The sequence below is a fragment of the Streptomyces canarius genome, from assembly GCF_014650735.1.
Classification (GTDB): domain Bacteria; phylum Actinomycetota; class Actinomycetes; order Streptomycetales; family Streptomycetaceae; genus Streptomyces; species Streptomyces olivaceoviridis.
On the sequence record NZ_BMVN01000037.1, the window covers coordinates 1 to 56,880 of the forward strand.

General features: G+C 70.6%; 47 protein-coding genes and 9 pseudogenes. 30 read left to right on the forward strand and 26 right to left on the reverse strand.

Annotated elements, in window-relative coordinates:
• Positions 1–230 precede the first annotated feature (230 nt).
• Both IE294_RS34900 and IE294_RS34905 read right to left on the reverse strand, forming a co-directional pair.
• Positions 231–788, reverse strand: coding sequence for a hypothetical protein (locus tag IE294_RS34900; protein ID WP_189892876.1), 558 nt, complete (start codon positions 786–788; stop codon positions 231–233).
• Between the two features lie 78 nt (positions 789–866).
• Positions 867–1,247 (reverse strand): hypothetical protein, encoded by a 381-nt coding sequence (locus IE294_RS34905; protein WP_189892878.1) that lies wholly within the window; start codon positions 1,245–1,247, stop codon positions 867–869.
• A 242-nt stretch (positions 1,248–1,489) separates the two neighbouring features.
• Between IE294_RS34905 and IE294_RS48055 the strand changes: the two genes are divergently transcribed.
• The gene (locus IE294_RS48055) at positions 1,490–2,677 is read left to right on the forward strand and encodes a hypothetical protein (RefSeq protein ID WP_229917599.1); all 1,188 of its coding nucleotides are present in this window, start codon (positions 1,490–1,492) and stop codon (positions 2,675–2,677) included.
• 63 nt (positions 2,678–2,740) lie between these two features.
• Here IE294_RS48055 and IE294_RS34915 read toward each other — a convergent pair whose 3' ends face one another.
• Genes IE294_RS34915 through IE294_RS34930 form a run of 4 tightly spaced genes read right to left on the reverse strand, consistent with a single transcriptional unit; the run spans position 2,741 to position 8,553 of the window.
• Positions 2,741–4,027: an MFS transporter gene (locus tag IE294_RS34915; RefSeq protein ID WP_229917600.1), complete on the reverse strand. Its 1,287-nt coding sequence runs from the start codon at positions 4,025–4,027 to the stop codon at positions 2,741–2,743.
• On the reverse strand, positions 4,024–5,250 hold the full coding sequence (locus IE294_RS34920; protein ID WP_189892880.1) for a type III PLP-dependent enzyme: 1,227 nt from the start codon (positions 5,248–5,250) through the stop codon (positions 4,024–4,026). The genes IE294_RS34915 and IE294_RS34920 overlap by 4 nt, the downstream gene beginning before the upstream one ends.
• Positions 5,247–6,941, reverse strand: coding sequence for an IucA/IucC family protein (locus tag IE294_RS34925; protein WP_189892882.1), 1,695 nt, complete (start codon positions 6,939–6,941; stop codon positions 5,247–5,249). Before IE294_RS34925 ends, IE294_RS34920 begins: the two co-directional genes overlap by 4 nt.
• Before the next feature lie 37 nt (positions 6,942–6,978).
• The gene (locus IE294_RS34930; protein WP_189892883.1) at positions 6,979–8,553 is read right to left on the reverse strand and encodes an IucA/IucC family protein; all 1,575 of its coding nucleotides are present in this window, start codon (positions 8,551–8,553) and stop codon (positions 6,979–6,981) included.
• A 409-nt stretch (positions 8,554–8,962) separates the two neighbouring features.
• On the opposite strand from IE294_RS34930, the gene IE294_RS34935 reads away from it, so the two are divergent.
• Positions 8,963–9,724, forward strand: a complete 762-nt coding sequence (locus IE294_RS34935) for a response regulator transcription factor (protein WP_189892886.1) — start codon at positions 8,963–8,965, stop codon at positions 9,722–9,724.
• Positions 9,721–11,181, forward strand: coding sequence for a sensor histidine kinase (locus IE294_RS34940; protein ID WP_189892887.1), 1,461 nt, complete (start codon positions 9,721–9,723; stop codon positions 11,179–11,181). The genes IE294_RS34935 and IE294_RS34940 overlap by 4 nt, the downstream gene beginning before the upstream one ends.
• A gap of 328 nt (positions 11,182–11,509) precedes the next feature.
• On the opposite strand, the gene IE294_RS34945 is transcribed toward IE294_RS34940, so the two are convergent.
• The gene (locus IE294_RS34945) at positions 11,510–12,154 is read right to left on the reverse strand and encodes an HAD family hydrolase (protein ID WP_189892889.1); all 645 of its coding nucleotides are present in this window, start codon (positions 12,152–12,154) and stop codon (positions 11,510–11,512) included.
• Positions 12,155–12,445: 291 nt separating this feature from the next.
• Here IE294_RS34945 and IE294_RS34950 point away from each other — a divergent pair, with 291 nt between their 5' ends.
• Together IE294_RS34950 and IE294_RS34955 are read left to right on the forward strand one after the other, a co-directional pair.
• Positions 12,446–13,555 carry a hypothetical protein gene (locus IE294_RS34950; RefSeq protein ID WP_189892891.1) on the forward strand — a complete coding sequence of 370 codons (1,110 nt, stop codon included), beginning with the start codon at positions 12,446–12,448 and terminating at the stop codon, positions 13,553–13,555.
• A gap of 1,191 nt (positions 13,556–14,746) precedes the next feature.
• Positions 14,747–14,911 (forward strand): hypothetical protein, encoded by a 165-nt coding sequence (locus IE294_RS34955; RefSeq protein WP_229917601.1) that lies wholly within the window; start codon positions 14,747–14,749, stop codon positions 14,909–14,911.
• A gap of 340 nt (positions 14,912–15,251) precedes the next feature.
• On the opposite strand, the gene IE294_RS34960 is transcribed toward IE294_RS34955, so the two are convergent.
• Complete coding sequence (locus tag IE294_RS34960) at positions 15,252–15,623, reverse strand: hypothetical protein (protein ID WP_189892893.1); 372 nt, start codon at positions 15,621–15,623, stop codon at positions 15,252–15,254.
• Between the two features lie 579 nt (positions 15,624–16,202).
• Here IE294_RS34960 and IE294_RS34965 point away from each other — a divergent pair.
• On the forward strand, positions 16,203–16,418 hold the full coding sequence (locus IE294_RS34965; protein ID WP_229917603.1) for a hypothetical protein: 216 nt from the start codon (positions 16,203–16,205) through the stop codon (positions 16,416–16,418).
• An 88-nt stretch (positions 16,419–16,506) separates the two neighbouring features.
• Here IE294_RS34965 and IE294_RS34970 read toward each other — a convergent pair whose 3' ends face one another.
• Positions 16,507–17,910, reverse strand: coding sequence for an MFS transporter (locus IE294_RS34970; protein WP_229917605.1), 1,404 nt, complete (start codon positions 17,908–17,910; stop codon positions 16,507–16,509).
• Between the two features lie 198 nt (positions 17,911–18,108).
• Positions 18,109–18,987, reverse strand: coding sequence for a LysR substrate-binding domain-containing protein (locus IE294_RS34975; RefSeq protein WP_189892895.1), 879 nt, complete (start codon positions 18,985–18,987; stop codon positions 18,109–18,111).
• A 357-nt stretch (positions 18,988–19,344) separates the two neighbouring features.
• Between IE294_RS34975 and IE294_RS34980 the strand changes: the two genes are divergently transcribed.
• A complete protein-coding gene (locus IE294_RS34980) occupies positions 19,345–20,526 on the forward strand; it encodes an L-talarate/galactarate dehydratase (protein ID WP_189892897.1) in 1,182 nt (393 codons plus the stop codon).
• A gap of 195 nt (positions 20,527–20,721) precedes the next feature.
• Complete coding sequence (kdgD, locus tag IE294_RS34985) at positions 20,722–21,648, forward strand: 5-dehydro-4-deoxyglucarate dehydratase (RefSeq protein WP_189892898.1); 927 nt, start codon at positions 20,722–20,724, stop codon at positions 21,646–21,648.
• A gap of 43 nt (positions 21,649–21,691) precedes the next feature.
• On the opposite strand, the gene IE294_RS34990 is transcribed toward kdgD, so the two are convergent.
• Together IE294_RS34990 and IE294_RS34995 are read right to left on the reverse strand one after the other, a co-directional pair.
• A complete protein-coding gene (locus tag IE294_RS34990; RefSeq protein ID WP_189892900.1) occupies positions 21,692–22,246 on the reverse strand; it encodes a hypothetical protein in 555 nt (184 codons plus the stop codon).
• Between the two features lie 646 nt (positions 22,247–22,892).
• Entirely contained in the window at positions 22,893–23,855 is a 963-nt protein-coding gene (locus IE294_RS34995; RefSeq protein ID WP_189892902.1) for a zinc-binding dehydrogenase, read from the reverse strand.
• Positions 23,856–24,022: 167 nt separating this feature from the next.
• Between IE294_RS34995 and IE294_RS35000 the strand changes: the two genes are divergently transcribed.
• Positions 24,023–24,661 carry a TetR/AcrR family transcriptional regulator gene (locus tag IE294_RS35000; protein WP_189892904.1) on the forward strand — a complete coding sequence of 213 codons (639 nt, stop codon included), beginning with the start codon at positions 24,023–24,025 and terminating at the stop codon, positions 24,659–24,661.
• Between the two features lie 23 nt (positions 24,662–24,684).
• On the opposite strand, the gene IE294_RS35005 is transcribed toward IE294_RS35000, so the two are convergent.
• Positions 24,685–25,467 (reverse strand): TIGR03084 family metal-binding protein, encoded by a 783-nt coding sequence (locus tag IE294_RS35005; RefSeq protein WP_229917607.1) that lies wholly within the window; start codon positions 25,465–25,467, stop codon positions 24,685–24,687.
• 152 nt (positions 25,468–25,619) lie between these two features.
• Here IE294_RS35005 and IE294_RS35010 point away from each other — a divergent pair, with 152 nt between their 5' ends.
• Positions 25,620–25,883: a hypothetical protein gene (locus IE294_RS35010; RefSeq protein WP_189892906.1), complete on the forward strand. Its 264-nt coding sequence runs from the start codon at positions 25,620–25,622 to the stop codon at positions 25,881–25,883.
• Positions 25,884–26,192: 309 nt separating this feature from the next.
• Here IE294_RS35010 and IE294_RS35015 read toward each other — a convergent pair whose 3' ends face one another.
• The gene (locus IE294_RS35015) at positions 26,193–26,702 is read right to left on the reverse strand and encodes a hypothetical protein (RefSeq protein ID WP_189892908.1); all 510 of its coding nucleotides are present in this window, start codon (positions 26,700–26,702) and stop codon (positions 26,193–26,195) included.
• Between the two features lie 298 nt (positions 26,703–27,000).
• Here IE294_RS35015 and IE294_RS35020 point away from each other — a divergent pair, with 298 nt between their 5' ends.
• On the forward strand, positions 27,001–28,023 hold the full coding sequence (locus IE294_RS35020; protein WP_229917608.1) for a winged helix-turn-helix domain-containing protein: 1,023 nt from the start codon (positions 27,001–27,003) through the stop codon (positions 28,021–28,023).
• Between the two features lie 139 nt (positions 28,024–28,162).
• Here the strand turns inward: IE294_RS35020 and IE294_RS35025 are convergent, their stop codons facing one another.
• Positions 28,163–30,088 (reverse strand): multicopper oxidase family protein, encoded by a 1,926-nt coding sequence (locus tag IE294_RS35025; protein WP_229917611.1) that lies wholly within the window; start codon positions 30,086–30,088, stop codon positions 28,163–28,165.
• A gap of 224 nt (positions 30,089–30,312) precedes the next feature.
• On the opposite strand from IE294_RS35025, the gene IE294_RS35030 reads away from it, so the two are divergent.
• From IE294_RS35030 to IE294_RS35055, 6 genes are all read left to right on the forward strand, one after another.
• Positions 30,313–30,582: a hypothetical protein gene (locus tag IE294_RS35030; RefSeq protein ID WP_189892910.1), complete on the forward strand. Its 270-nt coding sequence runs from the start codon at positions 30,313–30,315 to the stop codon at positions 30,580–30,582.
• Positions 30,583–30,862: 280 nt separating this feature from the next.
• A complete protein-coding gene (locus tag IE294_RS49125) occupies positions 30,863–31,303 on the forward strand; it encodes a Tn3 family transposase (RefSeq protein WP_189892912.1) in 441 nt (146 codons plus the stop codon).
• Positions 31,300–31,548 (forward strand): Tn3 family transposase, encoded by a 249-nt coding sequence (locus IE294_RS49130; RefSeq protein ID WP_189892914.1) that lies wholly within the window; start codon positions 31,300–31,302, stop codon positions 31,546–31,548. Before IE294_RS49125 ends, IE294_RS49130 begins: the two co-directional genes overlap by 4 nt.
• A 612-nt stretch (positions 31,549–32,160) precedes the next feature.
• Positions 32,161–35,169 (forward strand): glycosyl hydrolase, encoded by a 3,009-nt coding sequence (locus tag IE294_RS35045; protein ID WP_189892916.1) that lies wholly within the window; start codon positions 32,161–32,163, stop codon positions 35,167–35,169.
• Between the two features lie 510 nt (positions 35,170–35,679).
• Positions 35,680–36,174, forward strand: a complete 495-nt coding sequence (locus IE294_RS35050) for a MarR family winged helix-turn-helix transcriptional regulator (RefSeq protein ID WP_189892918.1) — start codon at positions 35,680–35,682, stop codon at positions 36,172–36,174.
• Between the two features lie 92 nt (positions 36,175–36,266).
• Positions 36,267–36,878, forward strand: coding sequence for a TetR/AcrR family transcriptional regulator (locus IE294_RS35055; RefSeq protein ID WP_229917613.1), 612 nt, complete (start codon positions 36,267–36,269; stop codon positions 36,876–36,878).
• Positions 36,879–36,921: 43 nt separating this feature from the next.
• Here IE294_RS35055 and IE294_RS35060 read toward each other — a convergent pair.
• The 4 genes and pseudogenes from IE294_RS35060 to IE294_RS49135 all read right to left on the reverse strand — a co-directional run.
• A pseudogene (locus IE294_RS35060) lies at positions 36,922–37,080 on the reverse strand (3-hydroxyacyl-CoA dehydrogenase family protein); the annotation flags it as partial.
• Between the two features lie 174 nt (positions 37,081–37,254).
• Positions 37,255–38,181, reverse strand: coding sequence for an SDR family NAD(P)-dependent oxidoreductase (locus IE294_RS35065; RefSeq protein ID WP_189892920.1), 927 nt, complete (start codon positions 38,179–38,181; stop codon positions 37,255–37,257).
• Between the two features lie 329 nt (positions 38,182–38,510).
• Positions 38,511–38,894, reverse strand: a complete 384-nt coding sequence (locus tag IE294_RS35070; RefSeq protein ID WP_268252831.1) for a TetR/AcrR family transcriptional regulator — start codon at positions 38,892–38,894, stop codon at positions 38,511–38,513.
• Between the two features lie 9 nt (positions 38,895–38,903).
• Positions 38,904–39,017, reverse strand: a pseudogene (locus IE294_RS49135) (TetR/AcrR family transcriptional regulator); the annotation flags it as partial.
• Positions 39,018–39,301: 284 nt separating this feature from the next.
• Between IE294_RS49135 and IE294_RS35075 the strand changes: the two are divergent.
• Complete coding sequence (locus IE294_RS35075; RefSeq protein ID WP_189892922.1) at positions 39,302–40,165, forward strand: isocitrate lyase/PEP mutase family protein; 864 nt, start codon at positions 39,302–39,304, stop codon at positions 40,163–40,165.
• Between the two features lie 693 nt (positions 40,166–40,858).
• Here the strand turns inward: IE294_RS35075 and IE294_RS35080 are convergent.
• From IE294_RS35080 to IE294_RS35090, 3 genes are all read right to left on the reverse strand, one after another.
• Positions 40,859–41,659 carry an SDR family NAD(P)-dependent oxidoreductase gene (locus IE294_RS35080; protein ID WP_189892924.1) on the reverse strand — a complete coding sequence of 267 codons (801 nt, stop codon included), beginning with the start codon at positions 41,657–41,659 and terminating at the stop codon, positions 40,859–40,861.
• A gap of 207 nt (positions 41,660–41,866) precedes the next feature.
• The gene (locus tag IE294_RS35085; RefSeq protein ID WP_189892926.1) at positions 41,867–42,667 is read right to left on the reverse strand and encodes an SDR family NAD(P)-dependent oxidoreductase; all 801 of its coding nucleotides are present in this window, start codon (positions 42,665–42,667) and stop codon (positions 41,867–41,869) included.
• Positions 42,668–42,953: 286 nt separating this feature from the next.
• On the reverse strand, positions 42,954–44,273 hold the full coding sequence (locus IE294_RS35090; RefSeq protein ID WP_189892928.1) for an MFS transporter: 1,320 nt from the start codon (positions 44,271–44,273) through the stop codon (positions 42,954–42,956).
• A gap of 326 nt (positions 44,274–44,599) precedes the next feature.
• Between IE294_RS35090 and IE294_RS35095 the strand changes: the two genes are divergently transcribed.
• Complete coding sequence (locus IE294_RS35095) at positions 44,600–45,922, forward strand: FAD-dependent oxidoreductase (protein ID WP_229917617.1); 1,323 nt, start codon at positions 44,600–44,602, stop codon at positions 45,920–45,922.
• 6 nt (positions 45,923–45,928) lie between these two features.
• On the opposite strand, the pseudogene IE294_RS35100 reads toward IE294_RS35095, so the two are convergent.
• Positions 45,929–46,201 (reverse strand): annotated as a pseudogene (locus tag IE294_RS35100) (hypothetical protein); the annotation flags it as partial.
• A gap of 504 nt (positions 46,202–46,705) precedes the next feature.
• On the opposite strand from IE294_RS35100, the gene IE294_RS35105 reads away from it, so the two are divergent.
• The 3 genes and pseudogenes from IE294_RS35105 to IE294_RS35110 form a co-directional block, all read left to right on the forward strand.
• On the forward strand, positions 46,706–47,815 hold the full coding sequence (locus IE294_RS35105) for a trypsin-like serine peptidase (protein ID WP_189892932.1): 1,110 nt from the start codon (positions 46,706–46,708) through the stop codon (positions 47,813–47,815).
• A 112-nt stretch (positions 47,816–47,927) separates the two neighbouring features.
• Positions 47,928–48,029, forward strand: a pseudogene (locus IE294_RS49860) (IS481 family transposase); the annotation flags it as partial.
• A pseudogene (locus tag IE294_RS35110) lies at positions 48,028–48,386 on the forward strand (IS481 family transposase); the annotation flags it as partial. The pseudogenes IE294_RS49860 and IE294_RS35110, both read left to right, overlap by 2 nt.
• On the opposite strand, the gene IE294_RS35115 reads toward IE294_RS35110, so the two are convergent.
• Positions 48,331–49,173, reverse strand: a complete 843-nt coding sequence (locus IE294_RS35115; RefSeq protein WP_189892934.1) for an alpha/beta fold hydrolase — start codon at positions 49,171–49,173, stop codon at positions 48,331–48,333. The pseudogene IE294_RS35110 and the gene IE294_RS35115 overlap by 56 nt on opposite strands.
• 56 nt (positions 49,174–49,229) lie before the next feature.
• Here IE294_RS35115 and IE294_RS35120 point away from each other — a divergent pair, with 56 nt between their 5' ends.
• Both IE294_RS35120 and IE294_RS35125 read left to right on the forward strand, forming a co-directional pair.
• On the forward strand, positions 49,230–49,703 hold the full coding sequence (locus IE294_RS35120; protein ID WP_189892936.1) for a MarR family winged helix-turn-helix transcriptional regulator: 474 nt from the start codon (positions 49,230–49,232) through the stop codon (positions 49,701–49,703).
• Positions 49,704–49,770: 67 nt separating this feature from the next.
• Positions 49,771–50,600, forward strand: a protein-coding gene (locus IE294_RS35125; RefSeq protein ID WP_229917627.1) for an IS5 family transposase whose coding sequence is annotated in 2 segments (ribosomal slippage) — positions 49,771–50,155 and positions 50,155–50,600 — 831 coding nt in all. Because the reading frame shifts where the segments join, the coding sequence is not laid out codon by codon here.
• Between the two features lie 16 nt (positions 50,601–50,616).
• Here the strand turns inward: IE294_RS35125 and IE294_RS35130 are convergent.
• Positions 50,617–51,030, reverse strand: a complete 414-nt coding sequence (locus IE294_RS35130; protein ID WP_189892941.1) for a hypothetical protein — start codon at positions 51,028–51,030, stop codon at positions 50,617–50,619.
• Positions 51,031–51,587: 557 nt separating this feature from the next.
• Here IE294_RS35130 and IE294_RS35135 point away from each other — a divergent pair.
• From IE294_RS35135 to IE294_RS35155, 5 genes and pseudogenes are all read left to right on the forward strand, one after another.
• A pseudogene (locus IE294_RS35135) lies at positions 51,588–51,816 on the forward strand (SAM-dependent methyltransferase); the annotation flags it as partial.
• A 32-nt stretch (positions 51,817–51,848) separates the two neighbouring features.
• Positions 51,849–52,151, forward strand: a pseudogene (locus IE294_RS35140) (transposase); the annotation flags it as partial.
• A 526-nt stretch (positions 52,152–52,677) separates the two neighbouring features.
• Positions 52,678–53,118 (forward strand): GntR family transcriptional regulator, encoded by a 441-nt coding sequence (locus IE294_RS35145; RefSeq protein ID WP_189892943.1) that lies wholly within the window; start codon positions 52,678–52,680, stop codon positions 53,116–53,118.
• A gap of 8 nt (positions 53,119–53,126) precedes the next feature.
• A pseudogene (locus IE294_RS35150) lies at positions 53,127–54,055 on the forward strand (ABC transporter ATP-binding protein).
• A gap of 198 nt (positions 54,056–54,253) precedes the next feature.
• Positions 54,254–55,135 carry an ABC-2 membrane transporter-related protein gene (locus tag IE294_RS35155; protein ID WP_189892945.1) on the forward strand — a complete coding sequence of 294 codons (882 nt, stop codon included), beginning with the start codon at positions 54,254–54,256 and terminating at the stop codon, positions 55,133–55,135.
• A 57-nt stretch (positions 55,136–55,192) separates the two neighbouring features.
• Here IE294_RS35155 and IE294_RS35160 read toward each other — a convergent pair whose 3' ends face one another.
• Positions 55,193–56,089, reverse strand: coding sequence for a helix-turn-helix transcriptional regulator (locus IE294_RS35160; protein ID WP_189892947.1), 897 nt, complete (start codon positions 56,087–56,089; stop codon positions 55,193–55,195).
• 118 nt (positions 56,090–56,207) lie between these two features.
• Here IE294_RS35160 and IE294_RS49405 point away from each other — a divergent pair.
• A pseudogene (locus IE294_RS49405) lies at positions 56,208–56,714 on the forward strand (DsbA family protein); the annotation flags it as partial.
• Positions 56,715–56,880: the final 166 nt, after the last annotated feature.

The window sequence follows — 56,880 nt, forward strand, 5'->3', positions numbered from 1 at the left end:
ACCGGTCACCCGCTCACTGACCGCTTACGACCACTGACCAGCACATCGGACTTACTCATCTAGGCCCTGTCGTCGAACTCCCGTCTGCCGCGCGACGCCATGCACGCACTCTCGCCGCCGGCGGGCGGGGACCCGGCGCTCCCGGTCGTGTACGCCACGACGGCCGATCGGCCGGGCGAGGACGCTCGCCTCTCCGCCCGACCGATCGCCATGCGGTGCCGCGCCGCACGCTACGGCTTCGGGGTGCACGGATCCTTGGAGACGCATTCCGCGAAGTGAATCGAGGAAGTGATGCCGGTCAGTACTCCGTAGGATTTGTAGAGCCGATGCTGGCAGTCCTCCCCTTGGACGTACTCGTCGATCATGAACTTGCGGTACTCGACCATCGGCCGGGTGTAACCGCGCTTCCCCGGCCCCACTTTCAAGGTGTTCGTCACCGTCCTGCCTTTGGAGACGGTCTTGGTGATGTCGTAGCTGGTCTTCGCCTCCACCTTGCCGATCCCCCAGTCCAGGCTGCCGCCGGCCTCGCGGTGATAGGTGGACGAACGCGTCGTGTCGGTCCGGATCGCGTACTTGAGGGTGGAGGTGGTCGAGGCGGCGTTCCTCTTGCTGACCGTCGGGCCGATGCTCTTGTACGTCGGGCGGCCCAACTTGGTCACCTTGAAGTAGAAGACCTCATTGCAGCGAGCCGGTGCCGCCGATGCCGTTCCAGGAATCACGAAAGACCCCAGAACGAGCGAGGACGTCGCGAGGCCCGCGAGGGCCAGATTCCTCTTCACGCGGTTCATTGTTTCCCCCTTCTTCTTCGCGCCGTCGGCATCTCAGGCCGCGGCGCCTGGTCCTTGAGCCGGTGTGGGTGGGCGAGGTCAGCCCGTGGTGTCCCGCTTCCACGGACCGCAGATGTCACGGGCGACAGGAACATCGACGCAGACGCGGTACTTGATCGTCTGGCCGTTGGCGAAGGTGCGGTTGACAATCACGTACGTGCCGCAGCCTCCCTTGTGATTCAGCCTCACCGTGCTCGCTCCGGCCCTTTGGTACTGGGTGTAGACGCTGCGGCCGTCGCAGCTCGTGTCGGAGACCCGGAAGTCGTCGGTGCCGCTCCAGTAGTTCACCCGGCCGCGTTCCGTGCCGTTGGTGTACACCGAGGCATTTCCGGTCGCCGAAACCGGTGCCATGGCCATGGCTGACACGACGCCGGCGGCACAGACGGCCACCGCCGTGCGGGCGAGAGTACGTGTGTACATCGAAAACGAATCCCCCTGTGCTGATAATTGGTTCTCACTCGCTGGCGTACGCGTTTCACGGTAAGTGGCAGCACCATGGATTGCGTTAGCGCTGAGTGCAGGCATGCTTGGCGATGCGTCTACGCCTGCTCTTCGGCAGCAGGGGCCGATGTCCGGAAAACGATGGGCACCATAGGCAGGGAGGGCGGCTCTGCCTACCTTGACCGGGTATGGACACCTTACGAAGAGCCCTCCTCCGGGGCATGGCCGTGGCACCCCTCGCCGCGGCGGCGGGGGAACTGCTCCCGTCGCCGGCCGCGTACGCCGCCGAGACCGCCCGCCGACTCGACCCCGGTGACACCTGGCAGAGGTACTGGGCCGTCATCCAACGCCTGAACGACCGTGCGGCGCGGCAGGGCGATCGGGTCGGCCTCTGGCGGGTGCCGACCAACGAGATCGTACGGAGCAGCCCGCAATACACCGGCACAAGGATCAGCCGGGTGCCCTATCCGGCCGGCCGCCCATCCGACCCCCGGCGCGTCCCGCGCCTGAAGACCGGATTCCGCTGGGAGGGCCCCGACTTCCTCACCCCGAACTGGCGACCCCAGGGCATCACGAGCAACTACGACGCCTTCGGCGGATCCCCAGGCGACACCGTGCTGCTGGTGTCCTGGGACGCCCACCCCGGGGCACGTTCGGAGGGCACGCGGATCAGCCTGGTGCACGTGCCGGCCTCCGGTCCGGTCCGGTACTGGCACGCCCTGCTGGCCGAACCGGTGATGCAGGGCCGGGACCCGGGGTTCCGCGCCGTCCATGTGCACGCGGGCGGTCTGGTCTGGTACGGCAAGTGGCTGTACGTCACCGACACCCGCGTCGGACTGCGGGTCTTCAACCTGGAGAACATGCTGCGGGTCCGGACCGCCGCACGGAACCAGGGCCGCTTCGGGTTCCAGGACGGCTACTACAGCGCCGACGGGTACGCGTACGTCCTGCCCCAGGTGCTGACCTACCGCGACAGGGCAGGCGGCTTCACCTACTCCCAGGTCTCGCTGGACCGCTCGCAGGCGACGCACCGCCTGGTGGTGAGCGAGTGGTCGCAGGACGGCCACCGGCCCAGGATCGCGCGGTGGCCGCTGAACCCGCGAACGGGTCTGCTGGCCAGGGGCACGTCGGGCGTCCCGATCGTCTACCCGGGACCCCGGTCGGTCCAGGGCGCGGTGAGTGTCCGGGGACGCTACTACCTGAACGTCGGCCACGGCGTGAGCGGCAACGGCGAGCTCCGGAGCTGGCGCCCGGCCGGCACCACCTGGGAACTCCCGCCCGGACCCGAGGACCTCAGCTACGACGCCCGCGGTGACGTGCTGTGGACCCTGGGCGAGTACGCGCCCGGGGACGACGACACCCACCCCGGCAAGTACCGCACCAGGTACGTGTACGCCCTGAAACGCTGAAGGGGCACAGAAACCGACGCGGCGCGCCGGCCGGGGCTTCCGTCGGCCGAGGTGGCGTGCGCGTCACCTCGGCGCCGGTGCCGCGGCCGGCGCGGGCGGTGTCGATCCAGCCTTCGGACGGCGTCTTCCGGTCATCACCGGGATCAGGGCGGGGAGCGCGAGCGCGGCGGAGGCCGAGACCACGCCGCCCAGGAGCAGGGTGGAGCGGACGCCCAGGGCGTCCGACACCATGCCCACCAGCGGGGCGCCCACCGGAGTGCCGCCGAGGAGGACCAGGAAGTAGACGGACATGACGCGGCCCCGCAGGTGCGGGTCGGCATGGAGCTGTGTGAGCGCGTTGGCGGTCGTGGTCACGGTCACCGCGGCGAAACCGGTGGGCAGCAGCAGGGCCATGAACGTGCCGTAGCCCGGCATCAGGCCCAGTGCGGTCTCCAGTGCCCCGAAGACGACCGTGGCGGTGACCAGACGGCGTGCCGTGGGTTGCCCGCCGCGGCTCGCCCCGTGGAGCGCGCCGGCGAGACTGCCCAGGGCGTACGCGGCGGAGAGCCAGCCGAAGGCGGCGGCGCCGGTGTGGAAGGCCGTGATCGCCACCAGGGAGATGGTCACCTGGAAATTGAGGCCGAAGGTGCCGACGAAGGCGATCAGGACCAGCGGCAGGAGCAGTCCGGGCGTGGAGGCGATGTGGCGGAAGGCGTCGCGCGGCCGGGTGCGGCTGGGCCGGGGCCGGCCGCGCTCGCCCGGGGCGCCCGCGTCGTCCGTCCTGATGGTGATCAGACCGTAGAGGACGGCCAGGTACGAGGCCGCGTTCACGAGGAACACCGGGCCCGCGCCGAAGGCGGCGACCGCCAGGCCGGCGAGGGCGGGGCCGACGGCGCGGGCCACGTTGAACTGGGCGGAGTTCAGGCTGACCGCGGTGGTCACGAACTCGCGCGCGACCAGTTCGGAGAGGTAGGCGCCCCGGGCGGGGCCGTCCACGGCGGTGGCGGTGCCCAGGGCGAAGGCCAGCGCGTAGACGGACGGCAGATTCACCTCCCCGGTGACGGTCAGCAGTCCGAGCAGCAGCGACTGCGCCCCCATGGCCGTCTGGGTGAGCAGCAGCAGCCGCCGCTTGGGGTACCGGTCGGCGAGGACGCCTCCGGTCAGGCCGAACAGCGTCTGGGGGAGGAACTGTAGTGCGGTCACGATGCCGACCGCGCTGCCGCTGTCGCCGGTGAGGCGGAGGACGAGCAGGTCCTGGGCGGCGCGCTGCATCCAGGTGCCGATGTTGGACGTCAGCTGTCCGAGCAGGTAGCGACGGAAGTTCCGGACGGTGAGTACGGCCTTCACCGGCAGGCGGGGGACCGCGCTCATGACGGTCGGCGGGCGTACGCGCCCGGGGTGGGCACCTCGGCTTCGTCGACGTGGTGGAAGGTCGGGTGGGGGTGCATGAGGAAGCCGTGGTGGGAGATGTTCCAGGCGTAGGCGCCGGCCATGGCGAAGGCGATCCGGTCGCCGACGCGCAGCCGTGCGACCCTGACCCGGCGTGCCAGGACGTCCTTGGGTGTGCACAGCTGTCCGACCAGCGTCACCGGCTCGTCGCGGACCTCTGGCCGGTCCCAGGGGCTCGGCCAGACGTCGTCGGGGATCACCTCGAAGGGCTGGTCGTGCTGTTTCGCGCTCGGGGTGCGCAGATGGTGGGTGCCGCCGCGCAGCACGGCGAACGCCTGGCCGCGGCTGAACTTGATGTCAAGGACCTGGGTGACGTACCACCCGCAGTAGGCGGTGACCGAGCGACCGGGTTCGATCCGCAAGGTGAGACCGGGGTGGCGGGCCAGGGGCAGGCGCAGTCCGGCGCCGAACGCGGGCCAGTCGAACCTCTGGTGCGGGTGCGCGTAGTCGACGCCCATCCCCCCGCCGACGTTCACCTCGGACAGGCGCACGCCGCGACGGTGCGCCGCCCAGCTTTCGGCCCAGGCCAGGATCCCGTCGACGAGCGCCAGGTGGGCCGGGGCCGTGAGGCCGCTGGCCAGGTGGAAGTGGAGGCCGCGCAGCCGGATGCCGGGGACGGGGGCGATCAGCTCCAGGCAGCGGTCCAGCCGCGCGGGGTCCATGCCGAAGGGGCTGGGCCGGCCGCCCATGACCAGGCCGGCCCGGTCGAGATCGACAGGCAGGTCGACGGGGAGGTTGACGCGGAGGAGGACGTCGACCGTCCGGCCGTCCAACAGGCCGGTGAGCAGCCGTAGTTCGTGTGCGCTCTCGATGTGCAGGCGCTCCACTCCGGCGTCGAGCGCGTGGGCCAGTTCCGTCCGTGTCTTGCCGGGGCCCCCGAAGGCGACCGGCGCGTCGGGAAGGAGCGCGCGGACATGGCCGAGCTCGCCGCCGGAGGCCACCTCGAAACCGTCGACGTGACCGGCCAGGGCCCCGAGGATCCGGGGGTCGGCGTTGGCCTTGGCCGCGTACAGCAGCCCGACACGGTCCGGCAGTGCGGCCCGGACGGCGTGGACGTGCTCGCGCAGGGCCGGGAGGTCGTAGAGGTAAGCGGGCAGGTCGTCGTCGGTCAGCCGGACGACGTGGTCCAGCAGGGCGGCCCTCACCGGATCGCCTCGCGGGGGAAGTCCGCGCCGAGGGGGCTGGTCAGGGGGACGTAGGTGGCGTGCCGGTCGGCCTTGCGGGACCAGCGCAGGAGCAGGTTGGCCTTCGCCGGCAGAGGTACTCCGGACAGCAGGGCGCGCAGGCGCGGCGGTTGGCCGGCGGTGCGGGCGTAGGCGTGGAGGTGGTCGCGGACCAGGCCCCAGAGGGCGGGTTCCAGGGCCGGGTCGAGGTCGGCCAGGGCGCCGAGCACTTCGGCCGCGTGGTTGACCAGGAGGCAGTACGCGACCCGGTTCCAGCCGCGTTCCGGGTCGTAGGTGAGGGGACCGCGGACGTCCTCGGGCAGATCCGCGAGGGCGCGCTCGTGGCGCCCGGGCAGGAGCTTGGTGCCCTCCAGGTCGCGGAAGAACATCTGTGCCGGAGTGCCGTCCGCGTGCACGCCCACGACGACGTTCTGGAGGTGGGGCTCGAGTACGACGCCGTGTTCGAAGTAGGCGGCCAGCACCGGTGGCAGCAGCAGCCGCAGGTACGCGTCCCACCAGGCCAGTACGTCCCCGTCACCGCGGGCGAGCAGACGGGAGACGTGCGCCGCGCCGGAGGGGTACTCGTCCGCCACCGCGGCGGCGAGCAGGGGCGTCACCCCGGGACGCAGGTGGCGGCGCAGGCCGGAGCGGACGATGACGCCGAGCCCCTCCAGGAGGGCCGTGTCGCCGGCCACGTCCAGTGTGCGGTAGCCGGGCTCGGCCAGGAGCGCGCACCCGGGGAAGCGACCGGCGAGTCCGGTGAAGACGGGCCGGAGCAGGCGATTGAGGGCGACGGCGCCGGACAGCTCGTAACTGGCGTGCCTGCGAACGCAGTTGGTGAGGCGCACGTTCAGGCTGAACTTCAGGAAGGTGTCGCTCTCGACGTCGTACAGCGTGCGCACCGACGCGGTCGGCACCAGTTCCGGTCCGCTCACCCCGGTGTCGGCCACATCGCCGAGGGCCATGGCCTCGCGCAACGCCTGGTGCTCCCCGAGCAGCCGGAACTGCCAGGGGTGCACCGGCAGGACGGCGAATTCCGGGTCGGTCGCCGGGTGCAGCGCGTCCAGCTCGCGCAGCTCGCCCTCCTCCCGCACGAGGTGGCGGCGCACGGCCAGGTAGCGCAGGCGGAAACGCGCGCCGGTCTCCGGGCCGTACGCCAGCCAGTCCGCCGGGTCGCCGGTGCGGGACTTGGGAGTGGGGTGGAAGCGGTGGCCGAACACCAGGGACTGCTCCGACGCCACGTACGGGTCCGTGTGCGGTGTCGCGCCCGCCCGCTCTTCGAGCGCGGTGCGGATCGTCTCCCGGCTGTCGGCGACCTGGGCGAGGAACTCCTCGTTGGCGACACCCGTGCGCAGTTCCAGTTCGTGCCGGATGTAACCGGCCAGCTCTCGCCAGCTCACGGTCGTCCAGGCGTCGTCGTCGAGCCGCTGTACCGGGCCCTCGAAGCGGTGCGCTCCGATCAGCGAGACCCGGCGCAGCGGGGAACGCAGCAGGATCCCGTGGCGCGGCAGCCGGAGCAGGAGGTGGTCGCCGTCGACCGTCACCTGGTGTTCGGGGGCGGAGACCTCACGGATCAGGCAGTTGAGCAGCGTGTGGGCAGTGACGGTGTCGGCTGTCGTGACGGGCGCGCTCGCGCCGCAGGTGGTGGTGCCGGGGGCAGTGCCGGTGGTCATACGGTCGCTCCAGGGGGACGGTGGTCGGTGTCGGGGTTCAACGGCACGGCGCCAGGGGATTGGGGACGGGCGTCCACCGCGCCCTGCCCGGGTCCTCGGCCAGGCGCATGGCGATGGTCGCCTTCAGGGGCATGGTGTCGCCGAGGAACGCGGCCTCGTCCTCCTGCTCCGGCAGGCCGGCGTACACCCGGCGGCCGGCCTCGGCCACCACACCCCACAGCACTCGTGGATCGGCCCCCCGCGTCCGGCTGAGCACGTCGACCAGCTCGCTGAAGACCCCGCTGATCAGACCGCCGAACAGTTTGGTGCGCAGCGCCTCCACGTCGTCGCCCGCGCGGGTGCCGAGCAGGGGAGGCAGGGTGAAGCCGCAGCGGGCCAGGCGGCGCGGGCTGACCCGTACGCCGTCCAGGTCCCGGTACAGCACCCGCACCGGCCGCCCGTCCCGCAGGACGACGAGGGTGTTCTGGCCGTGGGCCTCCAGTGCCACGCCCATGGACAGCAGCGTCAGCGCGGGCGGCAGGACCAGCCCGGCGAAGTCCGACAGCCAGCGCACCGGGTCCCCCGCCACCACGGCGGCTCCGGTCGCGTGGACGGCGGTGAGCGGAACCGCGATCTCCCCGGCGTCGAGGCAGCACTCGGTCGACTCCCGGACCATCGCCGCGAGGCTCGCCGACGGCTGCCCGTCGACGCACACCGCGCCACCGCCCAGCTCCCGCAGAACGCGCAGGCTTCCGCCGTACCCGGCCTTGTCGACGACGGCCGAGACGAGGTCGGACAGCGGGGGCCCGTCCGCGACCTCGGCCGGGGAGATGGTGCGCCGGTAGTTGGTGACCTGGACGTCGAGGGCGGTCTTGATGTGGCAGCCCGACAGGGCGCCCAGGGGCACCAGGGTGCGCATCGACAGCAGCGGCCGGGCCGGGATCGTCTCCTCCACGACGGCCAGGTCGGGGTGGTGCACGAGCACGTGGTCCCGCTGCCACGGGTGCAGCGGCAGCAGGACCGTGTCGCCGTCCCGCAGGTGCCGCGGCCAGGTCCCGGCCCCCCGCCAGCGGTCGGCCGGGACGCGAAGCAGCGCCAGCCGGACGACCGGGTGGTGCTCGGGTGCGTAGGCGAGCACCTCGGCGATCGACATGCCGGTGCGCGTCCGGCAGCAGGGGTGCTGCGGATGGCCGTCGACGACCGCCTGCTCGGCATCCGCCGAGTCCTCCGGCGCGCCCCTTCCTCCGGCGTTCGCGGCGCGGGCCAAGGCCAGGTTGACGACGCTGTTGTCCAGCTCGGCCGCCAGTCGCTCGGCGGCGGGGGTGCGCAGGTCCAGCTGGGCCAGCAACTCCACCGGCCCGCTGACCGTCCCGTCCGGCCCGGATACGGCGAAGTCGTCGGGCACCTCGGCGAACGGCCGGGCGCTGGACTCGACCGCCGAGAGCGTGCCGCCTCGTCGCAGCTCCACCACCAGGGCGCCGGCGTCCCTGCGGCGCCCGAGGACACCGGGCACGGGTTCTCGCGCGAAGGCCCCCCACAGCCGGCCCAGCACGGTGGCGCGCGCTCCCGGGAGCGCGGTCGTGAAGGGCTCCACCAGGTCCGGGCGCGCGAGGCGTAGTTCGTCAAGGGGCATGGGACATCCCAGGTGCTCGTGGGGGTGCGTGCCGCACGGTGCCCCGGTGGCACCGGCCGTGCGACCGACGCTACGGGAAGACGATCAAGCGAATTGCCAGAGCACATACAGCGGGAATCCCCGGATTCCCGCGATGCTGCCGTTTTCCTCCCCCACCCCCAGTCGATTCCGACGGCAGCGATTTCCTCGTACGCTGTCCGCCCCTGTATCGGTTTCCCGCTGTCGCCTGGGCGACCGCACCCGCGACGCCCGCGGCCTTAACTCCCCGCTTACTCCCCGCTGTCCATGTCCTGGATGTCGTCGTCGCGGCACTCTTCCGCGGTTACGCCGAGCGTGCGGGATCACCGGCTCGGGGGAGGTTCCGGCGTTTGCTCCACACCCTGTGGCAAAGGTCTGTGAGCCTTTCGGCATGCGTGTCTTGCTGATCGAGGACGACGACCGGGTGGCCCTGCCGTTGATGGAGGGACTGCGCCGTTTCGGATTCACCGTCGAACACGCCAGAACGGGGGCCGACGGCCTTGCCGTGCCGGAGGCGGCGATGGTGCTGCTGGACCTGGGGCTGCCCGATATGGACGGCCTCGACGTCTGCCGTGCCATCCGGTCCCGCTCGTCCGTGCCGATCATCATGATCACCGCCCGGGACGACGAGGTGGACCGGGTGCTCGGTCTGGAGCTGGGCGCGGACGACTACGTCTCCAAGCCCTTCGGCGTACGGGAGCTCGTCGCCCGGATCCGTGCCGTCACCCGCCGCGCCCGGCCGGCGGGCGCGGACACCCGCCGTACGGAACCGGATCCCTCGGACGACCCGGCACCGGCCAGGACGCCCGACGTCCAGCGGATCGGCCCGCTGACCATCGACCGCCGCACCCGGCAGGTACGTCTGCACCAGGCACCCGTCGCCCTGGCACCCAAGGAGTTCGATCTGCTCGTCTGCCTCGCGGAGGACCCCGGAGCGGTCTGCTCCCGCCGGCAGATCCTCGACACGGCGTGGGAACCGAACTTCTTCGGACCCACCAAGACCCTGGACGTCCACATCGCCGCGCTGCGCCGCAAACTCGGCGACTCCGCCTGGATCGAGAACATCCGCGGCATCGGCTTCCGCCTGGTCCCACCGGCACACGCCGACACCACGTCCGCCGCGGTGCCGGCGCGCGGGGGAACACCCCGGTGACGCGGCGCCTGCTGCTCAGCCATCTGAGCCTCATGCTGTTCGTCCTGCTCGCACTGGAAGTGCCCTTCGGCGTCTTCTACGCCCGCAGCGAGCTGTCCCGCTTCTCCCACGCGGCGCAGCAGGGGGCGATGACGCTCGCGGAGGTCTGTGAGGACAAGATGGAGCACGGGCTGACGGCCGACCTGCCCGAACTCGCCCGCGCGTACGGGCGGCGAACCGGCAGCCGTGTACTGGTCGCCGACCGCCGGGGCATCGTCCTCACCGACACCGCCGCCCGGACCCTGGCCGGCAAGGATCTGTCCGCCGAGCCGGGCGTCTTCGCCGCGCTGCGCGGCCGTCCCGCCGTCGGCACCCGCAGCGACCCGTCCACGGGCGGCGACGTCCTCTTCGTCACCGTGCCGGGCGGCTCCGCCGCCGCCGTCGCCTGCGTCGTGCGGACCACCTATCTCCTCGGGCCGATCACGGCGAAGGTCCACGCCACCTGGCTGGTCCTCGCGGCTGCCGGGCTCGGCGTCCTGGCCGCCGTCTCCGTGATCGGCTTCGCTCTCGCCCGCTCTGTCACCCGTCCCCTCCAGACCCTCGAACGCGCCACCGCACAACTCGCCGAAGGCCGGATCACCGATCCACCGGCCGCCGACCAGGGGCCGCCGGAGCTGCGCCGCCTCGTCGCGTCGTTCACGAGAACCGCGACCCGGCTCCAGCACCTGCTCCAGGCCCAGCAGGCGTTCGCCTCCGAGGCGTCGCACCAGCTGAAGACTCCGCTGACGGCCCTGCGCCTGCGCCTGGAGAACTTCGAACCGCACCTCGACCCCTGCGCCCACAACAGCCTGGACCAGGCGCTCGGCGAGCTGGAGCGGCTCAGTCGTATGGTGCAGGGGCTGCTCGCGCTCGCCCGGCTGGAGAACTCCGCGATCAGGCCGGAGGCAGTCGATCTCCCTGCCGTCGTGGCCGATCGCGCGGCGATCTGGACGGCCTTCGCCGACGAACAAGACGTCGACCTCATTGTCTCCGGGGCCGCGGCCGTCAGGGTGTGGGCGGTGCCCGGCGCCCTGGAGCAGATCATCGACAACCTGCTCTCCAACGCACTGCGTGTGTCCCCGCCGGGATCCGCCATCACGCTGGCGACCGTCGCTCCCAAGGAAGACAGCCGCACCCCGCCCATGGCCGAGCTGCATGTGACCGACCAGGGACCCGGCATGAGCGAGGCCGAACGGCAGCGCGCCTTCGACCGCTTCTGGCGAGCCGCCGACGCCGACCACGACGGCACGGGCCTCGGCCTGCCGATGGTCCGGCACCTCACCCGCGCCGGCGGTGGCGAGGTCACCCTGGAGGCGGCTCCCGGCGGTGGACTCGACGCCGTCGTCCACCTCCAGCGGGCCGGAAGCCGCACGCACCGGGGCCACCCGGGCACCTGCGTGGACGCGGTCCCCGCAGGCCGTCCCACGCCCGCGAGGTGACCCGGTGTCCGAGGGGGCGTCGTCCTGCCCGGCCTGCGCGGTACGCGGGCGCTCTCTGCGTGTGGCCCGCTGTGCGGGGAACCAGCGGCTCCCGGTCTCATGGCGACGAGGACCGCGTCCGGCAGACAGCGCGGGGCGTGGTCGGGCGGCCGGCCGATGCCGAGCCCCCGGCCGCGGCGTTCCGGCCGCCAGGCCGGCGAGACCGGCGAGACCGGCGAGACCGGCGAGACCGGCAAGACCGGCAAGACCGGCTGGGACAACTCCCAGCGGGCAGCGAACAGATCACTCGGCCTGGCTCACCGCAGGTTCCCCCCGGGCGAGTCCGTCCTCACCGGGAGTGGGCGAGCAGGTAGTCGACCGCCTCGGTGACGTCGTCGACGGTGTGGTGGGGGGTGTCCAGTCCGTCGGGCCAGGTACGACCGCGTACCCATATGGTGCGCAGGCCGGCGCTGTAGCCGCCGGCGATGTCGGTTTCGGGGTTGTCGCCGGTCATCCAGTCGCCGGGGGTGAGCTGGGTGCCGCACCGGGCCGCCGCCAGCTCGAAGAGCCTCGGATCGGGCTTGCGTACGTCGATGTCGCCGGAGGCGGCGATGCCGTCGATCAGGTCGGCGAGCCCGGTGGCGCGTACTTTGGCGCGTTGGATGTCGCTGGCCCCGTTGGTGGCGACTCCGATGCTCCAGCCGGCGTCCTTCAGGCGGGTGAGCGCATCGAGCACGGTGGGGCGGCACGTGACGGCGGACGCCATGCGGTCGATGTAGACGCGCCAGAGGTGATCGCTGCTCTCGGCGATCGGAAAGGCAGCGCGCAGGCGGTCGAAATCGGCGCGGTCGGCGTGGTCGGCGAGTTCGGTCAGCAGCCAGGTCTCGATCTCGGGTCCGTAGCCATGGTCGTGGCTGAGGGTGGTTATGGCGTCGGCGACGGCACTGGTGCGGTCTACCAGGGTGCCGTCCAAGTCGAAGATCGCGAGTCTCACGGGCGGACCCTACCCGGCCGAGTCCGCCGGCAGCCACAGACGAGCCCCGTGACATCGCCCGGCTCACCGACCGTGCGCGGCCGACACCCGCGACGCAAGCGCGCAGGCCGGGGCGGGCGGTGTACGAGGCGGTGCCGCTTCACCGTCTCGCGGACGACTCCTCCGTACGCCTACGCCGCCGTGGCCGGCCCTCGAAGCGGAACGCAGATGAGACTTGGTGATCGTTTCCGCATGGCCGGCGGTCGGATGGCGGCCTGTGGCGTCAGGGACGTCGGTGGCAGAATGCGCACGATGGAGTCGATCCTGCGCGCTGCCGGTGAACTGCTGGATACCGAGCTGACCGGCCCGGTCGACCTGGGTGGCAGCCCGCGCAGCACCGTGTTGCGTTGTGAGACGGCCGACGGCGGCAGTGTGATCGTCAAGGCGTTCAGTAACGAGCCGGAGTCCCTGCGCTGCTTCACGGCTGAGGCCGCCGGGCTGTCGCTCGGGATCGCCGGTCCCGAGGTCTTGGGCGTAGACCTCGATGTTCCCTTGCTGGTGATGGCGGATCTCGGGAACGCACCGACCCTGGCGGACGTCCTGCTCGGGAACGATCCGATCGTCGCAGAAGACGGTTTGCTGGTCTGGGCCCGCGGGCTCGGGAGGCTGGCCGCCCGATCGGCGGACCGGCGCGCCGATTTCAGGCGGCTGTGGTCCCGGTACGACAAGGGCATGCTGTCCTCGGAGGACGAGCCGTGGATCGCGCGGAACGCCGCTGATCTGCTCGCGCTGCTCGACCGCGTCGCCATCGCGGCCCCTTTGGGCCTTGCCGAGGAGCTGACCCGGATCGGGACAGCGGGTGGCGAGGAGTATCCAGCCTTCACCCCGGGTGACACCTGTCCCGACAACAACCTGCTCACCTCGGAGGGGCTACGGCTGATCGACTTCGAGGCGGCCTGCTACCAGTCGGTCTTCCTGACGGCCGCGTACTGCCGGATGCCGTTCTCCAGTTGCTGGTGTGTCTTCACCCTGCCGTCCGAGACGGCCGCGCAGATCGAGCAGGCGTATCGCGCGGAGGTCGTCGGCGTGTACCCCGCACTGGCCGAGGACCAGGTGTGGCAGGCCGGCATGCGGCAGGCCATAGCGGTCTGGACGGTGGACGCGACGGTGCGTCTGCTGCCTCGCAGCACTGTGGAGGACGGGCCGCTCCATCGGACCCGACGTCCAGCCCCGACGAGGCGCCAGGTGCTGAGGCACCGCTGGGAGATGGCGAGCGTGCTGGAGGACTTCCCAGCGCTCACGGAGACGACGCAGTCGCTGCTGCGCGAGGTCGCCGGAGGCTGGGAGGCGACCCCGCTGCCGGGGTATCCGGCTTTCGGGAACCGGGGGCAGGGTGCATTGCCTCAGGACCGGTCGATGTGACGGTTACCGGCTGATGGCGCGCGTCGCGGCAGGATCTGCGGAGTGTGTGCCGACCTTGCCGTATCGGACAGGCCGCCTGGAGTGGGTGAGGCTGTTGTTCGTGGTGGAGTCGGCGGCGGCCGGTCGGTCGTGAGATGCGGTCCGCCGGGGTCTCTCTGCTGACGCGCAGGGAACAAACCGGCTCAAGCAGCTGGTGAAGGAGATGGAGGAGAAGCTGCTGGTCGAGCACCTGGTCCGCATCAGCGCCGCCTGCCCGGACAACCTCAGGGGCATCCGCGACCGCGCCCTGGTCCTCATGCACTTCGCCGTCGCCGGCCGCGAGCACGAACTCGCCTTCAACCGCGTCCGCGACTACTCCGCCGAAACCCCCGCCGGCATCCAGGCCGACCTGCGCGTCTCCAAGGTCCGCCTCCGCGTCGTCCCCGTCCCCTACGGCTCCCGGCCCTCGATCTGCCCGGTCCGTGCCTGGCAGGCGTGGAAGGAGGCCGCCGGCCCCACCGACCCAGACGGCTACGCCTGGCGCCGCCTGCACAACCGCTGGCACACCGTCATTCCCCGCCGCCTTCATGACAGCACCCGGCACCGACAGTCGGCCCGCCGTCGGGATCACCCGTCCGAAAATCGCTGGAGGATACCCAACCGGTGTGCATGGTCAAGGAGTTGGCCGCCCTGGATTGTCAGTGCCGGTCGCTACCGTCGAATGTTGCGCCGAGGAACACCCGGCCCCGCCTGGGGGCACTGCCCCCTTTCACCGCCGAGGACCGCCCGTGACCTACGTACGCCCCCACTACCGCCGCGACGGCACCTACGTCAAAGGCCACAACCGCCGTACCCGGCCGCGCACCGCACAGCCCAGTACGGCACCCCGACGCGCCACCCCGCAGCCCCGTCCGGTCTCCTCCGGACCGACGACCTACGTCCGGTCCTACTACCGCACCGACGGCACCCGAGTGCGCGGGCATCACCGGTCTGTCAGCCCAGGCACCATCGCCGTGGCCGCGGGCACCGGAGGCGGAGGTTTGCTCCTGCTCCTGATACTGCTGGCCCTTGTTGGTGGACCGGGAACCAGCAGCAAGGCCCCGGCCGACACCACGCCATCGCAGTCGGCATCGGTCCCGGCCACTCACCATCGGTAGGACTCGTCCAGCCCCACGGCCCCGCAGAAGAGCACCGACCGTCGCTGCGACCAACATGCACGCCACCGTCCAGGCCGAGGCCCTCAGCCCCACGCTGCTGACAGACCTGGTGCGCGCCGGCGTCGAGGAGGCCGTGGACCTGCGGGCGCTGGAGCGGGTGCGGGCCCGCGCCGAGCGCGAACGGCAGCGGGTGGTGGCGAAGGCTGAGCGGCTGCGCTGACCGTACGGGGCCGGGGCACAGACCCGTGGCTGAGCAGCGTGGTACCCGGTGGCTTCGCCGCCCCCGGGCCCCCGCTGACCCCGTCACTCCTCGGCGCGCGTCCGCATCGTCGTGGTGCAGACCGTGCGCGCCAGGGAGCAACGGGGACGTGGTCGGGACAGTGCGGCCCGGCGGGTGGTGCGGCACGACCCGGCCCGGGGCCGGGTGTGAGTAGTTGCGGCACAGGAAATCCCGGTGAGAACGATCATGGTCATGATCGGCAACGGCGCGCCGGTCTTCTGACCGGACAGCACCGCGCCCCGCCCCTCGGGGAAGGGGCAGGGCGCAGCGGAGAGACGGATCAGCGGTTCGCGCAGATCGCGTACACCGAGATCCCGACGTCGCCGTACTGGTACTGCCGACCGAGGCCGATCCAGCCGCGCCCGTCGTCCGTCGGGAATGAGCCGAGGAGGATCGCGTCCTCGCCCTGGGCCTCCGCGCCCCCGCCGATGGCGACCTTCCCGGCCGGGCAGGCCACCACCCGCCGCTGGAAGTTCGGCACGTTCTCGTTCGGCAGCTTCACCACCTGGTACCCGTCGACCACCGCGGCGGCCGCCCGGGCTGCCTCCGGCTTGGCCGGCGCCTGGCTGTCCGACGCCTGCGCCGCCCACCCGACGCCCGACACAAGGGCCAACGCCAGCGCGCCCGCCCCCAGAGTCTTCAAGCCTCGCATCGTGCTCCTTCACGTCCGGTGATGCCCCGACGACCGGGACCTCATCGCGACCGCCACTCTGCCGGGCCCACACCCCCCAGACCGCCGCGTACGGGGCCAAACGCCCGGATGTGAGGAACGGGGAGCACCGCCGCCCGACATGCGCCCAACGGCCGCCCTCGGGCGCCCCGGCCGTGCGGCCCGGCGGCCGAGCCAGAAATGACAGCGCCCCCCGCTCCAGAGTCGACGCATTGGGGGCGCTGTCGCGTGCATGGCCAGGTTGTCGGCGCGGGCACAGCCGGACCCTAGCCAACCCCAGGGCCCACCCGGCGGGCCCGTCCCATCGGCGGCCCCGCACCGCGACGGAGGCACGAGCCAGCTGCTCGCCCCGCTCGACGAGCGCCGGGCCGCCGCCCTGCTCACCCCGGCCACCTGCAACAACCCCGCCGACGCGTTCGTGCGGCTGCTCATGGTCCTGGACGCCATCCCGGCCGTCCCCGACGTCCGGGTGCGCCGGGTCCGCCTCGCGCGCGTGACCTGGCCTATGCCGCCTGGCTGTGGCTGCTCGGCGCCGACATCGCCCGCTCCCTCGACGGCCAATTGGCCCTCTTGCGTACCTTCCTCGACGCGTACGGGTTCGAGGACGAGGGCCGTCGGGGTTTCGGCGAGCGCGTCGTCGCCCGGGTCGAGGCGGAGCGCGACATGCATGACCGCGCCGGACGCTTCACGAGCCCCGGGTCCTGGCTCCACCTGGAGATCGACTGGCTGAAGGCACACGCGGACACCATCGACAGGTACGTGGAAAGCAGTACCTGACGGTTGGCCGACGGCGCAGCCCCCGGGCCCAGTGCTCCCGGAGGCTGCGTCTTCGCGTGCTGGGTTCCCGTTCGGCGGGCGTCGGCCGTCAGGTCACGCCGGGCTGGGCGTGCCCCTCCTCCGGCAGTTCGACGCGCTCGATGTCGCGGACGATGACGAGGTAGCTGACCACGGCCATGGCGGCGCAGGCGCTGACGAAGGCGAGGGCGAGGTCGAAGGAGCCGGTGGCGTCGAGGATGTAGCCGATGACGAGGGGGGTGACGATGCCGGCGACGGCGCCGAAGGTGTTGAAGAGGCCGCCGGCGAGGCCCGCGATCCGCTTGGGGGCGACGTCCGACATGACGGCCCAGCCCAGCGCGCCCATGCCCTTGCCGAAGAAGGCGAGGGACATGATCAGGACGACCAGCCAGGACGCGGTGACGTAGTTGCAGATGATGATGGTGGTCGACAGCAGCAGGCCGGTGACGATGGGGATCTTGCGGGCGGCGGTGAGGCTGGTGCCGCCCCGTGCGAGGCGGTCGGAGAGCCAGCCGCCCAGGACACCGCCGACGAAGCCGCACAGCGCGGGCAGTGACGCGACGAAGCCGGCTTCGAGGATGCTCATGTCGCGTTCCTGGACCAGGTAGACGGGGAACCAGGTCAGGAAGAACCAGGTGATGGTGTTGATGAAGTACTGGCCCACGAAGACGCCCAGGGTGGTGCGGTTCTTCAGCAGCGTGGAGATGTGGCGCAGATTCTGCCTGCCGGAGGTGGCGCTCCTGGCGCTCATGTCCTCCTCGGCGGTGGGGGCGTCCAGGTCGACCAGGGCGCCGCCACCGCGGATGTAGTCGAGTTCGCCGTCGCTGATGCGCGGGTGGCTGCGGGGGGCGTAGATGACCTTCGTCCACACGAGGGCCAGGACGACGCCGACGCCGCCGACGACGGTGAAGACGTGCTCCCAGCCCATGGCGGTGACCAGCCAGCCCATGAGGGGCGCGAACGCGACGGTGGCGAAGTACTGGGCGGAGTTGAACAGGGCCGAGGCGAAGCCGCGTTCACGGGTGGGGAACCAGGCGGCGACGATACGCGAGTTCCCGGGGAACGAGGGGGCCTCGGCGAAGCCGACGGCGAAGCGCAGGATGAACAGCAGGACGACCGCGGCGCCGGCGAAGAAGCCGATGGCGCCCTGGAGCATGGTGAGCACCGACCAGAGGAAGATCGCGATGCCGTAGACCTTCTTGGAGCCGAAGCGGTCCAGCAGCCAGCCGCCGGGTATCTGGGCGATGAGGTAGGACCAGGAGAAGGCGGAGAAGAGCACGCCGAGCTCGCCCGAGCTGATGTGCAGGTCCTTCTGCATCGAGTCGCCGGCAATGGAGAGGGTGGAGCGGTCCGCGTAGTTGATCGTGGTGACAACGAACAGCATGGCCAGAATCAGGTACCTGATGCGGCCTGCTGTGGCGGTGGCCGTGGGGACGGCGATCGCCGGCTCGTCCTGCCGGTCGAGAGCGGGCATGGTCGGTCTCCTAGACCTAGGTGATGCGGCTGCGCTGCCGCGTGTGGTCCGAGCCACAGAACCGGTGGCTGAGTTGACCGTAGAGACGCTTTCGATTCACGTCCATGTCCAATTTTGTTGCTTGCAATTCACTCCTTGTATGACACGCCTGTGACGGGCACGTGCCGAGCACATGTCCGCCGATGGCCGGCGCCCCGGTCACAGGAGCTGGAGCAGGGCGTGCAGCGCGGGATTGTCGTTGCTTTTGCGCCACACGTAGTCCAGTTCGACCGGCCGCGGATGACCGGGCAGGTGCAGCGGCCGGTACACGACTCCGGTGGGCCGCATCTCGGCCGCCGCCTCGGGAACCAGGGCGATGCCCCAGCCGATGTTGACCAGGGCCAGGATGCTGTGGACCTGGCTGAGGTACTGGGTGAACACCGGCCGTACCTGCGCGCTGCGGAAGGTGGTGAGCAGCAACTCGTGGAAGTAGCGGGCCTCTGTCGGGGAGTACATCAGGAAGTCCTGGCCGTCGAAGGCCGACAGCTCCATGGGTCCGTCGTCGGCGGCCAGGGCGTGGTCGGCGGGCAGCGCGGCCACCAGCCCTTCCCGGACCGCGGTGCGCGCGGTCAGGTCGGGACCTACTGCGGACGGGCGGATGAGCCCGAGGTCGAGCGAGCCCTCGCTGAGCGCCTCCAACTGGTCGCGGGTGACGAGCTCGTGCAGCAGTATCTCCACCCGCGGCAGCGCGCGACGGGCGCTTTCCAGCAGCTCACCGAGGGCGGAGTAGGCGCTGGCGGCCGTGAACCCGATGGCGATCGAACCCGCCTCTCCCGTGGAGACCCGCCGCACCGCCAGGGCGGCATGCTCGGCCTGGCGCACGATACGGCGCGCTTCGGCGAGGAACGAGCGGCCCGCCGGCGTCAGCCGCACGGTCCGGTTGGTGCGGTCCAGCAGCTTCACCCCCAGCTCGCCCTCCAGGAGCTGGATCTGCCGGCTCAGCGGGGGCTGGGTCATGCTCAGACGCTCCGCAGCCCGCGTGAAGTGCAGCTCCTCCGCCACGGCCACGAAACACGTCAGCTGCGTCAATGTGAACAATGATGCTCTCCTTGTATCGCCACATCCAAAACTTATGTTGGACGTGAATCGATCGCGACCGTAGCGTCGGACCCATCCGACACGGCGCTCCCGCCCCGCACGCCCGTCCGCGGCAGTGGAGAGCAGCCACAGGAGAGACGCACCATGGCACAGACCCGCCGTGATCGCCCGATCGATCGCCGCAGACAGTACCCCTGCGGACGCTTCCCGTAGCAGCCAGGACCTCTCCAGGCCGCACACGGGCGGACCACGTCCCCCACCCGGCCGACCGCCCCCGCCGCACGTTCGCACGCCGGGCCGCCGCGCATCCTCATCCGGCCCGCACCCGTCCAACCCGCGCCAACCCAGGGACACGAAGTGGTGACCACGACGAACACGACAGCGCACGCCGCGCCCACCGCAGGCGAAGCCACCCTCGACCGCATCGCCTGGCTGCGCCTGTCCTCAGTCACGCTGCCGCTGGCCACACCGATCAGTGACGCCAAGGTCTTCACCGGCCGTCAGAAGCCGATGACGGAGGTGGCCTTCCTCTTCGTCGAGATCGTCACCGAGCAGGGACACGAGGGCATCGGCTTCAGCTACTCCAAGCGCGCCGGCGGCCCCGGCCAGTTCGCGCACGCCCGCGAGATCGCCGACAACCTGATCGGCGAGGACCCCAGCGACATCGGAAAGATCTGGACCAAGCTCGTGTGGGCGGGCGCCTCCGTGGGCCGCAGCGGCCTCGCCACCCAGGCCGTAGCCGCCTTCGACGTCGCCCTGTGGGACCTCAAGGCCAAGCGCGCCGGCCTGCCCCTGGCCAAGCTGCTCGGCGCCCACCGCGACTCCGTGCGCTGCTACAACACCTCCGGCGGCTTCCTGCACACCCCCACCGAACAGGTCCTGGACAACGCCGGCGCATCCCTGAGCAACGGCATCGGCGGCATCAAGATCAAGGTCGGGCACCCGGACGGCAAGTACGACCTGGCCCGCCTCACCGCGGTACGCGAACACATCGGCGACGACGTGCCGCTCATGGTCGACGCCAACCAGCAGTGGGACCGCCCCACCGCCCAGCGCCTGGGCCGCGCCATGGAAGAGTTCGGCCTCGTCTGGATCGAGGAACCCCTCGACGCCTACGACGCGGTCGGCCACGCAGCGCTCGCCTCGTCCCTGGACACCCCCGTCGCCACCGGCGAGATGCTGGCCAGCGTCGCCGAACACGTCGAGCTGATCCGCCACAACGCCTGCGACATCATTCAGCCCGACGCCCCCCGCATCGGCGGCATCACCCAGTTCCTCAAGCTCGCCGCCCTCGCCGAGCACCACCAGCTCCAGCTCGCCCCCCACTTCGCCATGGAGATCCACCTCCACCTGGCCGCCGCTTACCCCATCGAACCGTGGGTGGAGCACTTCGACTGGCTGGAGCCGCTGTTCAACGAGCGCCTGGAGATCCGCGACGGACGCATGTACGTCTCCTCCCGGCCCGGCCTCGGCTTCACCCTCAGCGACCAGGCCCGCGCCTGGACGATCGCCTCGCACGAAGTGGGCTCCCGCCCCTGACGGACGGATTCCTCGCCGGCCGCAGAGTTCCGGCTGCGGCGGACGCCCAGTCCCGGCGCGGGCGGCACGCGTAACGGACAGCCGCGCTGCCCGCGCCGGTACCGCCCGTCCCGGCCGGCCATGTCACTCGGGCCGGCACCTCCCGCAGCCCACCCCACCCCACCCACCCCTGCGTCCTTCAGGAGCGGCACACCCATGACGTCCTACACCCCCGCGGAACTGCGCAGCCGCCTCGGCTCCGGACTGCTGTCCTTCCCCGTGACCCACTTCAGGGACGACCTGTCCTTCGACGAGGACGCCTACCGCGAGAACATCATCAGGCTGGCCAAGTACGACGTCGGCGGCCTCTTCGCGGCAGGCGGCACCGGAGAGTTCTTCTCCCTCACCCCCACCGAGGTAGAGCGCGTCGTCACCGCAGCCGCGGACAGCGCCCCCGACGACACCCCCATCCTCGCCCCGGCCGGCTATGGCACCACCACCGCCACCGAGTTCGCCGCCGCGGCCGAACGGGCCGGCGCCGACGGCATCCTCCTCTTCCCGCCCTACCTCACCGAGGCCGGCCAGGAAGGTCTGGCCCGCCACGTCGAAGCCGTCTGCCGCTCCACGTCCCTCGGTGTCGTCGTCTACAGCCGCGCCAACGCCGTCTACTCGGCCGACACCATCGCCCGCCTCGCCGAGACCTGCCCCAATCTGATCGGCTACAAGGACGGCGTCGGCGACATCGACACCATGACCCGCATCTACACCCGCCTCGGCGAACGCCTGACCTACATCGGCGGCCTGCCCACCGCCGAGACGTTCGCCCTGCCCTACCTGGAACTCGGCGTCACCACCTACTCCTCGGCGATCTTCAACTTCCTGCCCGACTTCGCCCTCGACTTCTACACCGCCGTCCGTGAACGCCGCCACGACGCCGTCATCCGCATGCTGACGGACTTCGTGCTCCCCTACACCGAGATCCGCAACCGGCAGCCCGGCTACGCGGTCAGCATCGTCAAGGCAGGCATGACCGCCACCGGACACAGCGCGGGCCCCGTCCGCCCGCCCCTGACCGACCTGAGCGCGGCGGAGCTCGACGAGCTCACCCGGCTGATCGCCGGACTGCCCACCGCCACGGCCTGACCCCCGCCCCCAAGGGGACACCGCCTTCCCTGAGCGACCGTGTTCACTGCAACGACGGATGCAGACTCTCGCGTGCGCTCCACGGTTCCCTGTCCACGCCCTCACCGTCCAGCGTCATCGCAGCGAAGACCCCCAAGGCCCCCGAGAACACACTCAACAGCAAGCGGGCCCAGTACGGGACGACATCGAGCAGGAACGGTACGGCCAGGAGGGCGCCGACCGCCGCGATGCCAAGGTGCCAGCCGTGCACCTTGGCGAAGTAACGGGACGGCCGGGGAAGAGGTGTGACGGTGAGAGCGGTGTCGGTCCGGTACACCGGTGCCGCACCCTCACGCAGGTAGTGCGCGTAGTCCTCCTCGTGCGTCACGCCCCACACCACATGGCCGGAGTCGGAGACGAAGGCGGCGGAGACCTTGCGTTCCTTGTCCGTGCCCGCGATGTCCCGCCATCGGGTCGGCCAGCACAGCCAGCCGCCGTGCCCCACGAGCCGGGCGGCGGCATGGGTGAGGTGCTTCTCGCTGACGATGACGCTGTGACCGGCGTGCGTGGTCCGGAGCCGGACGGCCCGTTGGCTGCCGGTCTCGTCCTCGGGTACCAACTCGATGAAACAGCTGGATCTGACGCCGATCCGGCCGACACCCTTCCCTGTCGGGTACCGGTACGTACGTCTCCCGCACCGGGGTGCCGAACCGGACGCGGACCGCGTGCACGCCGCCCGCGGCGGCGTCTTCCTTGAGCGGTGCCGTGCTGTCCGTGTGCAATCTCTCCCTGCTCCAGAGCTACCTGGATCGCCCGCAGCGCATGACGTAGGGGGCCCAGACTGTCAGGTACGCCGTCGCGACGAGCCCCCAGTCGCGGCGCACCGCACCCAGGTTGCCGGGGATCGTCTCCCGGGCAGGCGCGGTCACCGGGAGCGGTTCGACGAGTGGGGCCGACCTGGAGACCAGCAACCAGCCCGACGCCGACGACGCCGCCAAGGCCAGTGGCACGAGTATGTCAAGGCGCGGGCCGGTGTCGCTCCGGATCGAGGCCGCGCCCCATGCGGCAGCCGCCGACAACAGGGCCGCCGCCCCCAGAGCCCTGGCAAGCGGTGTGGATCGGTGCTGCATGCGGTCTCCCCCTGGCGTGCAGATCTTGTGTGCGGCAACATACCTCCGGGCCCTAACGGGACGACATCCCCGAGGCAGCCGGTGCCGAGAAACCCTGAGCACCAGGCGGCTGCTGCGCAAGCCCGCCTGCCCGGCTCAGGGCACCAGCACAACCCTGCCGAACACCTTCCCCGCGTCCATCGCGCGGTGGGCCGACACCGCCTGGTCCAGAGGCAGCACCTCGTGCACGACCGTGCGCAGGTCCCCGTGCGCGGCATCGGCGAACTGGGACGACCGTACGGCCTGCCGGTCGGGGCCGGGCACGGTGTCAGAGCTGAAGGTGGCGAACGACAACGACCTGCGGAAGGCGTCCAGCAACCGCATGCCGAAGTCCGCCGGCGGCTGCCCGCCGACCACACCGACAGCCACGTACCGCCCGTTGGAGTTCAACTTGTCCAGGAAGAGGGGAAGACGGGGACCCCCCACGACATCGATCACCACGTCGAAGCCCGCCGGGGCGTCCGGGCCGCCCTCGCCGGAGCGGTCGAGGACATGGGTCGCGCCCAGGTCCCGCAGGCGGGCGCCACGCTCCACCGACGAGGTGGTCACCGCCACCGCGCTCGCGCCGCCCCTGGCCGCGAGCTGGACCGCCGTGATCCCGATGCTGCCCGCCGCACCGCGCACGAGCACCGTCTCGCCGGACGCGAAACGGCCCCGGTCCAGGGCGAAGTGGGCGACCACCCCGGAACCGCCGAGGGTCACCGCGTCGGCGCCGGACAGGCCGTCGGGCAGCGCGAGGACGTCCTCGACCGCGGCGACGGCCTGCTCGGCATACCCACCGGACAGGCCGGTGAACGCCCACACCCGCCGCCCGGTCCACGAGGCGTCCACCCCCTCTCCCACCGCGGTGACCCTTCCCGCGACCTCGCTGCCGAGGAGATGGCCCTCCCGGAAGCCGTAGGCGGCGAGCGTTCCCCGGCGGATCACGGCGTCCACGCCGCCCACCCCGATCGCCTCCGTGGCGATCCGCACCTGCCCCGGGGCAGGAACGGGCACGGGCACATCGACGACCTCCAGCCCATCGGGGTCTCCGAACGTCCTGATCACAACGGCCTTCATCTCTGCTCCTGGGGTCGGGGGAGGGACGGCTCGCGGCTGCCGCGGCCATGGGCGTCGAGCCGGCCGCCGCAGCCGGGGGCACCACCGGCGACGTGCGGGGACGGGGCGGCGGCACCGTCATCGGACCGTAACGGACGCCCCCGTCCGTTTGGCTAAAGTGAGAAACGATGACCAGCCATTTGCCTCAGACCGTGCGCTCCGACGCCCGCGACAACCGGGCCCGCATCCTGGACGCCGCCCGCGCGGTGTTCGGCGAGGAGGGCCTGAGCGCGCCCATGCGCGAGGTCGCCCGGCATGCGGGCGTCGGCCCCGCCACGCTGTACCGGCACTTCCCGACCAAGCAGGCACTGATCGCCGAGACCTTCGCCGAGCAGCGGCGGGCCTGCCATGCCGCCGTCCGCGACGCCCTCGCGGACCCCGACCCGTGGCACGGATTCCGGAGCCTGATCGAGCGGATCTGCGAACTCCACGCGCACAGCCGGGGGTTCGCCGACGCCTTCATGACGGCCTTCCCCGAGGCCATGGACTTCGCCGCCGACCGGGAGCGGACTGTGGACGCGGTCGGCGAACTGGCCCGCCGCGCCCAGGAGACCGGCCGGCTGCGCCCCGGCTTCGTCGTCGACGACCTCGTCCTCATGCTCATGGCCCACCGCGGCCTCCAGGACACGCCGCCCGCCGCCCGGGTCACGGCCTCCCGCCGCTTCGCCGCCTACGTGATCGAGGCGTTCCGCGCCGCACCGGAGACGGCGGCGCCCACGCCGCTGCCGCCGGCACCACGCCTGGGAGCCGGCTGGGTGGCCAGTTGATCACGCCGAGCAGGTGCCGCTGTTCAGAGGAAGACGCGCGCCACCTCCAGCCACTTCTGAGCGTCCTCGCCGGTCGCCGTCAGGTTGGTCTCGGACCAGGGGCGACGCCGGGTGACACACAGGCAGAAGTCGGCAGCGCCGCCCTGTACCCGTTGCGCGGCGGTCTCGGGGCCCCACACCCAGGTCCGTCCGTCAGGTGCTGTCAGCTCGACGCGGAAGGGGTCCGCCGGCTCAGGCAGTCCGACGGCGGCGAAGGACAGCGCCCGCCCCAGCACCCCCAGCGACGCCACGTGCTGGAGCCGATCCGTCGGGCGGTGCGCCACGCCCACAGCGTCGAAGACGTCCTGCCCGTGTGCCCAGGTTTCCATCAGACGAAGGGGCACCATCAGCGCCGGGGTCACCTTCGACATGTACCAGGGGAATGCGTGGTCCCATGGTGTGTCGCGCAGTGCCGCCGCCAGTTCCGCTCGGCCGGCCCGCCACTCGTCCAGGAGTACCGACCGCGGTTTGGCCGCTCCCGCGGCGGCGGCCTTGTCCGCGTACCCGCTGCCTTCGGCTTCCGCCCGCCTGAGCTCGGCGCCGAACGCCTCCGGGGTGCGTAAGGCGCTGAGTGCGTTCGCGTCCGACCACGCGAGGTGGGCTATCTGGTGAGCGACCGTCCAGCCCGGTGCCGGTGTCGGTACGGACCAGTCGTCCACTGCCCTGACCAGGGCGTCGAGTTCGTCGCCCTCAGCCACGAGCGCGGACAGGACACCGGCGTCATCTACATCGGAGACGGCGAGGTTGTAGTTCAACATGTGCGCCATGGTGCCACTCGTTCCTCACGACTCCGAGGCCGTCAGCGGCCCGTGCCGTCCGTCTGCGTCTCGCGCACGCGCGGGCCGGGCTGACCCTTTTCCCTGCCCGGCCCGCGCCCAGGTTCACCGTTCCGTGCCGCCTGCGGCGTCGTTGAACCGGCATGAGCGATCACACGAACCCCGACGACCACGGCGCGTGGGCCACCCAGTGCACGCCGCCCACGAGCGTGAAGATCAACGTGTTGCTTCAGCATCTCGGCGAAGAACACCACGGCGACGAGGAGGTCATCAGCTGGGAGTTCGATGATGCGCTGCGGTCCGCCTGGGTGGACGGGGAGCCGTGGGCGGTGGAGTACATGGCCTGGCGGACCGCGCATGCCGACCTGGTCGGCAGCCTGTTCGAAGAGGACATGCTCGGCCTGTAGCGGGAGGCGAGAAATCCCCCAGGGTGACGTCCCGTTCCCCCGCCCAACTCCTACCGGCGCCGCGTCCGACGCCGACACCGGAGACCAACCCCTTCCGAGCACCGCCGGCGGCGAGCGTCCGCCGCGCGGGACGCCGCCCGCCGCAGCGGACGCGACGTCATCGCCATCGCCGTCCCGGGCGGCCGGGCCCGCCAGTCCCGCTCGATGTCCGGCTACACGAAGCGCGACGACGGCTGGGACGACAACGCCTCCGTCGGCCTCGTCTGACACGCGGATCAGCCCCGGCCGGAACCAGCTGAGCGGAGTGGATCAGCCGTCGTTGACCGCTGTCCTCACGGCTCCGCAGCTTGCGACGGTATCCGTGGGGGAGTCGTAGGTGCATGCCTGGAAGGCCAGCTGACTTCCCTTGGCGCCATAGGCGTTCGTGCTGGTGTTCTCGTAGAAGTCGTAATTGCAGGTGGCCTTGGTGCCCGCGCCGGCACTGTTGAGGCATCCCCCCGTTCGGTAGGGCCGCCAACTCGAACCGTCCCAGAGGTAGTTGGTCCAGTAGACGACGGCTGAGTAACCGTCCGACGCCGTGTCCTCGGCGGTGAACTTGTCACCGTACTTCACGAAACACCCCTCCGCGCCGCTCACTGTGGCGCAGACCTGGCCGGCGGCTGGACTCGCCGCGGGCGCCGTAGCCCGCAGGGGGACCGTGATCGCCGAGGTCTTCGAGACGCCGGCGGGCGAGGGGCCGGCCGAGGCTCCGGAGGCCAGGGCGGGGACCGAAGAGATGGCGCAGACGACGAGGCCAAGCGCGGTGAGAGAGCGCTTCATGACACAACTCCTTGACGTGTAGTCGTGCAGTGGCTGCGGAGCGCACGCGGGAATTCGCTGTGCGTCACCTGGACAGGACGGGCTCACCGTTACGAAGGAGGTCGTCCCCCGGCTCGGTACGGCCCCATCGTGCGCTTCCCGTGACTTGCCGTTCGACGTCCTTCGGCCGGAACCGAATAACGACATTTCGACTCGGGCGTTCAAGGGCCTGTCCTTTGCCCAGGCCGGAATCCCTCTGGACCGAACACCCCGCACAGCGGAAAGATCAGAACTGTGCCGGGCCGCGTCAGGGGAAAGCATGGTCAGCATGGTCTTTCGCATTCACTTCACCACCGAGGACCTGGCGCGCACGAAGGTGGCCGACGCACCCATGCCGCTTCTGGAGCTGAAGCAGGCTGCGAGGGCCCTGCAACGTACCGACCAGCCGGCCCGGCTGAGCGGCTGGCGCCGGCATGCACGCGCACGCCTGTCCGCCGAGGCGCGCCTGGCCCTCGACTTCATTCCGCCGGTGGGCTGGTCACCGACCTTCATCGGCCCGCCGCGGGCCGGCGGGCCGGCAGAGCTCATCGAGCAGGTGCGCGCGACTTCGCCCGGTCAGATCCGGAAAGCGCTGACCACGATACTTCCCACTACGGAAGCCCCGTCGGCGACGCGTCACCTGACCGACCCGGATTTCCTCGGCCGCCTTTGCGATGGTCTCAGCGCCCTCTACGACGTCCTCCTCGCTCCCTACTGGCCGGCGATGGCCGATGCCTTCACGGCCGACCGGTCGGTGCGCGTACGGCAGGTACTGCACGGGGGCGTGGAACATTTCCTCAGTCAGGCCAACCCGGAGGACATGCGCTGGAACCCCCCGGTGCTGGAGATCGCCACCCGGGGTGACAGCACCACGTACGACCTGCACCTGGAGGGCCGCGGCCTGCTGCTCGTCCCCTCGGTGATGCTGACGCGACCCCTCATCCAACACGACGCAGAGCCGCAGCCCGCCGTCACCTACCCGGCCGGCCATGACCAGCCACTACGGAGATTGACCGCCTTCGCGCCCACGGCCACCCCCCACACGGTCGCCCCGGTCGCCGCGCTGCTCGGACACACACGAGCCGCCGTACTCACCACCATCGCCGAACACCCGGGCTGCTCGACGAAGGAAGTCGCCGCTTTCGCCGGGCTCGCCCCGTCCAGCGCCAGCGAACACGCCACGATCCTCCGCGAAGCCGGACTCGTCACGACCACCAGGCATCGCAACACAGCACTGCACAGCCTGACTCAGCTAGGACGCCGGCTTCTGGACCACACACCAGATCGACCCGAGACGCCCTGAACACGCCAGTGCGGGGGAGGGGGGACCACCAGCTCACGGGTGCCGGTCAGCTCACGTGCCAGGCAACCGGACCGGCACGGCCCGCCGGACCAGGACGCGCATCCGACCCGGCCCGGGCCTTGTGGGTCGATCGATCCCGTCAGTGGCCGTGGCCGCCGCCACCGCTGTGGCCGCCGTGGTCGCCGTGGCCGACGATCGTCCACGGGCGCATCAGATCGTCGTCCTCGTGTTCGAGAATGTGGCAGTGGTGGATGTACGTCGCCGGGAGCTTGGTGCCGCTGCCCGGAATCGACGCGATGGTAGCCGTCGGCGGGGTGAATTCCTGGATGATGATTCTGGTCACCGTCTCCGGATAGGATTTGAACGTGTCCTTGCTGGACCGTGCTTCGTCCGGTTCCGGCGGTACCGGTGGGCCGGTGAAATAGTTCTCCAGCACCGGCAGGTCCTTCGGTTTGCGGCCACCGTCGATCCACTTCTCGTAATCGGCCTGGTAGGCAGCCGCGTCGATCGGCTGCCTGTCCAGCACCTGGAAGTTGACGAGGTGGACGTGCATCGGGTGGGCGTCGTGGTTGGGATTGATGTACTCCCAGATCTCGGTCGAGCCCTCCTCGATGAAGTCCTGGGACGGCGCCTCGAACGGCACCGCGTTGAACGTCATGGTCCTGAACAGCTTGTGCTGGTACACCACCCATTGCCGCCGACGGGTGTGCGGTTTCGGCTTGAGCAGTGCGACTGTCGGCAGCCTGAGTTCCTTGGGCGGCCTCGACCTGTCCCCGCCTCCGGACAGTGGTTCGGTGACCCGGAACTCCATGATGTCCCGGATTTCCGGCCCCTCGCCCGGCATGCCGGGGTAGTGGACCGGCGCGTGGTAGTTCACCAGTCTGACCTTCGTGCCCCTGCGCACCTGACTGAAGTCGATGATCAGGTCGTACCGCTCGGCCGGCGAGATCAGGAAGTTCAGCATCTGCAACGGGGGGCGGAAACCGCTGTCGGTGCCGATCAGCCAGAACGGCAGTTGGGCCTCAGGCACTGCGTTCCTGGGCTGGGTCTCGAACCTCAGCCGCCAGAAACGCTCGTTCGAAGCGTTGAGAAGGCGCAGCCGGTAGCGTCGCGGCTCGACGGTCAGGAAGGGGTACGCCTTCCCGTTCACGACCGGGGTGTCCTCGCCTTCCCTCAGGGTCATGGTGTAGGCGAGCGAGCCGTCCGGGTTGAAGGTGCGGTCCTGCAAGATGAGCGGGACCTCGAATTCGCCTCGCGGCAGTCCGAGCCGCTCGTCGGCGGGGTCACCGACGCGCCAGAGACCGGCCAGGCCCGCGTAGACGTTGAGGCTGGTCATCCCCATGCCGTGATCGTGATACCAGAGCATGCACGAACGGTCGTGGTTGGTGTAGGCGTAGATCGCTTCGTTGGGTTCGACCCGGCCCGGGTCCAGGGTGGTGTAGTCCGCGGCGTGGATGCCGTCCGGACTGAACGACTGCATCGGCGTGCCGTCGGACTGTGGCGCTGTGAAACCGCCGTGCTGATGTACGACGTTCCACACATTGACATTCGAGGGAAAGGGCAGGACGGGCTTGTACGGGGGTGGAGGGGTCGGGGTGAGCTGGTCGCACCCGTTGCGGATGGCGTCGATCACGAACTGGAACAGGTGGGTGGTCGGCAGCTCATTGCGGTATTTGACGACCGTCGGGCGGTCCGTGGTCACGCTGATGGTCGGCCCGAGGTAGCCCATGCCGGTCGGCTTGTGCGGATCGTGCGGGTTATCGGCCCAGTAACCCCACACGGTTGCCGGCCCGAGATCCCGGTGGAAGCGCCACGAGTCCTGTCGCATCGTGATCTCGTAGTAGTCGGCGCCCGGATAGGCGGAAGGATCCGGGACGGCTGTCAACGGCGTGGGAAGCGGGTCGACATACTTCTTCAGCGGAGGGGTCTGCGGGATCGGGCCGCCCGGACACGTTTCCTCGTGCGCCAATGCCGCATACGCCCGCGCTCCCAGAACACCCTGGGGAAGGATGGCCGCACCCCCCATGGCACCGGCCATGAGGAATTTCCTACGTTCAAAGGCCATCTTCTCCGCCTTCCATCGCCTCAGGTGACGTTCCAGACAGAGATACAGGTCTGGTTCGGAGCGTGCTGCGGTGCGCGGGTCCGGTCTGCCGAAGAGCACCCGTTCAGCCCTTTCAGCGCTGCCGCTCCAGCGCGAGGACGGCGGCAGACACACCGGATCGACGGACCGCCGGCTGTTCGCCCACCGGTTCGCTGAACCGCGACCTACTGTGACGGCTGTGCGGCGTGGGGCGTGTTCGCCGGCAGACGCTGCGCGACCTGGTCGCGGAGGCCACGACGGACGAGAAGGCGTTCAAGGCCAAGGCCCGCATCACGCTCCGCTCCTCGTACAGTTCGTCCTACCGGCAGATGCCGCCCCCGCTGCCGAACACGTGGGGCTTCAAGTGCGACACCACCGCCTGCCGGCCGGTGATGGACGCGCTCGCGTGCTGGTGGCGTAGCGGGACGCGATCCGCCGCCGGGAGGTGTACATCGAGGGCGGGAAGCGGTGGGTGACCCAGAGGACGACCTGCCCGGCGATGTCCAGTCGGCCCCCCTGCGCACCGCGCCGCGATCCACCAGCCCGATGACCCCGAGGAGTTCGCCGCCGGCCTGAAACGGCGGATGCCGGACGGCCTGGACCGGCTGTCGGCAGCGCTCGCGGACGGCTCGGCAGGCGGAGTGAAGTGACCATCCGTAAGGGCGAGCCCGTGGATCACCGCGCCGAAGCTGTAGCCCTTGGGCGAGCCCAGCCAACCTCCAGGCCCTCAAGGACGAGGTCGTACGCCGGTGGGGTGTGCTCGACCTCCTGGACGTGCTGAAGAACGCCGACTTCCTCACCGACTTCATCGACGTCACCGACGAGTTCGCCTCGGTCGCCGCGTACGAACGCATGGACCGAGCCCTCCTCCAGTGGCGCCTGCTGCTCGCACTGTTCGCCCTGGACACCCACATGGGCATCCGCGCGATCGTGGCGACCGGCGAGCACGGCGAGACCGAAGCCGCTCTGCGGTACGTGCGACGGCACTTCATCACCGTCGACAACCTGCGCGCCGCCGTCACCAGGCTCGTGAACGGCACCTTGGCCGCCTGGGATGCCGCCTGGTGGGGACAGGGCCCCGCGTGCGCGTCGGACTCCAAGAAGTCCGACCGAGAAGTCCGACCGAGAAGTCCGACCGAGAAGTCCGGCCGAGAAGTCCGGCCAAGAAGTTCGGGTCCCGGTCCTCGGCCTCCATGACCGAGTACCACGCCCGCTACGGCGGCAACGGCACGATGATCTACCGGCACGCCGAGAAGGAGAACGTCTGCATCTCCTCCCAGCGCACGTGCTGTTCGTCGGCCGAGGTCGCGGCGGTGATCGAGGGCCTGCCGCGGCACTGCGCGAACGCCGAGAACGAGGCCGACTACGTCGACACCACGGCGCCTCGGTGGTCGGGTTCGCCTTCACCGATTTGCTCAACCTCCGCCCGCTGCCTCGGCTGAGGAACATCGGCGGCATCCGCCTGTATCGCCCGGACGACACCCCGCCCGGCTGGCCGGCGCTCGGCGGCTCGCCGACCCGGGGCAAGGAGAAGGGACAGCACCCGTCGCCCGCGACCGTCATGCGGATGCTGCGCGAACACGGCGCACGGACGACCGCAGCAGCGACGTAGAGGCGCCGGGTACGGACTCTCCGTCAACGCTTCGGGCATCTACGCCGGTTCTCCGTTCCGTTCCTCCACGGGACCCCGTGTGCCCGCAAGTTCGGGTGTCTGCTCGCTGGCAGCCTCGCATGCCGCGTGGCCTGCCGGAACGCCGGCCGGGGCCGTCGTGGCGGTGCCCGCCGACCGCGGTCGTCCCCGCCACCGTGAGATGAGCGGCGCCTTCCCGGAAGTCCCGGTTGCCGACCCGCCCGTAGAGGCATCTTCAGGGTGCGAGTGCTCCCGTTTCGCGGGTCGCCAGGATGCGCCCGTTCCGCACCCCGCCCCGCGATCGACCGGTGCCGACCTCTTGACCCCGCCTCGGCGCTGGGCTTAGCGTTCCGGCGTTTACAGAGAATTGAAACGTTTCAACCGTCATTCGATCTCCTTGCTCGACTCACCCTTTGGGGCGCACATGCATGAACTCGTCTCGCAGCGCGGCGGGATGTCGCGGCGCGCGGTCCTGGCCACCTCCCTGGCCGCGGGCGCCGTGGCCGCCCTCGGCGCCGCGGCGCCCGCCGCGACCGCACTCCCCGCAGGCGCCGGATCAGCTCCCGCCGCCGACTGGTTCGCCGACCCCCCGCGCTCGGTGCGCCCCAAGTTCCGCTGGTGGTGGCCGGACGGCCTCGTCGACCCCGACGAGATCGCCCGCGAGATCGACCAGATCGCGGACGCCGGCTTCGGCGGCGTCGAGATCGCGGCCGTCCACCACAGCATCAAGGACAAGTCGGTGCTGGACACCACCCGCCACGGCTGGGGCAGCAGACCGTGGCTCGACGGCGTCGAGGCCGCCCTGCGCCGCGCCGCGAGACGCGGCCTCACCGTCGACCTCACCCTCGGCCCGAGCTGGCCCGTGGCCGTACCCGGCATCACCCCCGACGACGTGGCCGCCGCCCAGGAACTCGCCTACGGCCGCGCCTCGGTCCCCGGCGGAACCACCTACCAGGGTCCGGTCCCGGAACCCGTGCGCCCGGCCGCCCCCGGCGTGACCCGCCGGCAGCTCCTCACCGTCCAGGCCGCCCGCGTCGACACCGCGAACTCCACGCGCAAGGAGACCGGCCTCGACCTGGCCAGCGTCCGCGACCTGACCGCCACCGTCACCGGCGGCGCCCTCACCTGGACCGCGCCCGCGGACGGCGACTGGGTCCTGATCTCCTACTGGCAGCGAGGCTCCGGACAGCAGCCCGAGTCCGGCCCGCACTCCTCGCCCGCCGCCTACGCCGTCGACCACTTCAGCCCCGCGGGCACCGCCGCCGTCACCGGCTACTGGGACGCCCTGCTGACGCCGTCGCTGAAGGTCCTGCTGAAGGCCGCCGGCGGCGCGTTCTTCGAGGACTCGGTGGAGCTGGAGACCGAAGGCCTCATCTGGACCGCGCAGTTGCCCGACGCGTTCGAGAAGCGCACGGGACGCCCCCTGCTGCCGTACCTGCCCGCCGTCGTCCTCGACAAGAGCAACCAGGTCTTCGCCTTCGAGGCCCAGGTCACCCGGCAGATCCGGCACGACTTCTGGGAGACCGTCTCCGACCTCTTCAACCGTCACCACCTGCACGCCCTCAAGACCTGGGCGCACTCGCTGGACATGGCCCTGCGCGCGCAGCCCTACGGACTACAGACCGACGCCATCGCCTCGGCGGCGATCCTGGACATCCCCGAGGGCGAGTCCCTAGGGTTCAAGAACCTCGACGACTACCGCTGCCTGGCCGGCGGTCGCGACATGGCCGGGCGCACGGTGCTGTCCTGCGAGGCGGGCGCGTACAACGGCACGGCGTACAGCACCACATGGGACCGCTTCCTGCGGACGATGGGCGGCGCCTACGCGGCGGGGGTCAACCAGACCGTCGTGCACGGATTCTCCTACGCCACCGCCCCGCAGGTGAACTGGCCCGGGTTCGCCGCCTTCAGCCCGTACAACGGCGCCCCCGGCTACGGCGAGTCGTGGGGACCCCGGCAGCCCACCTGGGGCCACGTCGACGACATCTCCGGCTACCTGGGCCGCGTGCACCGTGTGCTGCAAGCCGGCACCGCCCGCGCCGACGTCGCCGTCTTCCGGCAGACCGGCTACACCGCCACCGGCATCGGCGCGTCCTGGTTCACCGCCACCGGCATCCCCCTCGGCTGGACCCACCAGTTCCTCAGCGGCCCGCTGCTGGACCTGCCGAGCGCCACCGTCTCCGGCGGCCGGCTGGCGCCCGACGGGCCCGCCTACAAGGCGCTGTTCGTCGAGGGCGACTTCTTCTACGGCTCCACCCCGACCCTCGCCGTCACCGACGCGCGCAAGCTGCTGGAGCTGGCCGAGGCGGGCCTGCCCATGGTCCTGTTCGGCGCCTTCGACCAGGCACAGACCCCCGGTGTGCCCGAGGACGGGGAGACCGGCCGACTGCGCGCGCTGATGGCCCGGCTGCTGGCCCTGCCAGGCGTCGTCCGCGTCACCGACAAGGCCGCCGTCGGCGACGCGCTCGCCGGGCTCGGCGTCACCCCCGACGTCCGCTACGCCACCTCCTCCACGCTCCTCAACGCCCACCGGGCCACCGACGAAGCGGACTTCTACTACCTGTGCAACGGCAAGCACGCCGAGACCGTCAAGCCCGCGGTGGCCGCGATCGACCACGACGTCACCCTGCGCGGCACCCGGCGCCGCGGGGCGACGGTGCCGTATCTCCTCGACGCCTGGACGGGCCGGGCGGTGCGCCTCGCCCGCTATACCCAGGACGGCGACGACGTCACCCTGCGCGTCACGCTCCAGCCGGGGGAGACGGTGATCATCGCGCTGGGGCGCCCCGGACTGTTCGGCGACCGCCACGGCAACCGCCCGCACGCCGTCGCCTCGGACGCCGACGACGTGCTGTTCACCGGCCGCGGACTGACCGTGCGGGCCGGTGCGGCGGGCACCCGCACCACCCGCCTGTCCGACGGTCGCACGGTCACCACGACCCTGCCGTCCGTGCCCGACCCGATCACCCCGACGGCGTGGGAACTGGAGGTCGAGGACTGGTACCCCGGCTCCGCCGCGACCCGTACCGAGCGCGTCCGGCGCACCCTGACCCTGGACGCGCTCGCGCCCTGGTCGAAGATCCCCGAACTGGCCGACTCCGCGGGCATCGGCCGCTACCGCACCGGGGTCACCCTGCCGGACGACTGGACCGCGTCCCATGGTGCCGTCCTCGAACTCGGGCAGGTCTCCGACACCGTCCGTGTCACCGTCAACGGCACGTCCGTGCCCGCGGTCGACCGCCTGCACCCCGTCGTCGACGTCGGCCCCTACCTGCACGGCGGCCACAACAGCATCGAGGTCGAGGTGGCGACCCCGCTCATCAACCGGCTCCGGGTCGCCCAGCCGTCCGTGTTCGGCACGGCAGCCCGACAGGACCACGGCCTGGTCGGTCCCGTCCGGCTCGTCCCGTACGCGCAGGCGGTGGTGTCCTGACACCGAGGGGCGCACCTGCTCCGGCCGGTGCGCCCCGCCGCGGGCGTGCGGGCCCGCTGAACCACGCCGCCCGGCCGGGTCGGTCGGGTCGTGGTGACGGCGGGAAACGTCGCCTTGGCCTGCGTGCGTTCGCCGCTCACAAAAACCGCTTCGGCGGCTGCGTCTCCGCCGTGGCCGACGCCGCGCAGGAGGGACTGAAACGTCTCAGCGCGCTGACCGCCCGTGCGGTGAGCGCCGTCGCCGGGGTCGGCCTGGACTGTCGCGGCGACATCGCCGTCGCGGCGCGCTCCGCCAGGACCCTGCCGGCCTCGACCGCCGTGGGGCTGACTCCCGACACGGGCAGCCCGCACGATCAGCTCGCCCTGGAGAGAGGGCTCATCTCCTCCTTGGTGTCCTCGGGCCACGCCCGGGACGCCATCTTGCGCTTCCTACGGCGACGAGACCTCGCCACCTCGCCAGAGTCCAGGAGTGCCGACCCGGCAATGTGCAGTTTACCTGTACGATTTATGGGTGGCGCTGAATGACAACCCCTCGGCAGAGCTGGCTCTTGCGCTGGTCCGCTCCATGGACCGCCTGCGCGGACGCATCCGCTCGGAGACCGGCATGGGCGCCGGTCCCTACAGCCGCAGCCAATTGTCCGCTCTGCACCGCGTGGTGTACGGACCGCCCGCCACGACGAGTGATCTCGCAGCCGCCGAGTACATGCGCCCGCAGTCCATGGCACAGACCCTGGCCGTGCTGGAGAAGCACGGCCTGGTCACACGCAGCCCCGACCCCGACGACGGCCGCCGCATCCTGGTCACGGCCACCCAGCGCGGACGGGAAGAGGCCGAGCGCTGGCTCCAGGCGCGGGAGGCATGGCTCACCGCCGCGATCGACGGCACGTTGACCAGCGGCGAACGCGAGGGGCTGACCGCGCTCGTGGCGCTTCTGGAGCGCCTGGCCGACTCGCAGCCCCCGGTCGCGGCGCGCCGAGGCACCCGGCCCGCTCCGGAGAACCCCTGAGCGCATCGTTCTTCCAGGTGCGCACGAGCCGTCGGCACCCGGTTCGTCTACGGCTGTAGACTCGCATTCCGCGTTTGGCTACACTGCGGGCCATGGAAAGTGAGTCGCCTCAGTCGCCATCCGGTCCTCCCGCGGCCAAGAGGCCGCGCAACGCCGCGGCGACCCGGGAGGCGATCCTCCGTTCCGCGGTGGAGGCCTTCACCCGCGTCGGCTACGACGGTGCCGGCGTGCGGGACATCGCCAAGGACGCGGGTGTCACGGCGATGCTGGTCAACCGCTACTTCGGGTCCAAGGAACAGCTGTTCGCCGAGACGGTGGACGCCTCGTTCGCCCCGCGTACCGTCGTCACGGACGATCCCGCGACGCTGAGCCGCGACATCGCCAGGTCGCTCGTGGAACGCACCGCTCCCGGAGCCGACCATCTCAGTCCCTTCCTGCTGATGCTGCGCTCCGCGCCCAACCCGCGCACCGCCGAGATCGCCCGTGACGGCATCGAGCGCCATGTGGAACGGGAACTGGCCGGCATGCTCACCGGCGAACACGCGAGAGAGCGCTCCGCGCTGGCCCTGTCGGTGATCGCCGGGGTATGGCTGATGCGGAAGGTCATCGGCAACACGGCACTGGTCGAGGCCGACGCCGACGACCTCACCCACCGCCTGGAGGCGGTTCTGCGAGCCGTCCTGGACGACCCCGAGACGGAGTGACGGCGCGCGCGGTGCCGGCCGCGCACCGCACCGCCGGCACCGCTCACCGGCCGTACGTGTGGAAGCCCCGCTCGCTCCTGTGGCCCGGCCGCCGCGCCGCGACCGTGCGCCGCAGCAGGGCGGGGGGCGCGTACAGCGGTTCCTTGGACTCGGCGTACATCGACTCCGCGACCGCCTGCGCGGTGTCCAGGCCGATGAGGTCGTGCGGTGCTCGGCACGCAGGCCGGCACGGGCGGCGGCTACGTGCGTCAACTACGTGTGTGCGGGGGCTCGACGGCCGCCGTCACGATCGGCGCGCCGGCCGTCGGGCGGGCCGCCGCGGGACGCGCCGGGCCACTCGGACAGGGTCCGCGAGCGGCCCGGCGACGCGTCCGCCTCACAGGATGTGCGGGGCCTTGCTGCCGTTGGCGAGCACGGTCCGGGGCAGCAGGTCGACGAGTTCGGCGTGCGACCACGGGCCGTTCTGCTCGTCGCGGAAGATCGTCCGCGTCTCGACGGGGTGGCTGTAGATGCCGATCTTGCCGCCACCGGCCCGGAAGACACAGCCGGTCACATCGGCCGCGGCCTCCGAGGCCAGGTAGACGACGATCGGTGCGACCAGGCCGGCGTCGGCCCGCGCCTCCTTGGCCTTCGCCCGGCGCGCGCTCATGGCCCCGGAGGCCACGAGCGCGGCGTCGCGCTGCTTGGCGTCCTCGGTCATCCTGGTCAGGGCGAACGGGGCGATGGCGTTGACCGTGATGCCGTCGCTGTCGAGTTCCCAGGCCAGTTCGTAGGTCAGGCTCACCACGCCGCCCTTGGAGGCGGCGTACTCCGGATTGCCGATCGGTGCCGCCCACTGGTTGGAGCAGGTGTTGACGATGCGTCCGCCGCCGTACTGCCGCAGCACCGGAATCGCGCTGCGGCACATCGCGAAGGTGCCCTTGAGGTTGACGTCGATGGTCAGGTCGAAGTCCTCCTCCGTCACCTCCTCGATCTTGTGCTGCCGGACGATCCCCGCGTTGTTGACCAGGATGTCGAGCCGGCCGAACTGCTCGACCGCGGTGGCGACCACCCGGCCCGCGCCCTCCCAGTCCGCCACGGACTCGTAGCCGGCCACCGCTTCGCCGCCCTGGGCGCGGATGAACTCGACCACCTCGTCGGCCGGGCCCTCGGCGGCCCCGTGGCCGTCAGCCCGCACACCGACGTCATTGACGACGACCTTCGCCCCGGCAGCCGCCAGCGCGATCGCCTCGCCCCGGCCGATGCCACGTCCGGCACCGGTCACGATGGCCACACGGCCGTCCAACGGTCCTCGTTCCGCCATGATGTCCTCCTCGTACGAAATGCTGGTTCGCGCGCTCTTCGAAGGCTTCAGCGCGCAACGCCTGGGCTCGGCACGGCGCCGTGCGCGCCGATGAGCATGAGTTGGTCCCGCAGGTCGGGCAACGACCGCACAGTGGGCCGGCGACGGGCGGGGGCAGGACTTCGCCGGGTGACGGGTTCGAAGACCCAGTGGGCGAAGCGGGCAGGACCCGTGGTTCCGCCTGCCGTAGAAAGTGATGTGTCGTCAGCGGGGCTGTCCAGCACCGGGGTTCGGAGTGGTCACCGGGTCCGGTCACGGGTGTGAGGGAGCAAACCCGGCTCGTCTCGGCGTCATGACGATGTCAGCAGGCCGGCGAGCATGCCTTCCAGATGACGCGCGAGTCCGTCGAGGTCCGCCTCCAGCAGAGCCGTGTCGCCGATGACGCTCCGCATCAGCCACATACCGAGGATCACCGAGAGCGCGAGTGCGGAGCGTTCTCGTGCCTGCTCCCCGCCGAGTAACCCTGCCAGGTGACGTTCCCCATGTCGTTCGATGCCCTGCCTGGCCAGTTCGGCCGAACGCGGATCGGACACGGACCGCAGCGTCAGCAGGAAGGGGCTGAGTTCGTCGGACCCGAGCCGCGTACGGTCCACCAGTGCCCGGGCGATGCCACGGCTCAGGCGCGTCAGGTCGTCGGGCACAACGGTCCGCGGGGCGAAGGAGGCGTTCACCACCTCGGCGAACAGGTTCTCCTTGGATCCGAAAGAGCGGTTCACCATCATCGCGCTCACGCCGGCTCCTGCGGCGATCTCTCGCACACCGGCACCGTCACAGCCGGAACGGGTGAAGGCCTCGACTGCGGATCTGAGGACCGCCTCTCGGGTCGCAGCCGCGTTGCGCGGCCGACCGGTCCTCGCCGAGGGGGCCCTCGATGAGTCAAGTCACTTTTCACACGGTCAGTGTAGGCAAGGTGACGAGATAAGTCTACAGTTGAAGACATAGCGGTTCGGGAGTATGCGGCCCTCCGGCTTCCGGCTGACACGGCCTGATGTGTCGTCGGCACGGAACACCCCGCCGCAAGCCCTGTGCGCGCCCTGCCGTAGGTGTGCCGGGCTTCATACGAGAAGGATGTGAGTGAGACATGGACAACCTGGCGCGCGCGGCGTTCCGGCGGCGTGTGGAGAACGAGGGCCCCCTGATGATCCCGCACTGTCCGGACGCGCTGACCGCCCGCCTGTGCGAGGAACTGGGCTTCGACGGTGGATACCTCGGAGGCGGCGGCCTCGGGTTGTCGCTCGCCGTCTCCGAAGCGCTGCTCACGACGACGGAGCTCGCCCAGACGGCGGCTGCCATCCGCCGGCGTTCGGCGCTACCGCTGGTGGTGGACGGCGGAGTCGGCTTCGGCGACGCCGTGCACGTGACCCGCATGGTGTGGGATCTGGAGTCCGCCGGTGTCCATGCCATCGAACTGGAGGACCAGGTGGCGCCCAAGCGGGCCAGTCATCACCGCCATGTGGAACACCTGGTGCCGGTCGAGGTCATGCTGGGGAAGATCCGGGCCGCGGTGGCGGCACGGCGTGACCCGGACCTGCTGCTCATCGCCCGCACCGGCGCGGTCCAGAACGAGAGCTTCGACGCGGCCGTCGAGCGCTGCGAGGCGTACCTCGGCGCCGGCGCCGACGTCGTCATGCTGCTGCCGGAGAACGCCGAGCAGCGTGCCGCCGCACCGCTGCGCCTGTCCGGCCCCGTGGCCCTGCTGACGTCGTTCGACCTGCACACGCCGGGGGAGTGGGCCGAGCTCGGGTACTCCCTGGTCATCGACCCGGTCACGGGACAGACCGCTGCCTTCAGCGCACTGCGGGACGCCTACCGGGAACAACGGTCCGGACGGCCGAGCGCGCGTCCCGCGGCCGAGTCCTTCGCCGTCTTCGGACAGATGCAGGACCTCGCCGGATTCGAGGACCTCTACGCCATCGAGCGGGTGACGACCGAGCCGGGCACCTGAGGTGCCCTCCGGGTGGCCGGCCGGGGTGTGTGGCCGGCGGCGGTACGGATGCGCCGGGCTGCGGCGGACCCGTACCGCCGCCGTCGGCGCTCCGCCGACCGCCTGGAGCCGAGGGCCGCGTCCGGCGCGGAGGAGCCGACCGGTACGGGCCGCCGCGAGCGCGCTCGGACCGACCCGTACCTCGTCGGTCGGGTCCCATGGCGCCGCGTCGGTGAGCCGGGCCGTGCGAGGGTCGAGCCGGTGGGCCGCCCTTTCCCGGCGCTCGCTGAGTGGCCGAGAAGAGCACGCGAACGGCGATCGGTCGGGTCGGGAGCACGGGCGGCCCGGAAACCACGCGATGGAGGGCGGCCAGCCGTCCGCGGGGCCACAGACACGTGTGCATGCAGGACGCCAACCGGACACACTCCCAAACCTTCGGGTGACCCGCGTGGTCCTGGGGTGGATCCATCGAAGCCCAGAGGCGCGGCTCGGCATTCGTGGCCTGGACGCGGTCGCCGCCGGACACCTTGCGGTTTCCGCGGGCGAGGATGCTCCGACCCGCGACGGGGAAGGCGGCGCCGCGGCTGCATCAGCCACCGGCGCCGCGAGGGTCAGGTTCTCCGGGGCGGAGGGGGCACACGGAGCACCGGTGCGGGTGCCGTGACGTTGTTCGTCGCGGCGCCCGCACCGGTGCTCCCTGCGTGGGTGTGGGTTTCAGAAGGCGGAGCGGATGAGGCCGCCGTCGACACGGATGGTGGCTCCGCTGATGTACTGGGCGTAGTCGCTGCACAGGTAGGCGACCGCGCCGGCGATCTCGTCGGGGTCGCCGAAGCGTTCCTGGTCGTTGGGGATCAGGGCGTTGACCGCGTTGGGCTGGATCTCTTCCCAGGTGTCGCCCCAGCCGCGGGCGGGGCCGATCTCGGTGACGAGGTCCTTGGTCGCCTCGACCAGGATGGCTCCGGGGGAGACGACGTTGGAGGTGACGCCGGTGCCCTTGAGGTCGCGGGCGAGGGAGACGGCGAGGTTGTGACGGGCCGCGAGGGTGGCGTTGTACTGCGGGTGGGTGTTCATCGGCTGGGAGGCGAGACCGCCGCCGATGGTGATGACCCGGCCCCAGCCGCGTTCGCGCATGGCCGGTACGAGGTGCTGGATCATGCGCACGCTGGAGACGACGTTGACGTTGTAGGTGTCGCGCCACTCGTCGGGCGCGGCCTCGGCCCAGGACAGGTGGCGGTAGAAGCCGGCGTTGTTGACGAGGATGTCGACGGGACCGTCGGCGGTGGCGGCGCGGGCGACCTGTGCGGCGGCCTCGTCGTCCGCCAGGTCGCCGAGGACCGTGGTCGCGGTTCCGCCTGCGTTGCGGATGTCCTGGGCGACCTTCTCGGTGCGGTCCTTGTCGCGGCCGTGGACCACGACCGCCGCGCCCTCGGCCGCCAGCAGCTTCGCGGTGGCCTCGCCGAGTCCGGCACTCGAACCGGTGACGAGCGCACGCCGTCCGTTCAGATTCAGGTCCATGCTCTGTTCCCTCTCTCGGACTTCCCGTTCGGTGGGACCGGGAAGCATCTGGAGATAAGTATACGTCGGTAGACTTAGTAAGTCTACACACGCAGACTTCAGTGTGCCCCTGTCGGCGCGGCTGCCTTCCGAGCCGTGGCAGCGTCGGTGAAAAACGCGCCGCCCGGCCGGGTGGGCCGGCCGGGCGGTGGTGATACGTCCGTCGCGTCAGTTCACGTAGCGGATGGTTCCGCCGTCCACGCGCAGCGTGGCACCACTGATGTAGTCGGCGTGGGGGCTCGCCAGGAAGACCACCGCGGCGGCGATCTCCTCGGGTCGCCCGAACCGGTTGGCGTCGTTGGGTACCCAGCTCTCCGCGGCTGCGCGCTCGATCTCCTCCCATGTGTCCCCCCAGCCGTGGGAGGGGGCGATCTGCCACAGCAGGTTCCGGACCGCTTCGGTGAGGATCGCACCAGGCGCCACGGTGTTGGAGGTGATGCCGCTGCCCTTCAACTCGCGCGCCAGGGACACGGTGAGGTTGTGGCGGGCGGCGAGTGAGGCGTTGTAGTGGGGCTGCGCCGCCATGGGCTGGGCGGCCAGGCCGCCGCCGATCTGGACGACCCGGCCCCAGCCGGCCTCACGCATGTGGGGAACGAGGCTCTGGATCATCCGCACGCCCGAGAGCACATTGGTCTGATACGTCTCCGCCCAGATCTCGGGAGTGGCATCCATCCAGCCGACCTGGTCGTACGCCCCCGCGTTGTTGACCAAGATGTCGATCGTGCCGCCGCTCGATGCCTTCTCGGCGACGGCGTGCGCGCCCTCGGGTGTGCTCAGGTCTCCGACCGCCACGTCGGCCCGGCCGCCCTCGGCCTGGATGCGGTCGGCGGTGCCCTTGGCGCGCGCCTCGTCACGGCCGTGCACGACAACGGTGACACCCTCGCGGGCGAGCGCCTCGGCAATCGCTTGGCCGAGTCCGGAGCTGGATCCGGTCACCAGGGCTCGCTTGCCGGTCAGTCCCATATCCATAGGTGTGCCCTTCCCGTTTCAGGCATGTGCTTGGAAGTGTGCGCCCGGCGAGGCGTGGCCGCTGCTTGCGGGGCGTGTGCGGAGAGTGCGTGCGATGCACGGGTGAGTCTGCATCCAGGGTGTTTCCTTCGGCGACCACGGTCGGAGCGGCAAACACGTGTGCCGGGCAAGGTGGTGAGAACGGCCCGGCGTTTCGAAGGTCACACCCTAAACCGGAGTAATGCATCCACTTTATCGGAGGTAGCCCTCCGTTTCAAGTTGAGTCACGCCGGCGCCGCGAAAGTCCTCAGGACGCCTTGAGGTGGCGGGCTCCCGACGGGGTGATGGCGAGGAGGACCGCGCCGAGGCCGAGGAGCGCGAAGGTGATCGTGTGCAGGCCGCTGTCGGTGGCCCGGTCACCGAAGGAGAGGCTGATCAGGCTGGACGAGAGCACGGCACCCAGGTAGGTGAAGGTGCGCATGAGTCCGGCGGCGACGCCCACGGCCTCGGCGGGCGCCTGCTGGTACAGGGCGGCCTGGTTCCCGATCACGCCCAGCCCCGAGATGACGCCGAACACCATGGTGATCAGGACCAGGATCCAGATCGGGGTGGTCGAGGTGAACAGCAGCAGGCCGGCCGGTCCGATCACCGACGCGGCGGCCGTGCAGTACAGCGCGGAGCGCGCCAGGTTGTGCCGGGCGAAGGGGAGGGAGATGAGTGCGGCGAACACGGACATCGGGAGGATCAGCAGGCCCACACCGATGGCCGAGAGGCCCCGCGTCTCCTGTAGCCACTGGGTGAGGCCGTAGAGGATGCAGTAGTTGAGCAGGAAGGTGAGGCAGACCCGCAGGTAGGTGGCGCTCAGCTGCTTGTTCCTCGACAGCATGCGCACGTCGACGAACGGGTCGTCCGCCCGGCGCTCCCACAGCACCAGGGCGACGAGCAGGACCACCACGAGGGCGCAGAGCCACCAGCGCGGGTGGTGCAGGTCGTTGAGGAGGAGCAACAGGGAGGCGATCGTGCCCGAGAAGAGCACCATTCCGGGGGTGTCCAGTCGGGCCGTTGGTGTGCTGTCGCCGGTCCGCTCGGTACGGGGGAGGTCGCGCGGCACCCAGGTGAGTGTCATCAGTATGCCGATCACGACCAGGGGCACGTTGATGAAGAAGGTGATCCGCCATCCGGCGGCTGCTGCGAGCAGGCCGCCCAGGGGCAGACCGAGGGCCGAGGTGACCTGCGCCGCGATGGCCAGTGCGCCGAGTGTGCCACCCGTTCGCGCAGGCTCGTGGCCGGCGGCCCAGCGGCGCACGATGATCATCGCGGTCGGGTAGCCGGCCGAGGTGCCCACGCCGAGGATGACGCGGGCGGCCACCAGGGTCGGCAGGTTCGTCGCGACGGTGCCCAGCGCGCCGCCGATCCCGACCAGGGCCAGGCCGGCCAGGAAGACGCGGCGCGGGCCGATGAGTCCGGCCAGTCGTCCCATGGTGGGCTGGCCTATCGCGCTGGCCAGGTAGAGGGCGGAGACCAGCCAGATGGTGGAGGCCGCTCCGGCGTGGAACGTGTGTCCGATGGCGATCAGTGTCGTGGCGATGACGGAACTGTTGATCGGGTTCAGGGACGACCCGAGCATGAGGGGGAGGGTGAACCGCCAACCCGGGCTCGCGGCCTCACTGTCCCCACTCGACCGCCCGTCCGCCCCGGCGGCAGAGGGGCCGCCCGATGGTGATGTGCGTGCCTTCATGCCACCGATAGTACAGGTAAACTGAACAGGTAGCCTTAACACCTACTTCTGGGTGTCGGACCGCTTGGCCGACGACGTCACCGGGGGCACACGTCAGCGCTGGGCCGACGGCGAGGCGGATGGCATCCACCAACCAGGACCCGCGCCGGATGTGAGGGACCACACCGGCGAACAGTGAACAAGCTCCATTTCAACTACGTCCCGTTATCATGACAATGCAATCGGATTCTTCCGTCGGTCACGCGGTCGTCATCGGTGGCAGCGTCGCCGGTCTCCTGGCGGCACGCGCACTGAGCTCGTCGTACACACATGTGACCGTGCTCGAACGGGACACGTTCCCGGCACAGACCGTCTCCCGCCGCGGCGTACCGCAGGGCCGTCAGGTACACGCGCTGCTCACCCGCGGCGCCGTCGGACTGGACGGACTCTTCCCCGGCTTCATCGACGCCATGACCGCGGCCGGCGTCCCCAGCGGTGACGCGCAGGCGGACTTCACCTGGTTCCTCGACGGCCACAGGATGGCCGCGGCAGCGTCCGGCCTGCGCGGCTTCGGTGTGAGCAGGCCGCGGATCGAGGAGATGATCCGGGATCGCGTCCGAGCCCTGCCGAACGTCTCCCTCGTCGACGGAACCCAGGTCGACGGCCTGGTCCGTGTCGGCGACCGAGTGGTCGGTGTACGGGTGCGGGGGCGTTCGGGAGCCGAGGACACCGTGCCGGCGGAACTGGTGGTGGACGCGGCCGGACGCGGCTCCCGCGCCCAGCCCTGGCTCCGCGAGTTCGGCTACCCCGTCCCGGAGCAGACGGCTGTCAGGACGAACGTCGTCTATGTGACGCGGCACTACCAGCAGGAGCCCGGTCTGCTGGACGGACGGCTCGGGGCGACGGTCGTGCCCTTTCCCGGGCAGCCCCGCGCCGCAGTGGTGGTCCGGCAGGAGGCCGACCGTTTCGCGGTGCTGCTGGCCGGACTGCTCGGCGAGGAACCTCCCACCGACGACGCCGGGATGATCGAATTCGCCTCGGCCCTGGCGGGACAGGACGCCGCCGAGGTGCTCCGTTCGGCTACGCCCGTGGACGAACCCGTCAAGATGCGCTACCCGGAGAGCACCCTCAACCATTTCGACAAGCTCGACCGTCACCTCGGCGGATTTCTCGTCGTCGGTGACGCGTTGTGCAGCTTCAACCCGATCTACGGCCAGGGGATGACGGTGGCGGTCATGGAGGCCGAGCTGCTCCAGTTTTTGCTCGCGGAACACGGTCGGCAAGACCTGGCACCGCGGTTCTTCGCGGCGGCGGCCACGCTGCTCGCCGAACCGTGGTCCCTCGCCACCGGCGGCGACCTGCGGTTCCCCGAGGTCGAGGGCGAGCGCGGGCCCCAGGACGAGGAGGTCAACGGCTACCTCGACCAGTTCCGCGCTTCCGCGGCGATCGACCCGGTCCTGGGCACGGCCTTCCTGAAGGTGGCCAACATGATGGCACCCGTCACTTCCCTGCTCAGCCCGGAACTGATGGAACGTACACAGCGGCCTCGCGCACAGTAGCTACCTGTGCTGCGTGACGGTCCTACTCGACTCCTCCATGCCGGCCGCAGCCGTCTGGGAGACCGAGCCGGAATCCTGGGCGTACTGGGCCTGTGCACCGGCTGACGCCCGGGTGGGCTGAACGAAGGAGCCGAGGAAGCCCGCGTTGTCGAACAGGATCGTGCTCGCGTCGTCGTACGTGTCGTCGGTGTCGGCGTCCTCGAAGTCGGCGCCGGCACCGAGCTGCGGCTTGGAACCGTCGGTGGTCACCGGGAAGAGCCCCGCGCTCTTGCCGCGCAGCCGACCCGCGGGCGCGGTGACGGCACGTTCGAGCCCTCGCGGCTCGTCCTGAACGACTTCGGGCCCGCCCAGGGGTGGGCGGGCAGGAAGCACCTTCGTTTCCTCGCCGACGTCACCGGTGACGGACGCGTCGACATCGTCGGCTTCGGCGGGCCGGGCGTGTACGTGGCCCGAAACATCTACCGCCGCTCCAGAACCCGATACCCCTCGGACGACTTGCACAGCCGCACCCCAACGGCACGCCATCGGCGTGCCGGAGCCGGTTACCCCGCGCCGACGTGCGACCAGCTCCGACGTGCGGCCCGCGCCGACGTGCGGCCCGCGCCGACGTGCGGCCCGCCCCGACGTGCGGCCCGGCACGCCTTCGCCCGCGGAGCCACAGGACGGGCAACGGGCGCGCGCGGCCGGGGGCCGCGTGTGGCACGAGCCGTCGACCCGCCGTGCAGACACCGCCCGTACATTGCCATGACCGCTTCCTGACATCGCGTGACTACCGTCCCGCGCATGCGCACACCTTCTCACCGCCCACGCGGTCACCAGGACAGCACCCGCAGGACCCTCCGGCACGCGATGGGCACCACCGTCGCGGTGTCGGCGGCCGTCGTCGCACTGGTCACACCTGCCGCGGCTGCCGACACCTCACCGCACAACCCGTCGTCCACCAGCGGCGGCGCGGCGCCCGTGGACACCACCACCAGCCACGCCGGCGCCACGACCGCGCAAGAGCGCGACCGGATCAACGCCTACTGGACCCCCGAGCGGATGAAGCTGGCAGGCGCTCTGGTCCCCGAGATCACCCCCGTGCCCGAGGACGACAACACGCCGGACGATCCCCGGCCGCTTCCCTCGAACACGCCGGACTCCGGGTCGGTGTGGACACACGGCGGGGCGGTGGTGAAGAACGTCGGCCGTCTGTTCTTCACCTTCTCCGACGGCTACGACGGCAGTTGCACCGCGACGGTCGTCACCAGCGCCAACCGCAGTACCGTCGTCACGGCGGCACACTGCCTGAGAGGCGTCGGCGCGCCTTCCGCCGACGACACCTGGAATCACAACTTCTACTTCGTGCCCGGCTATCGCAACGGAACGAAACCGCTCGGCGGCTTCAGCATCAGGACCATGGCCACCTCTTCCCGCTGGGACGTCGATCCGGACACCACGGATTCGTCGGACGTGGCTGCCGCCGGCTACGACACGGGACTTCTCGTGGCGAACCCCGCAGCCGGGGGGCGCCCGATCGAGGACATCACCGGAAGTCAGCGCATCGGATTCAGCCGGCCCGTCGAGGGCGAGTTCGTCCACGCCTTCGGGTATCCGAACCAAGGACTCAACGACCCCGAGGACAAGTACGTCGGATCCCGCATGATGCACTGTGCGGGCACGAGCCACCCCGGTCCCAAAGTCCCCCTGCTGTGGGGTGAAAGCTGCGACATGTCACCCGGGTCGAGCGGTGGCCCGCACCTGGCCCACTTCGACACCCGCACCGGCACCGGCACCGTTGTGGGCGTCACCACGACCGACGAGGAACTCGCGGGCGGGCAGACCCCCACGCTCTACGCCACGCGCTTCGGTGACAGCGCCCACCGCCTCTACGACTGGGCGCAGTCGCGCTAGGTGTGCTGTCCCCGGGACGTCGGTGACACGCGTGCTGGGTGCTTGAACAGGTGAGGGCCTTCTGGGTCCGGTGTGGATTGCGACATCTACGACCGGTGCTCAGGAGGCCCTCGTGTCCCACCGTGACGCCCCGCTGACCCCGACCGGCAGGCTGCGTCCGGCCCGGTGTGCCGTGGACGACGGCCGGCCGCCGCTCCGGGCCGCGGAACGCTTCTGAGGACCTGCCCGACGAAACCGCCGCCACCTGTGCCGGCTTCCTGCGACGGGCCACCGCCTGGTTCGCCGCACGCGGCATCACCGTCGAACGCGTCCCGACCGACAACGCCAGGGCCTGCAGCAAGAACACCTGGCGCGACACCTACCACGAACACCGCACCCTGCTCGACGAGTGGGCCTGCATCCGGCCCTCCACCTCAGACGCCGAACGACAGGCGGCGTTCCTCGACTGGCTGGGCTGGTACACCTACCACCGACCCCACCCCGGCATCGACGGCCAACCACCCCCGCCAGCCGCGTCACCGACCTGTCCGGACAGCACAGCGTTCGAGGAACCCGGCCAGAAGGGCGTTGAACTCGGTCGGTCGCTCCATGTTGGGGAAGTGCGCGGTGTTCTCCACGGACACCGCGCGGCCGTCGGGTACCGCGTGGACCAGGCGCTCGGCCATCGCTATGTGGTCGCTCACGTCGAGGGCGCCGTTTATCGCCAGGACGGGAACGTCGATGGACGCCGCACGCCGCCAGGTCTGCGGAACCGGTACGCGGTAGTCCGGTTCGCCGGCCGCGTGCTTGGAGATCGTCCGGGACGCCATCGCGCGCAGACGGTGCGCGAGGTCGGCATCGACATCACCGAGCGAGCGGTGCGGGCCTGCCGCGAAGCGCACGTGCCCGTCCAGCCAGCCCTCGATGTCGCCGGCTGCCAGTGCGCGGTTCTGCTCCCCGAGGACCTCCAGGCTCCAGGGATCCTCGAAGTACGGTTCGCTGGTCCCCACGCCGCTGACGACCACGGCGCGCACCAGTTCGGGATGCTCAAGCGCGGTGTCGACCGCGGTACCCCCACCCATGGAGACCCCGACGAGCACCGCCGGCCCGACATCGAGACGACGCAGCAGCGCTGCCAGATCGTCGGCCGGACGGAACGGCCGGGTCGCGTTCGCGGAGGCGCCGTGTCCGCGGGCGTCCGGTGCGATGACCCGGTAGTGCGGGGCGAACGCCCTTGTCTGGTCGTCCCACATGCTGTGATCGAAGAACCCGGCATGGAGCAGCACCAGCGGCTGCCCCTTGCCGGTGTCGCGATAGGCGAGGGAGCCGTCAGAGGTCGTGAACCAATGCGTCTCGGAGTGCTCGGCGAAGGCAGGCATGACAACCAAGGTGTCATCCTGGCGAAGATTGGCAACCGAGGTGTCATTCTTGGGGCATGACAGGTACCGACGCCCCACTGCCGCCCGACGAGCTCGCCGACCGACTGACGGAGGTGTTCGCCCTGGTGGGGCCGCTGTACCGGCGGGTGCACCGCAAGGTGGAACAGGCCGAGCCGATCGAGGGGCTGTCGGTCGGCGTGCGCGCCGTCCTGGATCTGCTGCGCCAGCATGGGCCGATGACCGTCCCTCAGCTGGGCCGCGCCCAGACACTCAGCCGGCAATTCGTGCAGCGCATGGTCAACGATGCCGCCGCGCAGCACCTGGTCGAGATCATCCCCAACCCCGCCCACCAGCGGTCCTCGCTGATCCGGCTGACCGCCGACGGCATGGCGGCCATCACCGCGGTGCGCGCCCGCGAACACGCGGCCTTGCGGCAGGTGGGCGGCAACCTCACCGGCGCCGACGTGGATGCGTGCGTACACGTCCTGACCCGGATGCTCGCGCTCTTCGACGACATCGACGTGCCCTAGTGCGTGTCTCTTTGGTCGGTAAGTCAGTTGATCGGATGTGTCTGTCCGGTTAGTGATCACTGATGCGATGTGGGGCCGGATCGAGCCGCTGATGCCAGCCGATCCGGTCCGTGGCCGGCGATGGGTCGACCACCGCCGAACAGTGGAGGCCATCGCGTGGAAGTACCGCACTAACTCGCCCTGGCGGGACCTCCCCGGCGAGCTCGGCCCGTTCCAGACCGCCCACCAACGGCTGATCAGGTGGGCCGTCGACGGCACTTGGGAGATGATCCTCGCCGCTGTCCTGGCAGCGGCGGACGCCGACGACGACATCGACTGGACGGTGTCGGTTGACTCCACGGTCATCCGGGCCCACCAGCACGCCGCCGGGGCACGTAAAAGGGGGGCGGCTCGCTCCGGTGAGTCCGCCGATCACGCTCTCGGACGCTCCCGCGGCGGGCTGAGTACGAAGTGCACCTGGCCGCGGACGGTGGAGCACGGCCTCTGGCCTTCACCATCACCGCAGGTCAGGCTGGTGACGCACCCGCCTTCGAGACCGTGATGTCTCGCATCCGCGTGCCCCGCACCGGCCCCGGAAGGCCACGAACCCGGCCTCTCGCCGTGCTGGCCGACCGGGCTTACTCCTCCCGTGCCATCCGCAGCCACCTCCGGCGCCGGGGAATCCGGGCGGTGATCCCGCAGCCTTCCGACCAGATCGGCCACCGCCTGCGGCGGGGCCGACAAGGCGGCCGCCCACCCGGCTTCGACCGCGAGGTCTCCAAGCAGCGCAACACCATCGAGCGGTGCATCAACCGGCTCAAGCAGTGGCGCGGCCTGGCCACACGAACCGACAAACTCGCCGTCGCCTACCAGGCCGCACTCCACCTCGCCGCCATCCTCACCTGGACCCGACGCTGACCAAAGAGACAGAACCTTAGGAGGTTGAGGGGATGTACCAAGGTCCACAGGCGTCGCCACCGATGTAATTCGGCCCGCAGACCCTGAAGGTGACGACCTTTTTGGACAGAGCCGTCGAGGACGAGCCGCCCGCCGGATTGTAGAGCTTGCGCATCGTCCCCTCGCCCTGCAAGTAGTAATCCATGTGGCCGCCCTGCTTGTTCGACCCGACCCAGATCCAGCTTGTGAGCCCTGGAGCTGAATAGGTGTTGTCGACCGTCCCTTGGTACCAGGCGTCGAATCCCACAATCTCCACGGTGGCAGTGCAAGTGGCGGCACATGCGGAGGGGCTGCTGCTTGCGGCCGAAGCGGGTGCGGCAAGACCCAGTCCCGCCACCGTCATTCCAATGGCGAGGATTCCTGCCCGCCGAGCCAGGGTCTTCGAGGTCATTGCTCTTCCTCCTCTGTGAGGGCGTACCGGGAACGCACGACAAACGCCGTCATCAACGTCATAGCCGTACGGCGAACTCACTACGGAGCCCTGAACTGGTGCGGCCAGGGGGGTCCGTGACCTGCCCCGCAGGCGTCCGTCCACCTGTTCGGGAGATTCGATGCATGAATGTAACAGGGTTTGGGTGATACGTGAAGCGATGGCGATGTGCGTCCCGTGAGCAAGTGTGAGGCTGTGCCGCCCTTCCCATGCCGGTCGCACCGAGCAGGAGATCTCTCACACATGTCTGCGACGGCTCTGGTCCGGCCCGCCCAGCGGCCGGACCAGGCCGGTGCGGGAACGACCGGGAACTGGCTGGCGGCGCAACATGACCGAGCGCTGCTTCGACCGGCGCGGGGGTCGGCGGTCACCTCGCATCACTCCTGCTCCGGGGCCAGGATCCGTTGGACCCTCACCAAGAACACCCAACAACACATGGCTGCGTGGACGTGTGAGTCACCTCAAACGTGTCAACGATGAGGGTCCCAAAGGCACGAAGGCAGCAGAGGAGGTACGCGATGACCGAGACGAGCTCGGCAGCCACTCCCGAAGTCACCGGCGTCGGGCTGACAGCCTTTTTGCTCGCCGCTGCGCGGGCCATCGAGACGTCCCGCCCCAACGCGTTGTTCCGGGACGAGTACGCGGAGCACTTCGTCCGCACCGAGCCCGGCTGTGCCGGCTGGCCCCCGCCGATACGACGAAGTACCAGGCGGTGACGCGGATCCGCTGTGGGGCAGGCTAGTGCGTGTCTCTTTGGTCGGTAAGTCAGTTGATCGGATGTGTCTGTCCGGTTAGTGATCACTGATGCGATGTGGGGCCGGATCGAGCCGCTGATGCCAGCCGATCCGGTCCGTGGCCGGCGATGGGTCGACCACCGCCGAACAGTGGAGGCCATCGCGTGGAAGTACCGCACTAACTCGCCCTGGCGGGACCTCCCCGGCGAGCTCGGCCCGTTCCAGACCGCCCACCAACGGCTGATCAGGTGGGCCGTCGACGGCACTTGGGAGATGATCCTCGCCGCTGTCCTGGCAGCGGCGGACGCCGACGATGACATCGGCTGGACGGTGTCGGTGGACTCCACTGGTGGAAGCCGGAGCATCGGCCTCGAGACCGGCCGGGCAACTCGCCGCGGAAGGCGCCTCGGTCGCCCTGGTGGGCCGTCGTCGCCTTCCTGGCCAGCCCGCTCAGCGTGGCGATCAACGGTGACGCGGTCGTCACGGGCGGCGGCGTCAAGGGGCCGATCCACTACTGAGGTGGCACCGTGCCGGGGTGCGCGACGCATGCGTGTCTTCCGGCGACCGCACTCGACGCGGCGTGTGGGCGCCGGCCGCCGTGAGTGGCATCATGACCGGCGCGGTCGACGCCCCGCTCGTCGACGTGCCACGGGCCGTTCCGGCGCGCACCGAGGTATCTGACACCGGCGGGCGCATGGCCGACCCCGGTACCCACTCGCCCCACCAGCACTCCGGTGCCTTCTCGCAGGTGGCCGGTCACCCGCGCGAACGCGCTCATATAGCGGTTCACCGCAACGAGGTTTCGACCGCACACGTTTGACAACGGGACCAGGCCTCTGCAACATGATTCCACTACTACATTAGTTGAAAGGTGGTGGTGGAGATCAGGTTCCGCATCGACAGGCGTAACGGCGTGCCCGCCTATCAGCAGATCGTGCTCCAGGCGAAGCAGGCCCTGCGGATGGGCACCCTCCTGCCCGGGGACCGGCTACCGACGGCCCAGGAGGTCGCGGAGGTCAGCGGAGTCAACCCGAACACAACGCTCAAGGCGTACCGGGAGTTGGAGCGGGAAGGGCTCGTCGAACCACGGCCGGGCAAGGGCACGTTCGTGCGCAAGTCACTGGCGCGACCACAGGCCGCCGCTGACGCGCCGCTGCGCGCGGAGCTGGCGGCGTGGATGGACCGAGCCCTGGCGGCCGGGTTCGAACGGGACGACGTGACCGCTCTCGTCGCCACGGTTCTGGAAGAACGATTCCCGTGGAGCGCGGCGGCCACCGGGGCCGCTCCTCACGGAGGGGACGGGGAACGGGTATGAGCCTGGACATGTATCCCGATGCTTTCGCCGGGCAGGCCGCGTTCGAGGCGCACGGACTCGGCAAGCGCTACCGGCGCGGCTGGGCCCTGCGGAACTGTTCGCTTCGACTGCCGGCGGGACGGATCTGCGGCCTCGTCGGCCCCAACGGTGCCGGCAAGAGCACCCTGCTGGGCATACTCGCCGACGTACTGGAACCCTCGGCGGGCACCGTGCGGGTGTTCGGCGCCGCCCCGGGGTCCGAAGAGGCAGGGCACCGTACGGCCTTCCTCTCCCAGGACAAGCCGCTGTTCCGACGGTTCACGGTGGCGGAGATGCTGCGCCTCGGCCAGGAACTGAACCCCCAGTGGGACGCGGCGGCAGCGGAGAGCATCGTCCGGGCGGGCGACATCCCCCTCAACGCGCGGATCGCCACACTCTCCGGAGGCCAGCGCACACGTGTGGCGTTCGCGCTCGCCTTCGGCCGCCGCCCTGACCTGCTCCTGCTGGACGAACCCATGGCCGACCTCGACCCGCTGGTGCGCCACGAGTTGATGTCCGTGCTCATGGCCGAGGTCGCCGAGCGTGGCACCACGGTGCTGATGTCCTCCCACCTGCTCGCCGACTTGGAGAACGTCTGCGACTACCTCGTCGTCATCTCCTCGGGAGGCGTGCGCCTGGCCGGTGACGTGGACGAGATCCTCACCGCCCACACCTTGCTCATCGGCGCCGAGGCGAACGCCGGTGCCCGCGCGGAGTTGTCCCGGCACACCGTCGTCGAATCCCGCGTCGGGGCCGGCAGATCACCGCGCTCGTCCGTCCCGACGGCCCCATCGACGGTTCCTGGCAGGCTGCGAGTCCCTCCCTCGAAGAGATCCTCCTCGCCTATCTGCGTTCGAAGGACGCCCCGCCCCTGATCAGCCCCACGGCCCACGTCGACTCCAGGACGGCCGCGGCATGAACCCGACCAGCCGGTACCCGCGGCCCCGCGCCCACCGAGACCGCATGCCCGCCTCCTCGCCCATGAACGCCGCAGAAGGGACCGTCCCGCAGTGAGCACCACCGTCGCCGTATCCGCGGCCCCCGCCGGCGCCGAGCCTTTCGGCTCCATGGCCTGATCTGGCTGGTCTGGCGTCAGCACCGGGCCGCCTTCTGGACCGTGCTCGCCGTCACTGCCGCGGGCGTGGCATGGATCGCCCAACAGCGCGGCCACCTGATCAGCTATCTCCACCAGCACGGCTGGCCCCACACGGACATGGAGTCCTGGGCGACCAACTTCGGCCCGTACGAGAACCCGCTCTCCAACGCCTCGACCGTACTGGGGCTGTTCATGCCGGTTCTGCTGGGCGTGTTCCTGGGTGCCCCGCTGATCGCGGGAGACCTGGAACACGGCACCGGCAGGCTCATCGTCTCGCAGACCGTCAGCCGCAGCCGCTGGCTCGTGACGAAACTCGGCATGATCCTGCTCGTAGTGGCGGTCTGCGCCACCACCCTGTGCACCGCGTTCCACTGGTGGTGGCAACCCGCGGGCAAGGCGAGCAGCCCGCTCTACTGGCTGGCGGGCAGCACCGCGGGCCCGCTGCCGGTGGCCCTGGCGGTCTTCACCACGGCAGTCGGGGCGGCGACGGGACTGCTGCTGCGTCGCGTGCTGCTGTCCATGGTGGTCACCTTCGGTCTCGCGGTCGCGGTGCAGTACGTATGGGCCACGTCCTGGCCCCGCCTCGGTACCGCGGTCACCGCCACCACCCGTGCCGGCGTCACCGACGGAGCCTTCCCGTCCCTGCCGGAAGCGGCCTACGACATCGACCAGTCCTATCTCACCGGTGCGGGCGACACGCTGGACCCCGGCCTCTGCGCCCTCAAGGACGACCGGGCCATCAGCGCATGCCTCCAGCAGCACGACGTCGTGGGCTGGTCCGTGAAGTACCTGCCCGCCTCCCAGATGACGCCTCTGATGTGGACGGCGTCCGCCATCCTCGTGGCCCTGACCGCGGTGGTCACCGCGTACGTCCTGTGGTGGGGCAACAAGCGCCTGTACTGAGCCACGCGGCCGGTCTCCAGGTGAGCACGAGAGGGGCGCGGCCAGGGAACGCGCCCCTCATTTCGCGGTGTGCCCGCGGACCGTGTCGCGGAAGGCGATGGGGCTCTGCCCGGTGCGCTGGTGGAAGTACTTGCTGAAGTGGGTCGCGCTGGAGAAGCCGAGGCGGGTGGCGATGCGGGCGGCTGTCTGGTCACTGTGGGCCAGGAGGCGCTTGGCCTCCAGGATGACGCGGCGGTCGATGAACTCCTTGGCTCCGAGGCCGGCGGAGGCGAGGGTGGCCCGGGAGAGGGTGCGGGCCGAGTAGCCGAGGGCCTCGGCGTAGTCCTCGACCCGGCGGGTGCGGGCGAACTCCCTTTCCACGGCGTCGCGGAAGTCCAGGTAGGTGGCGTCGGGTTCGGGTGCGGGGCTGCCGACCGGGGCGGTGAGGTGGGCCAGGCGCAGGACGAGCACGGCGAGCAGGTGGCGCAGGGCTGCGGTGTGGATCTCCAGGGGGAGGTGCCCGAGCGCGTGGAACTCGGCGGTGAGGTGGTCGGCGGCCAGCCGCAGGGCAGCGGCGTCATCGGGCAGGGGGCGGCGCAGGACCGGTGCGTGCGGGTCTTCTATGCGGGCGCCGGCGGTGGTCACGGGGTCGAGGAAGTCCTGGCGGAACAGGATCAGGGTCCCCTCGGCGTGGGTGAGGTCGCCCCACTGCTGGACCTGGCCGGGGCGGACCCAGAGCCATGAGCCGGGTTCGAGGGCGTAGGCGGTGAAGTCGACCGTGTGCCAAAGGGGCCCGCCGGTGAGGGTGATCAGGTGGTGGAAGTCCGGTCGCTGAGGGGCCGTGAGCCGCTCGACGGGGACTCGGAGGCGCAGGTCGGCGAGGGACAGCACTTCGACGCCGGCCGGGGTGCCGGCGGGCGCGGCGAAGGAGACCTCCGGGATCTCACGCTCGGCAGCGTGTCGGTTTTTGACCATAACGAGTCGCCAGCGTATCTGATTCCGACTGTTCATCGGCTCTAGCTTGGAGGTGTCAGCTCGTCCGAGCCGATGCGATGTCGGAAAGTGGTAAGGAGGGAGGAGTGTGGTGCCTTCGGTGGAGCGCGTCTCGCTGACGTACGCCTTCGACGCGTACTGCGCCTGGTGCTACGGCTTCGGCCCGGCACTGCGTGCCTTCGCCGAGGACAACGCGCACCGCGTCCGGCTCAGCGTCGTCTCCGCCGGCCTCTACACCGGTGCCCGGGCGCTGCCGGTGGCGGCCTATCCGCACCTGCCGGCCGACCGGCGCCGGATAGAGCGGCTGACCGGGGTCGTCTTCGGCGCGGGCTACGCCCGTGCGCTCGCGCGGGGCACGGCCGTACTCGACTCCGTCGCCGCCGCGGCGGGGCTGGCCGCGCTGCGCGCGTCGCCCGGCATCAGCGAACTGGAGGCGGCCGAGGCCGTGCAGCGGGCGTGGTTCGTCGACGGCCGCAGCCTGTCCGACGCCACCGTCTACCGGGACGCAGCCGACGAGCTCGGCGGGGACGCCGACGCCGTGACCACGGCATACGCGTCACCGGCCTGCCGGGCGAAGGCACACGCCGATTTCCACGAGCTGCGTCGTCTGGGCGTCACCTCCTATCCGACGCTGCTGCTGAACACCGCACACGGCGCCGACCAGATGGGCGGCGCGGCCTCCACGGCCGCCTCGCTGACCGCCGCACTCGACCAGCGCCTCACCACCACCTTCCAAGCCCCCCCCTCACGATCCGCCCCCGCAGGGAGAACCG

Excerpts from the sequence above, each read along its gene's own strand:
- IE294_RS34925 (WP_189892882.1), bottom strand. The coding sequence starts at position 6,941 with ATGACCACCGGCACTGCCCCCGGCACCACCACCTGCGGCGCGAGCGCG.
- IE294_RS34930 (WP_189892883.1), bottom strand. The coding sequence starts at position 8,553 with ATGCCCCTTGACGAACTACGCCTCGCGCGCCCGGACCTGGTGGAGCCC.
- IE294_RS34915 (WP_229917600.1), bottom strand. The coding sequence starts at position 4,027 with ATGAGCGCGGTCCCCCGCCTGCCGGTGAAGGCCGTACTCACCGTCCGG.
- IE294_RS35065 (WP_189892920.1), bottom strand. The coding sequence starts at position 38,181 with ATGGCGGAACGAGGACCGTTGGACGGCCGTGTGGCCATCGTGACCGGT.
- IE294_RS35015 (WP_189892908.1), bottom strand. The coding sequence starts at position 26,702 with ATGAAGCGCTCTCTCACCGCGCTTGGCCTCGTCGTCTGCGCCATCTCT.
- IE294_RS34970 (WP_229917605.1), bottom strand. The coding sequence starts at position 17,910 with ATGCCCGCTCTCGACCGGCAGGACGAGCCGGCGATCGCCGTCCCCACG.
- IE294_RS34950 (WP_189892891.1), top strand. The coding sequence starts at position 12,446 with ATGGAGTCGATCCTGCGCGCTGCCGGTGAACTGCTGGATACCGAGCTG.
- IE294_RS34960 (WP_189892893.1), bottom strand. The coding sequence starts at position 15,623 with ATGCGAGGCTTGAAGACTCTGGGGGCGGGCGCGCTGGCGTTGGCCCTT.
- IE294_RS35045 (WP_189892916.1), top strand. The coding sequence starts at position 32,161 with ATGCATGAACTCGTCTCGCAGCGCGGCGGGATGTCGCGGCGCGCGGTC.
- IE294_RS35105 (WP_189892932.1), top strand. The coding sequence starts at position 46,706 with ATGCGCACACCTTCTCACCGCCCACGCGGTCACCAGGACAGCACCCGC.
- IE294_RS35095 (WP_229917617.1), top strand. The coding sequence starts at position 44,600 with ATGCAATCGGATTCTTCCGTCGGTCACGCGGTCGTCATCGGTGGCAGC.
- IE294_RS35085 (WP_189892926.1), bottom strand. The coding sequence starts at position 42,667 with ATGGATATGGGACTGACCGGCAAGCGAGCCCTGGTGACCGGATCCAGC.
- IE294_RS35090 (WP_189892928.1), bottom strand. The coding sequence starts at position 44,273 with ATGCTCGGGTCGTCCCTGAACCCGATCAACAGTTCCGTCATCGCCACG.
- IE294_RS35130 (WP_189892941.1), bottom strand. The coding sequence starts at position 51,030 with ATGACCTCGAAGACCCTGGCTCGGCGGGCAGGAATCCTCGCCATTGGA.
- IE294_RS35160 (WP_189892947.1), bottom strand. The coding sequence starts at position 56,089 with ATGGTCAAAAACCGACACGCTGCCGAGCGTGAGATCCCGGAGGTCTCC.
- IE294_RS35055 (WP_229917613.1), top strand. The coding sequence starts at position 36,267 with ATGGAAAGTGAGTCGCCTCAGTCGCCATCCGGTCCTCCCGCGGCCAAG.
- IE294_RS35020 (WP_229917608.1), top strand. The coding sequence starts at position 27,001 with ATGGTCAGCATGGTCTTTCGCATTCACTTCACCACCGAGGACCTGGCG.
- IE294_RS34900 (WP_189892876.1), bottom strand. The coding sequence starts at position 788 with ATGAACCGCGTGAAGAGGAATCTGGCCCTCGCGGGCCTCGCGACGTCC.
- IE294_RS34935 (WP_189892886.1), top strand. The coding sequence starts at position 8,963 with ATGCGTGTCTTGCTGATCGAGGACGACGACCGGGTGGCCCTGCCGTTG.
- IE294_RS35005 (WP_229917607.1), bottom strand. The coding sequence starts at position 25,467 with ATGGCGCACATGTTGAACTACAACCTCGCCGTCTCCGATGTAGATGAC.
- IE294_RS35115 (WP_189892934.1), bottom strand. The coding sequence starts at position 49,173 with ATGCCTGCCTTCGCCGAGCACTCCGAGACGCATTGGTTCACGACCTCT.
- IE294_RS35025 (WP_229917611.1), bottom strand. The coding sequence starts at position 30,088 with ATGGCCTTTGAACGTAGGAAATTCCTCATGGCCGGTGCCATGGGGGGT.
- IE294_RS35075 (WP_189892922.1), top strand. The coding sequence starts at position 39,302 with ATGGACAACCTGGCGCGCGCGGCGTTCCGGCGGCGTGTGGAGAACGAG.
- IE294_RS35000 (WP_189892904.1), top strand. The coding sequence starts at position 24,023 with ATGACCAGCCATTTGCCTCAGACCGTGCGCTCCGACGCCCGCGACAAC.
- IE294_RS34995 (WP_189892902.1), bottom strand. The coding sequence starts at position 23,855 with ATGAAGGCCGTTGTGATCAGGACGTTCGGAGACCCCGATGGGCTGGAG.
- IE294_RS48055 (WP_229917599.1), top strand. The coding sequence starts at position 1,490 with ATGGCCGTGGCACCCCTCGCCGCGGCGGCGGGGGAACTGCTCCCGTCG.
- IE294_RS34905 (WP_189892878.1), bottom strand. The coding sequence starts at position 1,247 with ATGTACACACGTACTCTCGCCCGCACGGCGGTGGCCGTCTGTGCCGCC.
- IE294_RS35080 (WP_189892924.1), bottom strand. The coding sequence starts at position 41,659 with ATGGACCTGAATCTGAACGGACGGCGTGCGCTCGTCACCGGTTCGAGT.
- IE294_RS35120 (WP_189892936.1), top strand. The coding sequence starts at position 49,230 with ATGACAGGTACCGACGCCCCACTGCCGCCCGACGAGCTCGCCGACCGA.
- IE294_RS35010 (WP_189892906.1), top strand. The coding sequence starts at position 25,620 with ATGAGCGATCACACGAACCCCGACGACCACGGCGCGTGGGCCACCCAG.
- kdgD (WP_189892898.1), top strand. The coding sequence starts at position 20,722 with ATGACGTCCTACACCCCCGCGGAACTGCGCAGCCGCCTCGGCTCCGGA.
- IE294_RS34955 (WP_229917601.1), top strand. The coding sequence starts at position 14,747 with ATGCACGCCACCGTCCAGGCCGAGGCCCTCAGCCCCACGCTGCTGACA.
- IE294_RS49130 (WP_189892914.1), top strand. The coding sequence starts at position 31,300 with ATGACCGAGTACCACGCCCGCTACGGCGGCAACGGCACGATGATCTAC.